The organism is Enterococcus sp. E4-223 (assembly GCF_035727065.1).
Lineage (GTDB): Bacteria > Bacillota > Bacilli > Lactobacillales > Enterococcaceae > Enterococcus_B > Enterococcus_B faecium.
Window position 1 is genome coordinate 1 of the sequence record NZ_JAPMLH010000003.1, and the last position, 57671, is coordinate 57671.

Here is a 57671-nt window from a genome sequence, read left to right on the forward strand (position 1 = left end):
GTAGTGAGGGGTTGCCCCTTGTGAGAGTAGGACGTCGCCACGCTGATGTTATTCCGGCATAGCTCAGTTGGTAGTAGCGCATGACTGTTAATCATGATGTCGTAGGTTCGAGTCCTACTGCCGGAGTAAAAGTAGATGTAAGAAATATCATACTGTAGACAAAAGTATCAGTTTCCTCTTTACTAAGAGTGTAGACTGATACTTTTGTCTATTTTTGTATAATAAAAAATATGAAGACATATGCTCTCACTGCTAAGTGACCAATTTTTTCAGATTCATTTTGGCAAAAACAAGCATCGTATGCACCTGATTTTTTTCTAAGCCTCGATACCTGATGCAGCGCATTCCATGCTTTTTCTCATAAAGCGAAAAAAGAGGAGCAGGAAGTCAAGACAGAAGTCAGTTTTGAAATCTATTTCAAACAAGTTTCTGGTGGACCTGTGACTTATCCTGTAGAAGATTACAATTATCTTTTTAATGGGGTAAAACTGTAGAAGTTTTTGCAGGTGTTGCTATTACATGTTGTGATCATTTTCTTTTTATCATTACTAAAGAAATCAGAACAGATCTCATTGAAAAAGTTGAACAACTTAGCACCAGGAATCTTAGGTGTAGTCCATGTCTTGTTCGGATTACAAATGTTTGGTCTATTCATGCAAAATCCATACAAAAATATTTGGGCACCATTTACGATCTTCTTCGTATTGTATTTCATCTACTATGTACTGACGACATGGTTATATACAAGGATTGTATTACAAGACAAAAATAAGTAGGTATCATTTTGCTAATATGAACAAATATCAAGACCAATCAGAATTTGGCTTAAGAATTTTTTGCCCTAAATACTGTCAATTAAAAATTTTTACATTTGCCAGTGTGACTTAAATTTATTTTCTACTTGCCAATGCCTCTTATCTAAAAATTAGCAACGTGTTTGTTAACTAGAAATTTGTTCAACTTTTAAATGAAGCTTCAATTTAACCAATGAAATTAGAATAAAGGAAAGGTTATACTAATATCTTATTGTCATTTGAAAAATTGGCATATACGGTCATAGTAAGGCAATAACGGAATATTACAATTGAACTAGACTAAAATAAAAAGGGTCTTTGTAACATTAACTAAGTGTTACAAAAGATCCTTTTTTGTTTTAGAAAAATTACGGAATGCTTTCACACACGGAACGACAAACTATTAGGTGAGAAAAATGATATTTACTATAAAAGAAACATAGTATAACGAAAATTTGGTTTATTTTAACAGTAATGAGGTTAAAAAGGTTGGCTACCAAATGGCAACATTTGAAGAAGTTTTTTAAAACAATGGTATCGGTTAAATTGCATCCTTAAGTCTTTAAGCAATTTAAGATTGTTAGTGTAACTTGTTACATAAAATGTAACAAATTTTCTTTAAATGACTTTGATTTCTAAAGTGTTAAATCCGCTTTCATAAATCTCGAAAGACGCTTATTCTAAATATGTCAGATATATTACTCGAGTAAAAAACATATCAATTAAAAATTTCGAAGGAGCGTTAATTATGCAGAAAAGAGATTTTATCGATACAAATGATTTTACAAAAGAAGAAATCGATTACTTAATCAAACTAGGATTAAAAATCAAAAAAAGTATTAAGTATGGTCATTACCCATTACTACTTAAAAATAAAACACTAGGTATGATTTTTGAACAGTCTTCCACTCGAACCCGTGTTTCATTTGAAACCGCAATGGAACAATTAGGAGGACACGCTCAATATTTAGCACCTGGTCAAATACAACTAGGAGGACATGAAAGTCTTGGTGATACTGCACGAGTATTATCACGTTTAGTAGATATATTAATGGCTCGAGTTGAACGTCATGAATCAGTGGTTTCGTTGGCAAAGAACGCAACAATTCCAGTTATTAATGGCATGAGTGATTACAACCATCCTACGCAAGAACTAGGCGATATTATTACGATGACTGAACATTTACCGAAAGGAAAAAAATTATCTGATTGTAAAATTGTTTTTGTTGGAGATGCAACGCAAGTTTGTGTATCTACCATGTTTATGGCAACAAAAATGGGAATGGATTTTGTTCAATACGGACCAGAGGGATTCCAAATTAAAGAAGAAGCATTAGAAATAGGGAAGGAAAATGCCAAAAAATCAGGAGGAAGTGTGCAGATCACAGAAGATGTTAATGTGGCTCTTAAAGATGCGGACTTTGTCTATACGGATGTGTGGTATGGCTTATATGAAGCGGAATTATCTGAAGAAGAACGGATGAATATTTTCTATCCAACCTACCAAGTAAATAATGAATTGATGAAAAAAGCTTCACCACATGCAAAATTTTTGCACTGCTTACCAGCAACACGCGGTGAAGAAGTTACAGATGAAGTGCTAGATGGTGAACAATCTATCGTATTAGATGAAGCAGAAAATCGATTAACAGCTATGCGTGCTTTATTAGTTTATTTTTTGAATCCATATTTGGATTATGCCGATCAAGCTTTAGCAGAAAAATTTGATGGGGAATTGCAGTGTATGCTGAAACCTAAACGTCAATTAGAACGAAGAGATTAGCAAGAACTTGCTTAAGCAGTAGAAGAGACGTGTGAATTTTTTGCTAATTCATAGAGAATAAAAAAATTTACACGTACTTTTCATAAAAGGCTCATCGAAAGGAGCACAATAATGAAAGAAAAAAAGAAATTCCGTTTATTTGATGCAGTATTGATGGCCGTTGTAGTTATCTTAGTGGTAGAGTCGGCAGCACCAGCTGCTGCAATCGGCTCTTCGCAATTTTTTTGGTGGGGTTTATTATTGATATTATTTTTCTTACCTTACGGATTAATATCAGCTGAACTTGGTACGACATATGACGGCGAAGGAGGGATCTATGACTGGGTTAAAAAAGCTTATGGAAGAAAGTGGGGTGCTAGAGTCGCTTGGTTTTACTGGATTAATTTTCCTATTTGGATGGCGAGTCTCGCCGTTTTATTTCAAGAAGTATTAACTCAAATTTTTCAGTTAAACTTTAGTACGCCTCTACTAATTATGTTGCAGTTGGTATTTGTCTGGATTGTTACGATAATTAGCTGTTACCCTGTTAGTGATAGTAAGTGGATCTTAAATATCGCTGCATTTGCGAAAGTGGCAATCATGATATGTCTTGGTGTTTTGGGTATCTATCATGCATTAACAAAAGGAATGGCTAATAACTTTTCTGGAACAGCTTTGTTACCTAAACTAGATATTCAAAATTTTAGTTTTTTATCTGTTATCTTGTTTAATTTTTTAGGATTTGAAGTGGTCACTACTCTAGCAAATGAAATGGATAACCCTAAAAAACAAATTCCACAAGCTATTATTTATGGTGGTGTTTTGATCGCCTTTTTCTATTTGTTTGCTGCATTTGGAATGGGAGCGGCGGTACCAGCAGATCAATTATCTGCTTCTGGAGGATTAATTGACAGCTTTATTTTGCTTGTTGGGGGATTGAATCCTTTTGTTGTATTAATCGGTATTTTCTTCATGTATACGCTGGCAGCAAACTTGATTTCTTGGTCCTTAGGAATAAATTATGTCGCTTTGTATGCTGCGAAAAATCATGATATGCCTCTAATTTTCGCTAAAAAAAGTCAAAAAAATGATATGCCAGTAGGAGCTTCTGTCACTAATGGTATTATTGCTTCACTTCTAATTATTATTGCACCCTTTATCCCAAATGAGAATATTTTTTGGGCGTTTTTCTCACTAAATGTAGTAGCATTGTTACTTTCTTATATTATGATGTTTCCAGCGTTCTTGAAGTTAAGAAAAATCGATTCTCATGTTGTTCGTCCATTTAAAGTTCCTGTACCAAATTGGTTGTTAAAATTAATGACGATTATCCCAATGTTGTTGCTAATCGCGACACTACTTTTTTCTGTAGTTCCTCTAGATTCAAGTTCTTCAGAGATAAATACTAAAGTACCCGTGTTGCTCGGAACAATTTTTGCCTTTGTTATTGGTGAAATCGTGATTCACTATTCGTCAAAAGAAAAAAAAGATAAAGGAGTGCTTACTGATGAAAACAATTGATAGTTCACCTAAAAAAGATCATTTTAGAATGCCCGGAGAATTTTCGGCGCATGAAGGAGTATATATGTTGTGGCCACAACGTCCTGATAATTGGCGAGATGGAGGAAAACCAGCCCAGCGAGCTTTCGCAGAGGTTGCTAGGGCAATTGCCAATTTTGAGCCTGTTACAATGGGTGTGAATTCTGATCAGTATGATAATGCTCGCCACATGCTTCCCGAACATATACGGGTGGTAGAAATTGCTAATAATGATTCATGGGTTCGAGATTGTGGTCCTACTTTTGTTACAAATAGTCAAGGAAAAGTTCGAGGTGTGGATTGGACATTCAACGCTTGGGGCGGGCTGGAAGATGGACTTTATTTCCCTTGGGATCAAGACGATCAAGTTGCACAAAAAATTTGTGAAATTGAATGGAAGGACCGTTATCGTTTAGATAATTTTGTTTTGGAAGGGGGATCTATCCATGTTGATGGAGAAGGTACATTAATTACCACAGAAGAGTGCTTATTATCAAAAGGACGTAATCCACAGCTATCAAAAGAACAAATTGAAAATATTTTAGGAGAGTATCTAAATATTGATAAGGTAATTTGGTTAAAGCGCGGAATTTATTTAGATGAAACGAATGGCCATGTAGATAATATTGTTAATTTTGTAGCGCCTGGTGAAGTTGTTTTAGCTTGGACAGATGATAAGCAGGATCCACAATATGAAATTTCTAAAGAATGCCTAGAAATTCTGGAAAACTCCGTAGATGCAAAAGGTCGAAATATTCATGTAACAAAATTGCATGTGCCTACGCCTATACTTATTAACGAAAAAGAAAGTCATGGAGTAGATACCATAAATGGTACACTTCCACGTCAAAAAGGAGATCGTTTGGCAGCAAGTTATGTAAATTACTATACAGCAAATGGAGGAGTTATTTATCCATTATTTGATGATCCAATGGACGAAAAGGCAAAGGAAACATTGCAATCCTTATATCCTGATCGTAAAATTGTGGGTGTTTATACTCGAGAAATCTTATTAGGTGGAGGAAATATTCATTGTATTACGCAACAAATCCCTAAAGGAGAAAACGTGTTATGACAAAGAAAATAGTTGTGGCATTAGGAGGTAATGCAATATTAACAAATGATCCTACGGCAACAGGACAACAAAAGACTTTAGCTGAAACAGCTCAGTCATTAGCTGCTCTAGTTGAAAAAGGCTACAAGCTACTTATTACTCATGGTAACGGGCCTCAAGTAGGTAACTTATTATTACAACAAAAAGCTGGAGCAACCCAAACGAATCCAGCAATGCCACTTGATACCAATGTTGCTATGACTCAAGGCAGCATAGGATATTGGCTAGCACAGGCGTTAACGAATGAATTGAAGAAACGTGGTATAGAAAAATCCATAGTAGGATTGTTCACTCAAGTTATTGTTTCTGAAGAAGACCCAGGATTTAAACAGCCTACTAAACCAATTGGGGCATTTATGACGAAAGAACAGGCTGAAAAAGAAACGAGAATGACCGATTCTATCTTCAAAGAAGATGCAGGAAGAGGATGGCGTAAAGTAGTGGCTTCTCCTAAACCTATAGATATAGTTGAATCAAAAGTTATAAAAACGCTAGTTGATTCAGATGTAATTGTAATTGCAGGAGGAGGTGGTGGTATTCCGGTAATTCAAACTGGTGAAGGCCTAAGAGGTAAAGAAGCTGTGATAGATAAAGACTTTGCTTCTGAAAAACTTGCTGAAATCATTGATGCAAATGAACTGATTATCTTAACTGGTGTTGCAAATGTTGCTGTCCATTTTAACACACCGCAACAAAAAGAACTGAAAAAAATTGATATTGAGACATTAGAAAAATACAAAGATAATGGTGAGTTTGCACCAGGAAGTATGTTGCCAAAAGTGGAAGCTGCCTTAGAATTTGTTAAGAAAAAACCTAATGCGCGAGCTGTAATTACTTCTTTAGAAAATTTAGATAAATTACTAAAAGAAAATGCTGGCACGATTATTTATAGCTCGCAAAATTTAGAACAAAAAAGTCACTTAGTAGATATATTAACATATGAGTAAAAGAAAAAGTAACTGTGCGAAATAGAACATCTAGTTGTTTCTATTTCGCTTTTTTAATCCTATTATAGATATACTTAGAATGTTATAGTATGTTTAAGACAATACCCTAAAATTTAGTTGGTTACTCAGAATGTTGGTTTATTTAAAGGAGGAATATTTATGCTAGAATCGTCACCAAAAAAAGATGGATTTCAATTGGCACCAGAGTGGTCTTTTCATAAAGAATGCTATTTGATTTGGCCCGAACGTCCAGATAACTGGCGTTTAGGGGGAAAACCTGCACAAAAAGCATACGCTGAAGTCGCTGAAGTAATTGCACGATTTGAAAATGTAACTATGCTCGTTTCGCATCAACAATTCTTGAATGCACGTTATCAATTACCTGAAAAAATACGTGTACTAGAAGTAAGCAATAACGACGCATGGATAAAAGACACGGGACCATTATATGTTATGAATTCTTTGGGGGAAGTACGTGGTGTCGATTTTCGGTTTAATGCTTGGGGCGGTTTGTTAGATGGGTTATTTTTTCCGTGGGATCAAGATGATTTGTTAGCTCAAAAAATTTGTGAACAGGAGAGAATTGAATATTACCAATTACAAGAGTTTGTTCTAGAAGGTTGCTCAATACATACAGATGGGGAAGGAACGCTTTTTGCAACAGAAGAATGCTTGTTATCAGAAGGACGTAACCCTCAATTAGATAAAGAATCAATTGAAAAAATTCTAAAAGAGTATTGTGGCATAGAAAAAATCGTTTGGTTTCCTCGAGGCTTTTTTTTGGATGAAACAAACGGTGATATCGATAATTTAATCAATGTTGTACGGCCTGGTGAAATTATTTTGAGTTGGTGTGAACAACCAAATGATCCAATGTACGAAATCGTCAGAGAAGCAGAAGAAGTATTGATGAAAGAAAAAGACGCAAAAGGAAGAAGCTTCATTATACACAAGATAGAATTACCGAAACCTTTATATATTACAGAGGAAGAAGCTGCTGGTGTTGATCCGGTAAATGGCATGCTTCCTCGATTTTCCGGTGATCGGTTGATTGCTTCTTATGTAAGCTATTATACAGCAAATGGCGGCATTATTTTTCCACTTTTTGAGGACCCAAATGATAAAAAAGCAGAAGCACTATTAAAAAAAATATACCCAGAATATGAAATTATTGGTGTAATGGCTCGTGAAATTTTACTTGGTGGTGGAAATATTCACTGTGTTGCTCAAGGAGTACCTCAATAAGAAAGGGGTGATCGGTAATGGATTTTTTTGAAATAGCCAATAGTCATATTTCAGAGCTGACTAAGAATGAACAAATTCTTTTTGATTACGTCATCAATAACCTAGAAAACATTAAAAGTAAAAGTATCCGCGAAGTTGCTGATGACTGTTTTGTTTCAACAACTACTTTTCTGCGTTTTGTCAGAAAGCTTGGATTTTCTGGATTTAGTGAGTTTACCACTGTTATTAAATATACGTTACTTTATAAAACTACTCTTCCCGAGAGTTCACCTTTTGTCGTTAGCCAGAAAGATTATCGCGAAGAGTATTTAAAGAATTTAGTTGAATCTGTTCGCGTAATAGATACAGATAAAGTGAAACTAATTGTAGAACAACTACAAAAACAGCCTAAAATTTTTTTATTTGCTAAAGGATTGAGTAAAGAAATTATGCGTTATATACGATATTTGTATAATACAGCCGGTTTTTTTGTAATTTTTCCTGAAGATCATCAAACTCGTTCTATTGCACAAAAGCAAGTTAAAAAGAATGATATAGCCTTTATCTTCAGTTATAAAGGAGAAGATTTAGAGTTGATCGAAACAATTCGAAAAATAAAGGAACAAGATCATCCTTTAATCGTTTCAATTACTGGAGCAGATAATAACTTAATACAAAACTTTAGTGATATTAATCTTTATTTGTTTACAGATGAAATCAGCTTGAATCATCTAGATATTACGTCACATATCTCAATGATTGCATTAATGGAATTAATTTTGTACCAATTTATCGAAAGCAGTGGAACAGACACTTACCATCTTGTTTTTCGTTGAATGATCGACAAGAGAATATTTTGTTTATCGGCAGCAGCATCTTAGAAATGATGAACAGTACTAGTATGGAAGCTTGTCGTCAACTAATCAAAATTACTGGAAGATCTTATTGTACGAAAGTTTATTTGCTTTATAAGGATGTTCTTCAGACAACCACAGAGGATGAAAGCAAGAAAGCGGTCAAAAAATGTATTTGTACGTTGGGGTTGCCAATTGGTTATGAAACGCTATTATAAGTGTGGGCCAAATATTATATACAGCATTTATTTGATTCAAAAAGTTATTATCAAAACGGTGTAAGTAACAAACGTTCACGATTCGGGAATTACTACCGTAAATGAAATTTAAATTGTAGATAACGTAAAGGTAGACGTATATCTACAATTTAAATTTGTTAAAAAACAGCAAAATGAGAATAGTGGCTTAACAAATATCATGCGAGAAATATTATGGGCAGTTGCAAGAATTGAAAAATGAATTCGATTCTTGGTTGAACGGGTTAGATGTATCTAATGAACAGATTTAATCTGGAATTTTTTATTTTTTGAACAACAATACACACCGATTTAGAGGTTTTACTCTAAGGAACATAAGAGATATAGTATATCCGCGTATGGCTATACTATGCAGTGCAAGGTTCATTAGTCATACCAAATTTATTGGTATGTTTATACCTTTCTCGTGTGAAGCACTATTAAAATTGACACTAAAATGTTAAGAGGACAGATAAAAATACAAAATGAATTATGTCAGTTGAAGATTCTTTCCAATAGAAACTAAAAAAGAATCCAAAAATTGACGAAAAAGATGGGCTAAATCCCGGTGAAAATGTCGCAGATTTTAAATGTCTATCTCTATGACATTGACATTGAAGGAAATAAAAAATACTTCGATAGACGCTAGCAATAAGCCATTATTAGTTATGACATTAGTGTTAAATATTCAAAACATTTTGGATAATAGATACAATGAAAATCCAAAATCCTTTGAAAAATCATTTTCATCCTTGACAAAAAGAAGAAATCCCGAGCGTACTAAGCAACAAAGACAAAGGACTTCAGGTTAAGGATATTCATACTCTAGTAATGGGGATTAACCAAATGTTGAAAAATCAGCCTAGTCCATTTATCAAAAATATCACATTTTGTAGCGAAGGAGCGGTCTTTTTGCTTTGTAAGAGTTATAAAGAAATTTCGATCTGGTAATTATCAGCTATGTTATGACCATGCTTAACGAGGTTGAAAGCCTTTTTATCAAGTGTTGGTAGTGTAACAATTGATTAACATGCGTAAGTACGAATTAGGATTATATGAGTCTCATTAGGAAATATAACCTGGTGAATAAACTAGATTGAAAGGAATATTAAGTATGATATAATTTTCAATCTAGATACTGAAAATTGAAGAAAGGGTAATGTTTTGAATCGGTACAGTCTGAAGATGAGTAGTAATAATGAACTGCATATAAAATTTTTCCCGTGAATCGACCAAATAACTAATTGGAAGAGTATGGATTGTCCCATCACTGGACAGAGAATAATGTATTCCATAATTGATATAGCAACGTTTTCGAGTTCATCTAATCGAAACCTATCCCCGACAATAGGGGACGAGAATGTTAATAGATAACTATAAAACTTCAAGCAACGTATTAAATAGAGTGAAGAAAATTTTCTATCTATTTTTTAGTCAGCAATCTTTAGGTACAAATTAAGAATGTTTCTGCAAAAGAATATCAATCATTTACGCTTAGAATGTCGTACCATAAATGATTGGTATTCTTATTTTGTCAGAAAATAAGATCATACTGTTACAGTATGATCTGTGACTAAGAGCATTAATTTATGCTATTTTCTGTTTAGTTAGGAATTTTGTGGTGAACACTTGTTTGCCAAGAGATTAGCCAATAACATTCGCTCGCGATACGGAGAACCATATTATAAATGATGCTATTTTTTGAAAGAAAATGGATTGTAACAAAGCACATAGAAATAATATTCTGAGAAAAAAAGAGATACCGGAACTGCTGTCCGTTCGACAAGCTGTCCTCGGTTTTTTTGTACGTAAAATTTAAAAACAGATGCTCATCGATCCATCGGCTGAATTGCCATAAGCGAGTGATTAAATCTTTTTCATAGAATATAGAGGCATTATAGTATAAAAGCTCATTGGTAATTTTCTCTTTTATCTTTTTGTGTTTCTCCGGGGAAAATTCATTTAATAAGTGATGGGATAATAGTCATTATTTATACTTTATTCAATGCACGACTTTCCAATAATAATTCTGTCACGATCAGTATCTCTTTGGCGTCTAATTTATCCAATTTTTTTAATGTGTATTATCGATTTTTTCTTAGTAAATAAGTTCTAAATTGACAGGAGACTGTAAAAGTTGCTGTTTGATAAAAGCTAAATCATTCGTAAATTGACACTATATTTTTCTATAAGATGTATGAGCAAAAGATAATTGTAAAAATCAACAGATTTTAGAAAAGTATATCGAGATTGAAGAAAAAATTAGAAATAGCCATATTATTTATGGTAGACCCGATAGAGTAAATAGTTTGGAGGAAAATATAAATAACAGGAATATTAAAATAAGTACATCGGAATAGGCGAGCGCAAACGGCAGCACGTACAAATCAAGCTATCCTTACTCTTAAAGAAGGTAGTCAACCTACAAATTTTTCAAGAGTAGCTAATCAAGCAAAAATTTGAAAATCAACTCTTTATTCAATTCCAGAGGTGAGAGAACAGATCGCTTTTTATAGGAAGGGATGGTTCTATAAGCAAAAGCAGGACGACACTAAATCAGATTGTATGATCCACTCATTAGTAAGAAAAATTAAGTCTTTAGAGTCAAAAAATAAAGGAAAAGAACTTAAGCTTCAAATAAAAAAGATATACGGGAACCTATTCGAAGGTACAACACAAGAATAAATAGAGTTCTGGTCAAAGAAATTTTAAAGTTTCATTTTTCGAAAATTGACTAAAAATTCGTGTTCAGGATATGAAATACCCTATTTCAGGAAGTTTTTGACCACGATTAAATTATCCATGTTATAGTCGTGAGGTTCTAAAAAAACTTTAAAAGGAGCATGTAGAGACATGCAAAATGTAAAAAAATTAAGTATGAAAGAGATAAAACAAACATGTGGTGGTGCTGGTAAAAATCTTATCTATGGTAAGGGCTATGGCTGTTTGCGAAGTTGTAATAGGTTATAATGTTCCGTAAAATAATAAAATACGTAAGTTCTGTATTTATATTGATAGCTACATGTATAGTGCCTTTATTTATTTTTGAAGATTCTATGCCACTAAAAATATTAAGTTTACTAGTTATTTTGTTATTAAATATAGTTGGTATATTAGTAAAAAAAGAGCTGGGGATGAAATATTTCGGAATGGTAGACTAATTAAAGAGAGGATGTTTATATTATGAATTTTAAAAAAAATAATTTAGAGTATAATTTATGCATTTTTTTAGCAGTAATTATAAATTTAGGATTATTTATTTTTTCCGAAACTATATTAAGTAAGATTTTACTATTGATTGCTATTGTTTTATTAGTTATTCCTAATTTCATGCAAAAAAAGAAGAGAAAAAACTCGTAATGAGTTTTTTCTCTTCTTTTTTAGTTGCATTTAGAGTATACATTTGCTAACCCAGCAGCCCATGCTAGTGGTCCTTTTGGGATTCCAAATAATCCCCCAGCAATTGCAGCACCACATTTTGCTCCACCTTTAGATAAGTTGTTAGGTCTATTTAACTCATTAGGCATTCTGTGATCATTTTCTCCACCGATAATTTGTTTCATCTCTTTCGTACTTAATTCTTTTACATTTTGCATATTTAAACTCGCTCCTTTTAGAGTATTTTTATTACGATACTAGTGTGACATATATCTATAGCAAACAGTTAAAAACTTCCTGAAATAAGGTAATAACATTCCTGAAACCTATAAAATTCATCTGTTTTCATTTTAGATGAAGCGACAAATGGACTTGATAAACTACTAGAACATGAAATGATGGATCGCCTTTTAAATTTAGCAAATAAAACTCTTATATTTATTGCGCATCATTTATCGATTGCAAAATCTGGCGATAAAATTTTAGAATCCTATACATATATTTGCTAATGTACCTAAACTTTCCTGAAAGTCGGCACACGAAATGACAAATCTTCAGCAACTTGCTTCAGTTTTGTCATTACTTACTAAAAAGGTTTGGCAATCTCTATATTTGCTGCAAATAATCGCTTGTCAAGGGGGAGCAAGCTCCCCCTTGAATTCCCCTCAAAACCCAAGCTCAATAATAAACAACTAACTACCAATACGGAATTCACTTTCTGTTATTTTTTTTAAAATAAATTAATGAATATAAGAACCAACATATATATATAGACATAGTTCCTAATAAAAAGCTCAAATAAAAACTGTCTATATATTTGACTAAAATTTTATTTAATAATTCTCCGAGTATTAATCCAATTAGAGTAATAATCCCTATAATTGAAGCTTTTTCTAATTGAAGCCATTTCTTTACAGATAATTTTTTATTCATTTAATTTTTCCTCTTAATCATTAACCATACAAATAATCCTTATAACGAGAACAAGCTTTTGATAGTTACTATGCTATTAATTTTAATTAGCGATATGAGTCTTTTACCACATTTTTATTTTCTACGTCCACCATTCCAACCTTTTTTAAATCCTGAGATTATTTGGTCTGAATGATCCCATGCATCTTTTACTAAATAGCCAAGGCCAGCAACTATAATAGGTGCTATTCCTCCTTGAATTTAGATAACTCATTATATTTTTTCATTAATATTCACTCCTACGCTTACTCTAAACTTTTCGATAAACAATATCCAGGAATTATCATGTGTTTAACAGGATGATTTGCTATACAGTTTGCTTGTTTACCCATAAATTGTCCTACACCATACCAAAGACTATCATTAGAATCACCGATAATTTGTTTCATCTCTTTTACAGAAACTTCTTTTACATTTTGCATATTGGAACTCGCTCCTTTTATATTATTTTTATTACGATACTATCATGACATACATCTATAGCAAACAGTTAAAAACTTCCTGAAATAAGGCTTTTTCATTCCTAAAACCTATAAAATTACAATTTAATTTTATTGAATATGTTATTTTAATAACTAGTTAACATAATATGTAGTTTCTTATACGGAATAAGCATGAGTTGTCTTGTTTGTTTAGTGCTATTTAGTTTTCTTCTTTATATTTCCTAACTTACGTTTGTGTAATGTAAAAAAGAATGGGCGTTATTCATGCTGGATTATTCGAAAGAATCAGTAAATGATTATTTTCTAATCGACATGAAGCCTTTTTATGCGAGTATCGAGTGTATAGAAAGAAATTTTGATCCATTAACAACAGAACTTGTTGTTATGAGTCGCGCTGACAATACTGGTTTAGGATTGATATTAGAGCTTCTTCTCCTGAAGCAAAAAAGCGGTATGATATTACAAATGTGAGTAGACCACGTGATTTATCACAACTATTTCCTAAAACATCATACGTTGTTCCACCACGTATGAACCTATATATCAAGCGAAATATGCGGGTAAATAATATTTTCAAAAGATATGTGGCTGACGAAGATCTACTGATGTATCCAATCGATGAACCCATTTTAAAAGTGACCAGATCACTGAATATTTTTACGACTGAAGGAACAAGAAGTCAGAGAAGGAAAAAATTCGTTCAAATGATCCAAGAACGTATTAAAGAAGAATTAGGATTGATTGCTACGGTAGGTGTCGCGGAGATAATCCCCTTTGGCCAAACTCGCCTTAGACAATGAAGCGAAGCACAATGAAGGGTTTATTGCTGAATGGACGTATCAAAATGTTCCTGAGAAAGTATGGAATATTCCTAAAATGACGGTCTTTTGGGGCATAGGGTCTCGAATGAAAAAAACTCAACCAGATGGGGATCATGAGTATTAAAGACCTTGCTAACTGGAATCATTATACGATTAAGAGTAGGTTAGGTGTGATTGGCTTATAGCTGTACTTTCATGCAAATGGTATTGATCGAACTGACATAGCAAATTATTACTGAGATGATTAAAAAAACTAATTTATAAGCAATGAAAACGTTGACTTATAAAATGAAACAAAGTATATTTATTTTGTAAGAAAAGAAAAAAGAACTTGAGATAGCGACGCAGTTATCTCTAGAGTTATGTTACTGATAAATCAGGCAGAACTCAGAACTAATATCAAGTAAAGCTTTATGATCAAAAGCTTATTTGATATTGGATCTGAGTTCTTTTTTCTGGAAAGGAGAAACTAATGAAAGTTAAAAAGATTATCAATAACAATGTAGCTTTAATTGATCGGGGAGGAAATGAAGCAATTATCTATATGACAGGGATTGCTTTCAAAAAAAAAGTTGGCCAACGCATTAATGATTCCGAAATTGAAAAAACATATGTTTTAGATTCGAAAGACCGTTTAGAACATTTTAGCTATTTGTTATCGCATTCTGATGATAGACTGATCTCTATGATCAACGAGCTCGTTAGTTATGGAGAAAAGGAAATCGGTAAAAAAGCAAATGATTATCTTTATTTAGCTTTATTAGATCATCTCTCCTTTGCATTGAAACGCTCAGAAAAAGGACAATATCTTAGAAGTCCGCTCTTTTGGGAAGTTAAAAAGTTTTATCCAGTTTATTACAAAATCGGTTTGGAAGCTTTAAAAATGATGAAGAAATATTTTAATCATTCCTTTCCCACAGATGAAGCTGTTTCAATTGCCTTACACTTTGTTAATCTTCAAGAAAATCAGGTCAATTTTGATGAACAGATAGAAGATATGGAGACACTAAGAGACATGTTGAATATCATCAAATATCATTTTAGTTTATCTATTGACGAAGAGAGCATCAACTACATGAGGCTAGTGACACATTTACAGTATTTTATTGAACGATTAAGAAAAAAACAAGCATACGTTGAAAATGAATCTCAGTTATTTGAACAAGTAAAAAAACTATACCCTAAAGCATATACAGCTGTAGAAAAGATAGAAATATATGTAAAAGGAAAGTTCAGCACCTATTTATCTCAAGATGAATACACTTATTTGATGATTCATGTTAATCGCGTAGCGGAAAGAGGCGACAATAATGGATAAGTATCATGATTTTAACAAACATATTATTGAACTTGTTGGAGGAAAAGAAAATATAGAGGCAGTAGTTCACTGTATGACACGGTTGCGTTTTACTCTTATCGATAAAACGAAAGCGCAAACAAATAAGCTTAAAAACTTAGACGGTGTGATTGATGTAGTTAGCAATAACGTTGCTTATCAAATCATCATAGGTACACATGTTAACGATGTATATAAAGAATTGATGACGCAATTGGAACTAACCCCAAAAACTACTTTAGAAGAGCAAAGTGGGAAAAAAAATCCAATAAAAGCAGCACTAGATGTCATATCGGAGTCTATGACACCGATACTTGAGCCTATTATTTGTGCTGGATTACTTGCTGCTGTTTTATCCATTGCTTCTTTAACTGGAATAATCTCACCAGACAGTTCAACCTATCAGATTTTTGATGCTTTGCGGTCTGCTGTATTTTATTTTCTACCTATTTTAATGGCTATGAGCTGCGCAAAACGATTAGGAGCAAGTCCTTATTTAGCAGTAGCACTTGCTGCTACTATACTTTCAAGTTCTATCAATGATGTGAAAGGACTGGAGTTATTTGGTATTGGGTTACCGCAAATTACGTATTCTAATAGTTTTATCCCTATTTTGCTAGCTATCTGGTTTATGGGGTACGTAACTAAAGTAGTTAAAAGAGTTATACCTAACACACTCCAATACTTTTTAACCCCTTTGTTCGTAATGTTAATTACTTTACCGGCAACGTTGTTGGTTTTTGGGCCTTTAGGATTTTATATAGGAGAAGGAATCATTGGCTTTTTTAATCTACTGATGAAATATGTAGGTAGTTGGTTTGTCATGATGTTATACTCTGCTCTTCAACCATTTATTATCATGTTGGGCGCGGGAAACTTTATCATGCCGGTTGTAGCTTCTCTAATTGCAGCAAATGGGTATGACCCTGCCTTTATATCTTCATGTACAATTTCAGATATTGCTGTTGGAGGCGCAATGCTTGGGTATTTCTTAAGAGCTCGGAACTTAAAACAAAAACAATTATTTGGGACAGTAACACTTTCTGCAGTACTTGGTGTGACTGAACCTGCTATCTATGGTGTCTTTGTTAAATACCGTCGGCCATTTGTTGCAGTAATGATTGGAGGAGGGCTCGGTGGACTATTTGCTGGTTTGACTGGTGTTAAAGCTTATTCTGTTGCTTGGGGATTATTTGGCCTCCCAGCGTATATAGGTGAAGGAGACTTCATGAACTTCTGGTTTATGTTAGCGGCAGTCGTGATTAGTTTTGCTGGTTCAGCTGTAGCTGCTTATCTCTTAGGCGTTCCTACACAAGAAGAGGATCAGGAGACAATCAACCATATAATAGCTGAAAAAGGGAAAGATAAAAATCTGCGCACTTCTTCATTGGGTAATGTAGTAGAAGGAGAAGTGATTTCTTTAAATGAAGTTAAAGATCAAGCTTTTTCAACAGGAGCTTTAGGAAAAGGGATTGCAATCAAACCAATAGATACACATCTTTATTCTCCAGTGGATGGGGAAATCACGGTAGTTTTTCCAACGAATCATGCAATAGGTATCCAATCACAAGATGGAATTGAAATACTAATCCATATTGGGATCGATACAGTAGAGTTAGAGGGGAAATATTTTAATTTAAATATAAAACAAGGAGATAAAATTCAAAGAGGACAACTCCTTGGAACAGTAGACTTTGATAAAATACAAGAAGCTGGTTATGATACGTCTACTATTGTAGTTGTCACGAATACCGATAGCTATTTAGACGTCATTCCTTCAAATTCAGAACAAGTAATAAAGACAGATAATCTACTAAACGTCATTTTATAGAAGGTGAAAAAATGAAATTGAAAAAGAATTTTTTATGGGGTGGAAGTATTGCTGCACATCAATGTGAAGGAGCCTGGCAGGAGGGAGGAAAAGGACCAGCTATCATGGATTATGTCAGACAAGGAAGCTATCAGGTCCCACGCCAAATCGATACAATAATTTCTTCTGAAGCTACGTATCCCTCACATATGGGTATTGATTTATATCATCAATACAAGTCAGATATTCGTCTGTTTAGTGAAATGGGATTTACAGCATTAAGAATATCAATAGATTGGTCTCGTATCTTTCCTAATGGAGATGATGAGCAGCCGAATCAAGAAGGAATTATGTATTATATAGATGTAGTGGATACGTTGTTGTCTTATGACATTGAGCCAATTGTAACATTATATCACTTCGAGATGCCAAAAAATTTAGTCCAAAAGTATGGTTCATGGACTAATCGAAAAGTAATTGAACTTTATTTGAAATTTTGTCAAACTATGTTTGAATCTTTAAAAGGAAAAGTCCACTATTGGGTTACATTTAATGAAATGAATCATATTGATCCTCAAACAGAAGCTACAGATATTTTTACGTATATTATCGCAGGTTTGAAGTATTCTGAACTCGAAAATAAATCGCAGACATTGGCTGAGATCGGATACAATATGACAGTGGCTAGTTGTTCGGCAATAGTTTTAGGAAAAAAAATAGACCCAGAAAACAAGATTGGTTGCGTATTTGGAATCGAACCTGTTTATCCAGTAGATTGCAATCCAACAAATGTGATGAATGCTTTTAAACAAATGGATCGAGATTTCTATCAAATAGATGCTATGTGCACAGGAAAGTTTCCAGACTATAAAATCAATGAATATGCAGACCAAGGAATAAAGTTGACCATAACAGAGAATGATAAATATATGTTTTCTAAAGGAACACTTGATTTTATTGGTATGAACTATTATGCATCATCTGTTGCGAAGTACGAAGGAGCAGCTGAAGAAAAGAGTGCCTTATTTGGCGGTCTTCAAAACCCGTATCTTGTGACTAGTAAATGGGGATGGACCATTGATCCGACGGGTTTACGGTATCTGCTGAATTACACTTATAGAAAATATGGACTCCCTATCATAATTACAGAAAATGGATTAGGTGCCATAGATGTTTTGACAGATGATAAAAACATACATGATGAATATCGCATCGAATACTTAAAACAGCATATTCAACAAATGAAGATTGCAATTGAAGAAGATCAGGTAGATTGCTTTGGGTATCTCACGTGGGCACCCATAGATTTAGTAAGTGCTACAACAGGCGAAATGAAAAAAAGATATGGGTTTATCTATGTAGACAAAGACGATGAAGGAAATGGAACCTTAGAAAGGTACAAAAAGGACTCTTTTTATTGGTACAAAGAAGTGATTGGTTCCAATGGAGATATTTTGTAATACCTGTTTAACATAGAAGGAGTTATAGTAGTTATATTCATATAACAAGTAGTTAGCTTAGAGTAATATTACTAAAGGACCAAAGTTCTATCTTAAAAAAATAACTATCTTTAATATATAAAATCAGCAAATCATAACCACCCTTTAAAAAAGAGGGGCAGGGTGTAGACAAAAGTATCAGTCTACACTCTGAGATGTAAGAAATATCATAAGATATTTCTTACATCTTTTTGTTTTGAGCAGGACTTTAGATAATTTTATTAATATATGCTAGCATGCTTTTGTAAGAAAAAGAAAGAGGGCGTATTAGTTATGTATCTTAAAATTACGGAACAAGCACAAGAAAGATTACAAAAATATATTGATGAAGGCGCAACAGTTATATTGGATTTAGATGATGGCGTTGGGGAATATTCTAAAATGGGTGTTTGCTCTTTAGATACTAGTTTTCGTTTACTTCTTCTTGATAAAGAACAGAGAAAAAATGATTATAAACTCCAATTAGATAGTGATATTGGGGATGTTTATATAAAAGATTATTCAAAAATGTACATGGATGAACATATGACCCTTTCTTTAGATCCACGTCTAGGTGTATTTACTCTTGAAAGCCCAAGTGGTTCTTTAGACAGTCATGTTCAATTAGTAGATCTACGACCAGAAAAATTCTCTGGCATGAAACAATAATTTTCTCTTCATTGATCCATGATCCATAAAACTAGTCTCAATCAAGCTGTGTTGAAAAAACAAGACAACATTCTTACCATGGTAAATAAAAAAGACGACACATTTTGTCGTCTTTTTTTAAATTAACTATTTTCGATAAAAGATCGCATAGCTTGTGCCATTATTTCTGGCTTTTCTCTATTCAATTCATGTTTTCCGTTTTTAATAAAGAGTAGGCGGCCATTCGTTGAAAGTTTATATAAACGTTTTGCTGCTGGTTTATTCGCATGATCTTTGGTACCACATAAAATCAATTTAGGAAGTCGTGATGTACGAAGCTGTTTTTTGCAGTCTAATGTTTCAAGTGAACGAAGTAGGGTAAGGGTTTGTTTTTTAGATAGACCTAATTTTTCAAATATCTTAGAAGGTACGCAGTAAAAATAAATATTCTGGAAAGTAAGCAATAAGCGATTAGAAGACTCAAATTGTGGAGCGACTAAAACAACCTTTTTTAAATATGGAGAAGGAGTTGCAAGATAGTTTAAAGCAATAACAGCGCCTAAAGATAATCCACATAAAATAAAAGGTTCCTTTATCTGATTCAATTGTACTTCGATGTATTTGGTTAAGTCGTCTAAAGTAGCAGTGTCTGTGCTGTTTAAATGATTGAACAATGAAAGACTTTTGCAAGAATAACTATTGGGTAGATAAGAGATTACATCTTTCCATGATTGTTCGTCTTGGCCTAGACCATGCAAAAAAACAATTTTCATATTGCTCTCCTTTTTATAGTTATCATATAGACTTTCTTTGTACTATTAAAATATAAACATTCATTTCTTATGTCATAAAATAAAAAAACAGCGCAGACACATTGTTAAACCAATATGCTGCACTGTTTAAGGAAGCCACTTGCCGGGCTTGAACCGGCGACCTCTTCCTTACCATGGAAGCGCTCTACCAGCTGAGCTAAAGCGGCATTATCATTAATACAAATAATAGGATAACGAATATTAATGTATTTGTCAACAGAATTTTTTCGAAAAAATGTGTTTCTCTAATAGGAAAACAGATTTTAGAAAAAATAAAAATAACAAAAAATGCGAACGGTTTCTTTGATAATATAATAAAAAAATTCAAAAAAAGTATTGCGTTATTTAGAAGAAATTGATATTATATTCATGTACTTGATTCCGGCATAGCTCAGTTGGTAGTAGCGCATGACTGTTAATCATGATGTCGTAGGTTCGAGTCCTACTGCCGGAGTAAATAAAAGCTTACACAGCTAAAAAAAGAAATCCATTCACTTGGATTTCTTTTTTTTACGATAAATAAAGTCTTCCATTTTTATACTGTATATCGCTTTCCTTGGAAGAGAGTAAAGTCTTCTACGCACAATTCAATTAACCATATTTCCCGTCATCGCTAAATACGAAATAAATGAGCATCCCTACACCAATCAAGGCGCAAGCTATCCCAAGGAAAGGGACAATATTTCCAAAATGTTCTGTATTCATAAGTATGCTACCACCTACAAACAAAAAGCCGCCAGCCATCAGATTTTTCATTTTATTTAACCTCCTTTCTTGCATTATAGTATTTTATTCATTCAGCATTCTTGAACGTTATTTTGTAGAATTATGTTCTTCTAAGCCTTTTCTTTATTATACAGTCCATTATCATGATCTCATAGAAATATCCCCATTTTTATCTGAAAATTATCGATACCGTATGAAGTTTTCCTTCATGAAATTGTAAGTATATTCTTATTCAAGTGAAATTTTCATCATAGAAGAGATTGTATTTCTAAATTCTTAAGAGTAAAATACGAAGTATAACTTGGATTTGGAAGGATGATTGGATGAAAGCTATTACGCCTGATATGACAACAAAATTTAACAAACAGTTTCAAGCAAATATCAAACAGCAGGCATTGCAGCGGGCAGTTGTGAAGAACGGAATTACCGCTTCTGCTGAAAATGTTTCAGCACATGTGGAGAATACACCGGTATTTTCTATAGATTTGGCTACGGGGAAAGTGGCTAATCAAATGCAATCGGGGCGTTGCTGGATGTTTGCTGCACTGAACACATTCCGTCATAAGATGCTGAATCAATTCCATTTAAAAGAGTTTGAATTATCACAAAATTACACTTTTTTCTGGGATAAATATGAAAAGGCAAATTACTTCTATGAAAACATCATTGCAACTGGAAAAGAGGCTATTGATAGCCGAAAAGTGGCTTTCTTGCTAACTACTCCTCAACAAGATGGCGGTCAATGGGATATGATCGTTTCATTATTCCAAAAATACGGTGTTGTGCCCAAATCGGTAATGCCGGAAAGTGCGAATAGTTCAAATTCTCGAGATTTGAATAACTACTTGAACAAACTACTGCGTAAAGATGCAGTTGTGTTACGCGAAATGGTTGCTCAAGGAGAAACATTAGACGCTATTGAAGAAAAAAAAGAAGAAATGCTAGAAAGTATTTATAACTTCTTAGCCATCTCATTAGGAACACCTCCAAAAGAATTCGATTTTGAGTACCGCGATGAAGAACAGAACTATCATCTTGACCGAGGACTGACACCACAAATTTTTTATGATAAATACATCGGTGTAAAATTAGATGATTATGTTAGTGTGATCAATGCACCAACAAAAGACAAACCATTCAATCGTTCTTATACAGTAGAGATGCTAGGGAATGTCGTTGGCGGGAAAGAAGTTAAATACCTGAATGTTGATATGGAAACTTTCAAAAAATTAGCGATTGCTCAGCTTGAAGAAGGAGAATCTGTTTGGTTTGGTTGTGATGTAGGTCAATCTTCTACTAGAACTAGTGGCATCATGGCCTTAGATGCTTATTCAATGGATGATCTATTTGATACGGATTTTACAATGACTAAAGCTGAACGTTTAGATTTTGGAGAAAGTCTGATGACCCATGCGATGGTATTGACCGGTGTTGACTTAGTAGACGGGCAATCAACAAAATGGAAAGTCGAAAATAGCTGGGGCGAAAAAGTTGGAAAGAATGGCTTCTTCGTTATGAGTGATGCCTGGATGGACGAATATACGTACCAAATCGTTGTAAGAAAAGATTTATTGACGAAAGAGCAATTAAATGCGTTCAATGAAGAACCAATTGTTCTATCTCCGTGGGATCCAATGGGCGCTTTAGCATAGACGAGTATTTCAATGAAGAGTATGTAGTAAAGATAAAAAGAGCTGGCTTAAGCCAGCTCTTTTTATCTTTAAAGTCCATTCCCTGTTTTTTATGGTCCCTGTGCTATAATTCTAAATAAAGGATAAGGATTGGAAATAATCTTTTTATCATTAAAAAATATGATGACGAAGTAGAATAAAATTGGGAGTAGGGGGGGAAAGTCATGGATATCCAAACTGTTTTATCTGATCTGAAATTAAATGGTAAAGTGATTCCAGTTGTTGGTGGCGATGTTAATCAGACCTATCGTATAAAAACCGAACATCGTGCTTATTTTTTAAAAATCCATCCGAATGTAAAAAAAGGATTTTTTGAAGCAGAAGTAGACGGATTAAAAGAACTGTCAGCATTCGTACGTGTACCGGATACGTATATGCTAGGTGAAACAAGTGAAGGCGCTTATTTGTTAATGGAATGGATCGAGCCGGGAAAAGGGGATCAACGAGATCTTGCTGCAGCTTTAGCTAATCTCCATCAGCAAACAGCGCCACAATTTGGTTTTCGTAAAGATAACTATTTGGGTACACTTGTTCAGAAAAATTCTTTTGAAGAAGATTGGTGGACTTTTTTCTTTAAAGATCGGCTTGAATCCCAGATTTCTTTGGCAGAAGAAACGAATCGATGGAATGTACAGCGTCAAGAAAAGTATCTGCGATTTAAAGAACGTGTATTGAAATCGGTTGAACCAAAAAAGATCACTCCCCGCCTCTTGCACGGAGACCTGTGGAGTGGTAATGTGTTCTTTGACCAGCAAGGGCATCCAGTTTTTGTCGACCCAGCTGTTTCTTATGGGAATCGGGAACAAGATATTGCAATGAGCCAGTTATTCGGTGGTTTCCGACCGGAATTTTTAGATGCTTATCAAACTATATTTCCATTAGAAAAGGGATGGGAAGACCGACTGCCGATTTACCAGTTATATTATCTTTTGGCACATTTGAATATGTTTGGAGAAAGTTACGGTTCCCAAGTAGATCAATTACTAGAAAATTTTTAAGAGGAGGGCGTGTTTTTGGCAAAAAAATATACCAAAAAGCATGAAGTTTCATATTATGAGTGTGACATCAACCAAACGATGACATTTCCTTCGATGTTAGGAGTAGTTATCAAAACGTCTGAAGATCAAAGCGACCAGTTGGGAAGAGGCAGTGAATTCGTCAATAGCTTTGGACTTACTTGGGTCATCACGAATTATTCCATGGAGATTAATCGTCTCCCTAGAGTCGGTGAAGTAATCTCAGTAACGACTCAAGCCATGGAGTACAATAAGTTTTTCTGTTATCGGAACTTCTGGATCCATGATGAAGATGGGAAAGAATTAGTCAAAATAGAATCTGTTTTCGTATTGATGGATTTTGTGAATCGAAAAATGAGCAGTGTTAATGAAGAGATCATTGCTCCTTTTGAGAGTGAGAAGATCAAGAAAATCAAGCGTCAGGAAAAAATTGAAAAGATTGATTCGGGCTTCATGTTGCCATATCGTGTTCGTTTTTATGATATCGATAGTAATCAGCATGTTAATAATGCGATGTATTTTAATTGGATCATTGACGTATTAGGATATGACTTTTTGACTACGCATGTTCCAGAAAAAGTAATTATTCGATTTGATAAAGAAGTAGAGTACGGGAATGAGATCGAAAGCCATTTTGAACAAATCCCTATCGAAAATGGTGTCAAAACAAAACATGAAATCCGAATGCAAGAACAGCTGTATTGTGAAGCAAATATTATATGGAAAAATAAATAAAAAAGAGGTTGTGACAGAAGGGGTCAGCTTCAAGAAATAAGAAGAAATTTACGAAAATTGTTTCTCAAATTTTTGTAAATTTTCGACTTAGTTTTCGAAGAAGCTATTTTTGTCACAGCCTCTCTTTTTAAGTTTAGCTATTAGATATTGTTTAGTTTTGGATAAACGAAATCAATTCTTCACCCGACAAACCATAGTTTACAGCAATCAATAGTTTTAAACGTGCTTTTTGACTATTAATACTGTTACAGAAAATAATCCCCATTTTTTCTAGTTCTTTTCCCCCGCCTTCATAATCATAAACAGGCTCTGCGATTCCATTGAAACAACGAGAAACAAGTACTACAGGGATTTTTTGGACAAGAAGCTTTTCCAAAGCAGCTAAGGCTTGTGGAGGGAGATTCCCCGCACCTAAAGCTTCGATTACCAAACCGTCTACTTTCGTATGGGCGATGGCTTCCAATAAGTCCCCTTGCATCCCAGCATATGCTTTAACGATCGGGATAGTCCCATCTACAGCGGAAATGTCCAGTCGCTTTGTTTCTAAAAGTTCCTGCAAGAATAAAATTCGATTCTTAGTTACTAAGCCGATGGGACCCAATGTAGGTGTTCGGAAAGTAGCAACATTTGTGGTATGGGTCTTTGTCACGTAGCGTGCAGAATGGATCTCATCGTTCATGACCACCAAAACCCCCTTATCTAGCGCTTCTTCACAACTTGCGACACGAATCGCACTTTCAAAATTATAAAGGCCGTCACTTCCAAGTTCATTACTTGAACGCATTGCCCCAGTCAAAACAATTGGTAATTTGTCGCCAATCGTTGTATCAAGAAAAAAAGCAGTTTCTTCTAATGTATCTGTACCGTGTGTGATCACCACTCCGGATATACCTGATGCATAAGCGGACAAGATACGTTCTTTTAATACCAACATGTGAGAAGGCATGATGTGTGGTGAGGGAAGATTGAAGATATCTTCAACTAATAATTCTACATGCTTGGGGATTGTGATTTCTGCATCTAATAATGGGTTTGCCACATCAGGACTAACACCGCCCGTGAGCATGTTTTCTTTCATGGCGATCGTTCCGCCGGTGTGTAGTACAAGTATTTTTTTCATTTTACAGACTTCCTTACGAATAATTTTGCATAGCCGTTAAATCTTATTGTATACTATATAAAAGAGTTTTGCTATCAGTGAAGAATAACAATAGCCAGACTTATTATAAAAAAGCTGCCCTTACTTAAACGAAGAAGACTCGACCTTGACCTCTTAATGCACGGAGTATTTGGTTGAGTTTCTTTTATAAAAAAGCAGTCAAGAGAAAACAATTACGAAGGTGGTCGAAAATGATCAGAATCGGATTAACATCGTTTAAAGAACATGACAAATTAACTGGCAAAAAGAATAACACTCTGTATGAATATGCCGGATTTCTACCCTTAGTGGAATTAGATACTGCCTATTATGGAATTCCCCGAAAGTCCTCAGTTGAGAATTGGATAAATGAAGTACCTGAATCATTTCGCTTTGTAGTCAAAGTCTATCAAGGAATCAGCGGTCAAGGAGACTGGAAGCCTTATTATCAGACCGAAGAAGAGATGATTGCGCATTTTTTAGATGTTATGTCGCCGATGGTAGATGCTGGAAAGATGTTTTGCTTTTTAGTCCAATTCCCCTCATCATTCAAATGTACGAAAGAAAATGTCCAGTACTTGCGCAAACTTAGAAAGTGGTTTGAGGGTTATCCTGTTTCTATAGAATTGCGGGATTATTCTTGGTACAGCGATGAATTTCTTGAACGTACAAGAAACTTTATGTCTAAAGCCGCTTTTTCTTTAGCCATCATCGATGAGCCACAGTTGCTGAATACAACGATTCCTTTTGATCCATTTGTCACCAATCCGAACTTTGCTCTTTTTCGATTCCATGGTAGGAATGCGCAAGGATGGCAAGCAAATGATAAAGAGTGGCGTAAAAAAAGAACGTTATATCGTTATTCAGAAAAAGAACTGCAAGAACTAGCACATGAAGTCAAAGTAGTTGATTCTAAGACAAAAGAGGTAGGTGTGATTTTTAATAATAATTCTGGTGGTGATGCGGCTGAAAATGCATTAGCACTGCAAAAAATATTAAATATCAAGCCAGATGGACTCAATCCAACCCAAATGGATCTGTTTTAAGGGCTTATTTTATTCAAGAAAGGGGCGAAGTCTATGATCAAAGCTATTTTTTTTGATATTGACGGAACATTGGTCACCAATCGTTCAAAAGCGTTGGAATCAACAAAACAAGCAATTGAATATGCTCGGAAAAACGGCATTTTATGCGGTGTAGCAACGGGGCGCAGCCCAGTAAAGATCAAAGAAATCATTGATGAATTGGAATTAGATATGTATGTCGTGTATAATGGTCAACTGGTTTTTACTGCAGATCGCACGATTATCGACCACCCTTTTGAACAAAAAGTATTGGAACATATTGTTGAATTTGCAGATGAGAACCATCGACAAATCGTTTTTGGTGCGAGAAATCGGTTAGATGGATCAACGACGATGCTATTAGGACAATCGATTTTTATCAAGCGACTAGTCAGCTTTTTACCGCGTAAATTCCCGGTACGTCTGATGAAAAAAATCCTCCAGGTTTTTAGCCCTCACCGACAAAAGGATCGTTATGAAACGTTAGAGATATTAAAAGAACCAATTTATCAATGTATATTGCTCAGTCCGGAGTCAGAACAGAAAAAGTTAGAACATCGCTTTCCCGAGTGTACGTTTCAGCGTTCAAATACGTATACTGTAGATATCATCCCCAAAGGTGGTTCAAAATTACTAGGCATCCAAGCTTTCGCAAATGCTGTCGGAATTGAAATGGAAGAAATTATGGCATTTGGCGATCATTACAATGATATCGAGATGCTGAAAGGTGTAGGAATTGGAGTGGCCATGGGGAATGCTCAGATCGAAGTAAAACATGCTGCAGACTTTGTGACTCAATCAAATGAAGAAGATGGGATATACGAAGGACTGAAACACTTCGGTCTGATTTATTAGTCAATGAAAGAAGGAAAAAATCAGTATGGAAGCAGAGACACCTTTTCAAAAAGTAGAAACATTCCACAAAACTTTTGATCCAAGAAGACCAGAGATACCCACGGCTTTTACAGAAAATGAAGCTCATACACGTGCTGCGTTCAAAATAGAAGAACTTGTTGAATTTGTTGCAGCTACTTCACCTAATAAAGAACAACTGCATGAAGCTGTTATGCTGCTGCACGAAGCATTAGATAAAGCAGAAGAAAAAATACTTGGTAAAACACAGTGGGGAAGTGATCCGCTGATTGAACAAGTAGATGCACTGACAGATATCCTTTACTTTACTTATGGTTCTTTTTCATTACTAGGAATAGTGCCTGATCGAATATTCGAAATCGTCCATCAGGCAAATATGGGGAAATTATTTCCAGATGGAAAACCTCATTATGACCCTGTAACAAATAAAGTGTTGAAACCTGAAAACTGGCAGATGGAATATGCTCCAGAACCTAAAATCGCGGCAGAAATCCAACGTCAGATTCAAGAAGCGATTGCTAAGAAAAAATCCGCTGATATAGGCATGTGCACAAATGAAAAAGAGTGATCAGAGTTTCACTATTTTTGTTATCTTTATACGATGGAAAAACAAAAGATTTTCGTTTAAGTTAGTGAATGCATGAAAATAGTATGCTATAATCTAGAATAGATGTCTTTTGCACGAGAGACGTATTATTTGGATTTATGCCAAGCAGAACGCCATCTGTTGCATAAAAGATGCATACTGAAAACGGAGGAACCATAAATGGGAAATAATGTTATCATCGGAATCGTCATTGCAATCATTATAGTCGCCATTGTCGTCTTTTTGGTTAGTTACTTGATGAAGAAAAAAAATCAAGATCGATTGGATGCCTTAGAAAAACGCAAGGAAGAATTATTTGACTTGCCAGTGATTGAAGAAGTCGATGATGTTAAAAAAATGCATCTGGTTGGGCAAAGCCAAAATACCTTTCGTGAATGGAGTCAAAAATGGAATGACATATCTACTTCCTCGTTCGCTGAACTAGAAAGTCAAATTTTCGAAGTGGAAAACCTCAATGAAAGTTTTCGGTTCTTAAAAGGAAAAAAAGCAGTTGTTGAAGCAGAAGCTACAATGGACCAAATGGAGAAACAAGTGACGGAAATCCGTGAAGGTCTAAAGGAATTGCGGGAAACGGAAGAACGCAACTCACTAGCTGTTCAGCAGGCACTTGACGTCTATGAAGAACTGAAAGAAAAAGTCAGAGAAGACGAGCATGAATACGGACCAGCTCTTTTTGAATTGCAAAAACAGATCAAAGTGATCGAAAAAGAATTTACGCAGTTTGTGACTTTAAACACTTCTGGAGACCCTGTTGAAGCCCGCGAGGTTTTGGATAAAGCAGAAAAACATACGTATGAAGTGGAAGCTCTGATGAAAAAAATTCCACCGCTGTATGAGGAGCTCCATACCACTTTCCCTGAACAACTTGAAGAAATCAGTGATACTTACGAGAAATTGATGGAAGAACAATATGTATTCCCAGAAGAAGATCTTGCTGAAGATATCGCAAAAGTAAGTCGAAGAATTGAAAATTCATTAGCCAATCTTGAAAAAACAGAAGTTGAAACGGTCGAATTTGAAAACCGTGAAACAGCTGATTTGATTGATTCGTTATATGATATCTTAGAACGGGAAATGGAAGCTCAGAGATATGTAAAAACTAACCAATCAACGATTGCAGAGTATATCAAACATACAACAAAGAATAACCGTCAATTATTGATTGAGCTGGATCACACATCTCAAAGCTATACATTGAACCACAATGAAATTGGCCGTGTACGAGGTTTCCAAACCGAAGTGGAAGAAATGGAACGTCAAAATGAACAGATGATTCCACAGATCCGTCAACACGAAATTCCTTATTCAGAAGTGCGCACGTTCTATAAAACAGTCTTCAAAGTCTTAGAAGATATCGAAAAGCAACAAGTAGAGATCGACGACTCATTACATGAATTGAGAAAAGGCGAAAAAGAAGCGCAAGAAAAGATCGATACATTCGAATTCAAATTGCGCAGTTTGAAACGTTTTGTAGAAAAACAACGTTTGCCTGGCTTGCCGAATGATTACCTAGAATTCTTTTTTGTTGCTACTGACCGTATTGAAGAACTAAGTGTTGTCTTGAATAAAATTCGAGTAAACATGGAAGAGGTCAATCGTTTAGTTGCTCTATGTGAAGAAGATCTAGAATTATTAGATAAGAAGACACATGATTTAGTAGATGCAGCAGCATTAACGGAGCAAATGCTCCAATATGCAAATCGTTATCGTCATACACACGAAGAAGTGAGAGAAGCAATTGATAAAAGCTACTATTTATTCAATAAAGAATATCACTATCAAGAAGCATTAGACGAAATCGGTACAGCATTAGAGCGAGTAGAACCAGGTGCTTTCAAACGCATCGAAGATTTTTATTTTAATCATCCAGACTTAGTATAAAGCAAAAAAGTTAGTAAACCAGCAAGAGCAAGACGGATTATTGTCTTGTTCTTGTCTTTTTTTGTATATTTGAAAATTGAAACAAGTGAAAATTTCACCTGCTCTTGAAAGCACCTTGGACAACCGTTATAATAGAAAAGAATTTCAAAAAAGAGGGGTTTCTTATGATATATTTTGATAACAGTGCAACAACCCCAATCTTTCCGCAAAGCTTAGATGCATATGTAAAAACCAGTCAGCGGATTATTGGGAATCCATCAAGCTTGCATGATTTAGGCAATCAAGCTAACCGGTTGTTGCAGCAAGCAAGAAAGCAGATCGCTGATTTGATCCATGTAGAACCAGAAGAAATCTATTTTACTTCAGGCGGAACAGAAGGAGATAACTGGGTATTAAAAGGAACGATGATCGAAAAAAGAGAATATGGGAATCATATGATCATTTCAGGAGTCGAACATCCGGCCGTCAGCGAGACAGCAGAACAATTAAAAGAATTAGGAATCGAAGTAAGTATCGCCCCAGTGGATAAACGCGGATTTGTACGTGTCGACGAATTGAAAGAATTAATAAGAAAAGAGACAGTATTAGTCTCTGTTATGGCTGTGAATAATGAAGTAGGATCGATTCAGCCCATCCAGGAAATCAGTGATCTTTTGGATGATTTTCCTAAAATTCATTTCCATGTAGATGCTGTTCAGGCGATTGGAAAAGTACCATTCTCGCAATGGTTGACAGAAAGAGTTGATTTTGCAACATTTTCAGCTCACAAATTCCATGGCCCACGGGGAACTGGTTTCATTTATTGGAAAAAGGGTCGTCGTTTAGCACCATTACTGACAGGTGGAGGACAGGAAAGGAATCAGCGAAGTGGGACAGAAAATGTTCCAGGTATTGTGGCTATGGCTAAAGCTTTACGTTTATCATTAGAGATAAAGGAACAAAAACCTGAGCAGACACAACGCTTAAAAGTAGCTCTAATCAATGCGTTGAAGACGTATGAGAAAGTGACGATTTTTTCAGAAGGAACTGACTATGCACCGCATATTTTATGTTTTGCTCTAAAAGGAATTCGCGGCGAAGTTCTCGTCCATGCCTTAGAAGAAAAACAAATATTTGTTTCTACTACTAGTGCCTGCTCCTCACGTAAACATATGGCAAGCAGTACATTGCACGCAATGCATGTACCAAATGATCTGGCTACATCTGCTGTTCGAATCAGCTTAGATGAAAACAATTCGCTTGCAGAAGTCGAGCAATTTATGATTATTTTCAAGCAGCTTTATAAGAAATTTTCTGCAATCAATTAAAAGAGGAGTGTTCTTGTGAAATACAGTGAAATTATGGTCCGTTATGGGGAACTTTCGACAAAAGGAAAGAATCGAAAAAGCTTTATCATGCAACTAGCACAAAATGTCAGACAAGCTTTGAAAGACTTTCCAGAAATCAAAATCCATGCTGATCGGGACCGGATGCATCTTTTATTGAATGGCGCAGACGGGCAGCTAGTTATTCCAAAACTAGCAAAAATATTTGGGATCCAAAATTTTTCTCCAAGTATTCGTGTAGAAAAAGATGTCGAAGTTTTAAAACAAGCTGTTCAAGACATCATGAAAGAAATTTATACTGGGAAAGAAACATTTAAAATTATCGCTAAAAGAAGCGATCACCAATTTGAATTGACAAGTAATGAATTGAATCAAACATTAGGTAATGCTGTTTTTGATATTTTCCCGCATATCCAAGTTCAAATGCGTCAACCAGATATTCCATTACGTGTAGAGATTCGGCGTGATGGCGCTTATCTATCGTATGAAACGATCAAGGGAGCTGGAGGATTGCCCGTAGGAACAAGCGGAAAAGGAATGCTTATGCTTTCTGGGGGGATTGATTCTCCTGTAGCAGGGTACTTTGCCATGAAGCGGGGAGTGGAAATTGAAGCTGTTCATTTTGCTAGTCCGCCGTATACAAGTGAACAAGCACTGCAAAAAGCAAAAGATCTAACAGCCAAACTAGCACCTTATGTGGGAACGATCCATTTTATCGAAGTGCCATTTACCGAGATTCAAGAAGAAATCAAAAAGTCAGTGCCACAAGGATATTGGATGACAATTACTCGTCGAATGATGTTGCGTTTGACCGATGAAATTCGCCGTATTCGTCATGGTTTAGTCATTTTGAATGGTGAATCATTAGGTCAAGTGGCTTCGCAAACTTTGCAAAGTATGGTAGCTATCAATGAAGTAACGAATACGCCAATCATTCGGCCTGTAGCGACAATGGATAAACTTGAAATCATTGAAGTAGCAGAACAGATCGATACATTTAATCTTTCTATCCAGCCTTTTGAAGATTGCTGTACGATTTTTGCTCCTCCACAGCCAAAAACACGCCCTCAACTGGAAAAGGTCCATCAATATGAAGAGCGTTTAGCAATAGATGAAATGATCCAACGAGCACTAGCTGGCTTGAAGATGGAAGAGATACAAGCAGAATCGTCTAATGAAAAAACTGAAGAATTTTCAGAATTGCTATAAGAGGTTATGAAAATAGTGTTTTGACCAGAGTATTAGAGAAACAAAACGAAAAAATAGCTCCATGTATTTTACCGTTTTTGAACTAATGTCGAAGATTAGCTGATTGAATACCATTTATCAAGAAGTTATGGAAAAGCCGGTTCTTTTTTACTAACTGAAAAATAAAATTTTATTTAGAGATCAAGCTACAGTTGATAAATGATATAAAAAAGAGAATTTCCCATGAAATAGCGAGGTTGTGACAGAAGTGGGCAGCTTCAAGAAATAAGAAGGAATTTACGAAAATTGCTTTTCAAATTTTTGTGAAATTTCGGCTTATTTTTCGAAGAAGTTACTTCTGGAACACCGTGTATCAGAGGTTGTGAAAAAGCTGCCCTGCATCAAGTAATAAGAACAGCCAAACAAAAATAGTTCCTCATATTTTACGTTTGGTTGAGCTTATTACCGCAGATGCAAGCTTTTGAACACCGTTTTATTTGTCTCACACCCTTTTCCTTCCTACTTGTAACCTTGCTCCCGGGTTAGAAACATGTTACACTAAATATGTGAAATTATTAACAAGGAGCGTCGTTATGCGAGAAAAAACAGATACACTGCCAAAAGCAACTGCGAAAAGATTACCTTTATATTTACGCTACTTGAAGATGCTGGATGACTCAGGCATAAGTAGAATCAAATCAAATGAGTTTAGCGAAATCACCCAAATTCCTTCTGCAACGATCCGCAGAGACTTCTCGCAATTAGGCGAGCTAGGCAGAAGCGGATATGGCTATGATGTCCCTTTCCTTATCGATGTATTCAATAATATCCTTAATACTAAAGAAGAAAAACGAATCGCATTAGTAGGATATGGAAATCTTGGCAAAGCATTGAAACACAACAATTTTAGAAGAAATGAAAATCTAAATATCGTGTGCGTCTTTGATAATGATCCAGCACTGATCAATCGAGTAATTGATGGAGAAATGATCTATCCGATTGATCGTTTCGCGGAGATAGCCAAAGCAAAAAATGTGACAGTAGCAATCTCTACGGTACCAAGTAAATATTCACAATCTGCTATTGATGAAATTGTCAAAGGAAATGTAACCGCTATACTTAATTTTGCGCCTGACAGAGTAACTGTCCCAGCTTATGTCAATGTTCAATACATTGATTTGACAACCGAGTTGCAGACGCTTATTTACTTTGATGAGAATTACTCAGAAGTTTTTTCTTAGGAAAATTTGAGTAGGCTTATTGATCTTGCGAGAACTCGTCGTAATTCTTTCAAAAATTTTTTAGTACTAAATGAAGTGGTTTTTTCACGACCACTTGTTGACTAAAAAAAAAAACCATTGTAGAATGAAGCATAACGCTGAACAAGAGGAGTAACTGGCACATTCATTCTTAGAGAGAGAACTATCTGCTGAAAGGTTCTCAATGACAACCAGTGAAGGTAGCTTGGGAGTTTCTGTCTTGAATGGAGTAGAGATAGACGAGTCGTGATCGTTAACTCACTTGAGAGGCAATAATGATTGATTATTGCAATTTAGGTGGTACCGCGTAAATCATACGTCCTAGAATACGAAAGTATTTTAGGACGTTTTTTAGTTTAAAGGAGGAAAACAGCATGACGGAAGAAAATAACCTATCAACAAAATATAATCCGCAAGAAGTTGAAGCTGGACGTTATCAGCATTGGTTAGAACAAGATTTGTTTAAACCGAGCGGAAATAAAAAAGCAAAACCTTATTCAATCGTGATCCCGCCCCCAAATGTTACTGGAAAACTTCATTTAGGGCATGCTTGGGATACGACCTTGCAAGATATGCTGATTCGTCAAAAGAGAATGCAAGGATATGATACTTTATGGCTGCCTGGTATGGACCATGCAGGAATCGCGACACAAGCAAAAGTAGAAGCGAAGCTTAGAGAGCAAGGGATTTCTCGTTATGATCTAGGTCGTGAAAAGTTCATCGATCAAGTGTGGGAATGGAAAGAAGAGTATGCGAGCCATATCCGCGAACAGTGGGCTAAAATGGGCTTATCTTTAGATTACAGTAGGGAACGTTTTACATTAGATGATGGATTATCTGAAGCAGTACGTAAAGTTTTTGTTACCTTATACGAAAAAGGTTTGATTTATCGTGGTGAATATATCATCAACTGGGATCCTCAAGCACGAACAGCTCTATCTGATATCGAAGTTATTCATAAAGATATCGAAGGCGCCTTTTATCATATGAGCTATGAACTAGCAGATGGATCAGGCGTAGTAGAAATTGCGACAACCCGTCCAGAAACGATGTTGGGAGATACGGCGATTGCTGTTCATCCAGAAGACGAGCGTTATCAAGCGCTCATCGGCAAAAAAGTGATTCTACCTTTAGTCAATAAAGAAATCCCAATCATTGCAGATGAATATGTAGATATGGAATTCGGGACAGGTGTAGTAAAAATCACTCCAGCACATGATCCAAACGACTTTGAGGTAGGTAATCGTCATGATCTTCCACGCGTAAATGTTATGGATGATGATGGTACGATGAATGAACTAGCAGGAAAATATGCTGGAATGGATCGTTTTGCTGCTCGTAAAGCAATCGTGCAAGATCTGAAAGAAATCGGTCGATTGATTAAAATCGATACGATGATCCACAGTGTGGGTCATTCCGAGCGGACAGGTGTCGTTGTTGAACCTCGGCTGTCTACTCAATGGTTTGTAAAAATGGCGCCGTTAGCGAAAAAAGCCATTGATAACCAAGAAACAGATCAAGCAGTGGAATTCTTCCCTCCAAGATTCAATCAAACGTTTTTACGTTGGATGGAAAATGTCCATGATTGGGTAATCTCACGACAATTATGGTGGGGACATCAAATTCCTGCATGGTATCACAAAGAAACAGGTGAAATGTATGTAGGGATGGAAGCACCAGCGGATAGTGAAAACTGGGTACAAGATCCTGATGTTTTAGACACTTGGTTTAGTTCAGCTTTGTGGCCTTTCTCAACAATGGGCTGGCCAGATACGGAAAGCGAAGATTATAAGCGATACTTCCCTACTAGCACTTTAGTAACCGGTTATGACATCATTTTCTTCTGGGTAAGCAGAATGATTTTCCAAAGCTTGGAATTTACTGGCGAACGTCCATTTGAGAATGTCTTGATTCATGGATTGATCCGTGACGAACAAGGGCGGAAGATGAGTAAATCATTAGGTAATGGAATCGATCCGATGGAAGTAATCGAAAAGTATGGAGCAGATGCTCTCCGCTGGTTCTTATCGAATGGTTCTGCACCAGGACAAGATGTCCGCTTCAGCTATGAAAAAATGGATGCTTCTTGGAACTTTATCAACAAAATCTGGAATGCTTCACGTTTCGTTATCATGAATATCGAAGGAATGACCGTAGAAGAGATCGATTTATCTGGAGAAAAATCAGTGGCTGACCGGTGGATCCTTACTCGTTTGAATGAAACGATCGAACGAGTAACTGAGCTATTTGATCGTTTTGAATTTGGTGAAGCAGGTCGACAACTGTATAACTTTATCTGGGATGATTTTTGTGACTGGTACATCGAAATGAGTAAAGAAGTACTTTATGGAGATGATGCTGTTTCAAAACAAACCACCCGTAGCATCTTAGTTCATACACTTGATCAGATCCTACGTTTATTGCATCCAATCATGCCATTCGTTACAGAAGAAATATGGGAACATATTCCTCATCAGGGAAATTCTCTAGTAGTGGCAGAATATCCTGTTGTACGTCCAGAGTTTGATGATGAAACAGCTTCTAAAGGGATGGAAGTATTGAAAGAATTGATTCGAGCCGTTCGAAATATTCGTTCAGAAGTGAATACACCATTGTCTAAACCAATTACGTTGCTAATTAAAACAAACGATGCTAAAATCGATCAATTTTTAGTTGAAAATACAAGCTATATCGAACGCTTCTGTAATCCCGAAGAGTTGACGATATCAAGTGAGATCACTGCACCAGATCTAGCGATGTCAGCTGTTCTGACAGGTGCAGAAATCTTCTTGCCGTTAGCAGGATTGATCAATATCGAAGAGGAAATCAAACGATTAGAAAAAGAACTGGAAAAGTGGACAAGCGAAGTAAAACGTGTCCAAGGAAAACTTTCTAATGAACGTTTTGTTTCTAACGCGCCGGAAGAAGTAGTAGAGGCAGAGCGTGCAAAAGAAAAAGATTATTTAGAGAAGCAAACGGCTGTCAAAGAACGAATCGAAAGTTTGCGTACTATTCAATAAGAATAGAAAAAGAGAGTGTGAAATCAGCTAGCTATTACTAAAAGCTAGCTGATTGAACATCGTTACAGGAAAGAGTTTGAGCCTCACTCTTAGCTTCGATTCATAAGGAGATGTGACATAAATTTTGTCACATCTCTTTTTTAGTCTACTCTTATTATGTAGGAGAAGGAGGGAGATGGATCATGTATCAAGAGTCAATAAAGTAGTTGATAAAATCGTTCCTCTCTCTGTTTCTTTTCTCTTTGTCATACTTTTATTTTTCTTATGTGTTCTATTTGTTATAATAAAAGAGAAATGGGGGAATTGTTGATGACGATTGAAGAAGCAATAGAATGGATCCATAGTCGATTACCATTTGGTTCACGTCCTGGCCTTGACCGAGTCGAAGCTTTATTAGAAGTGGTAGGGCATCCAGAGAGAAAAGTAAAAACGATCCATATCGCTGGAACAAACGGAAAAGGTTCTACTGTAGCTTATTTGAGAAGCCTATTAGAAGAGGCTGGGCTGACAGTAGGTACATTTACTTCACCTTATATCGAAACGTTCAATGAACGGATCGCAATCAATGGCAAAAGCATCCCAGACAATGATTTGATCCAGCTTGTAAAAAAATATCAGCCACTGATCAAACAACTTGATCAATTTGAAGCAGTAGCTGGTATTACTGAATTCGAGACATTAACAGCAATGGCATTTGATTATTTTTTGATGAAGAAAGTGGACGTAGCGATTATCGAAGTTGGCTTAGGCGGCTTATTGGATTCTACCAATGTAGCTGTACCAATGCTGACGGGAATAACAACGATTGGACTTGATCATACCGAAATACTTGGAGATACAATTGAAGAAATCGCTGCACAAAAAGCTGGAATCATCAAACAAGGCGTTCCAGTAGTAACAGGAAATATTGCCCCAGAAGCTTTTACTGTCATCCAACAAACAGCTAAAGCAAAAAATGCACCGCTTTATGTATACGGGGAAAATTATAAAATAAACTATCTGCATCCTGATGAGATGTGGGGAGAAGTATTTGAATTTTTTAATGAAATAGGAAAGATCCCTCAATTAACCACTCCGCTTTTAGGGCAACATCAAGCTGAAAATGCAGGAGTAGCCATCGAATTGTATTTTGTTTACTGTCAATTGGAAAAGCTGCCTTTCCGAGAAAAAGATGTTTTGAAGGGATTGAAGAAATCTCGATGGCCAGGAAGAATGGAGCGTTTGAGTAACGAGCCATTAGTTGTTTTAGATGGTGCCCATAATACGCATGCAATGAACCGGCTTGTTGAGAATTTGAAAAAAGAATTCAAAGGATATCAAATCAACATTTTGTTTTCCGCCTTACGAACTAAAAATGTTAGAGAAATGCTAGAACGATTGCAGCAAGTACCAAATGTCCATATTTATTTGACGACCTTTGAACATCCAAAAGCCATCGAATTAAGTGAAGTATCAGATTTAGCAAGTGAGAGAGTATCAATCGTTTCATTGTGGCAATTCGGATTAGCAGATATATTGGAAAAGATGACAAATGAAGACGTATTAGTTGTGACCGGTTCACTTTATTTCATTTCAGAAGTTCGCCATTTATTAATACAATTAGGAGGAGATCATGAAGTATAATGCAGTGATTTTTGACATGGATGGTTTGCTGTTCGACACAGAGTTAGTGTATTACGAAGCCACACAAGTAGTAGCAGACAAGATGGGTTTTCCTTATGATAAAGACCTGTATTTAAAATTCTTAGGTGTTTCAGATGAAGAAGTATGGGCGAATTATCATATGATTTTCTCGGAATTTGGCAAAACAAGTGTACAAAGATTCATAGATGATTCATACCAGGAAACGCTTGAACGTTTTTCGCAAGGAGCGGTACAAATGAAGCCCGGTGTGTTGGAACTCCTCTCTTTTTTAGAAGAACATCAGATTCCCAAAGTTGTCGCTTCCAGTAACCAACGAGCAGTCATTGAACTTTTATTGAAGAAGAACAATCTGTTTGAACGATTTGAGACGATTGTTTCTGCAGAAAATGTTCAACGAGCAAAACCAGACCCAGAAATTTTCTTGTTAGCTAATCAGAAGCTAGGTACAGCGAAGAAAGAAACATTGATTTTAGAAGATTCACAAAATGGTATTTTAGCAGCTTCTGCGGCTGAGATCCCGGTAGTCATGGTACCAGATCTGCTTCCACCATCCCAAGAATTGATCAAAAAAACAGCTGGGGTTGTTTCTTCGTTACATGAAATCCCTGCATTGTTAAAATAAAAATCCATCTCTTTTCGTATCTTATTTTAGATAAGATAGAAAGGAGATGTTTTTTTGGGAAAACGATTGATCAAAGAAGTACCTACTAGCTCTTTACCAAGGGAACGTATGGAAATTTATGGCGCTGAAGCTTTATCGGATCAGGAGCTTTTGGCAATCTTACTGCGTACCGGTCAACACCCTTATAGTGTGATGTCGATTGCTGGAAATCTGTTAAAAACGTTTGGAGGACTGGCCTCTTTACGACAGGCTACTTTGCATGAGTTAGAAGAGATTCGAGGGATAGGACGCGTGAAAGCAATCGAAATCAAAGCCTTGATCGAATTAGGTCGACGAATTCAGACGGATCATGAAAGAGCGGCTCCGCCGGTTCGTACCAGCTACGAATTGGCCCAGCAATTGATTCTGGAAATGAAAGATCACAAACAAGAACATTTGGTTTGTATTTATTTGGACACGAAGAATCAAGTGATCTTAAAAAAAACAGTGTTCATCGGTTCGCTGAATCAGTCAGTCGCTCATCCTAGAGAAATTTTCCATTATGCTGTACGTTATTGTGCAGCAAGGATCGTTTTAGCGCATAATCATCCTTCTGGTAATGTTATTCCATCGCAGCAGGATATGAATTTTACCAAAAGGATACAAAAGTGTGGAGAAATGATGGGGATCACTGTATTGGACCACTTGATCATCGGACGCAAACGATATTTTAGTTTGAGAGAAGAAGGAATGATGGAAGAGAAGTAAGTTGCTTTCTTGCAAAAAAAATGAAGCAAGTGTACAATTATATTGTAATTTTGTTTGGGAATAGAAGTTGAAACATCTGTTGCACCTCTATCGTACACGAGCAATGTTACAATTTAAATTAGTGCTTTTGGCACGAGGAGGATATTATTATGGAAAACGGAACAGTAAAATGGTTCAACGCTGAAAAAGGATTTGGATTTATCTCACGTGAAGATGGAAGCGACGTATTCGTTCACTTCTCAGCTATCCAAGGTGACGGATTCAAAACATTAGAAGAAGGTCAAGCAGTGACTTTCGACGTTGAAGAATCAGACCGTGGCCCACAAGCTGCAAACGTTGTAAAAGCTTAATTTTATCTGTAAATCAAATTGATGGTAGACATCAATTTTTACGAGAGAACAAAGCGAGTAACAAAAATACCTGCCACAAGAGACAATTTCTCTTGTGGCAGGTATTTTTTTGTATGAAAAAGTAAATAAATTTAAGAGGCTATGAAAGAGCCACCTTGTATCAAGGAATAAGAACAAACAAAAATGGCTTCTCATGTTTTTCATTTGTTTTCTCTCATATTCAGGACAAGGTGCTGATTTCATAACCTCTTATTTATTCTTCATCTGGTGTCATTACCATTGGCAAAATCATTGGATGTCTTTCTGTACGTTCGAATAAGAAAGGCTGAAGCGCGCCAGTCATCGCTTCTTTCAATTTATATTCTGAACAGTCAGGTCCATTCAAACATTCTCTTAAAGCGTGGAATAAGATTCGCTGAGCTTCATTGATCATTTCTCCTGATTCTCGCATGTAGACAAATCCACGAGAGAGAATATCTGGACCAGCCAAGATTTCTTTTTTCTTGATATCCACTGTCGCGACAGCTAATACAAGACCTTCTTCTGAAAGCAGGTGACGGTCACGTAAAACGACATTACCAATATCACCGATCCCGCTACCATCGATATACACATCTCCAGCCACAAAATGCCCAGCAGGACGCGCAGAATCGCTAGTTAACGCTAAAACATCGCCATTTTCCATGATGAAGCAGTTTTCTGCAGGAACACCTACATCTTGTGCTAGAGAAGCATGTACTTTCAACATGCGGAATTCTCCGTGGACAGGAATAAAATATTTTGGCTTCATCAAACGAAGCATTAATTTTTGTTCTTCTTGTCCACCGTGACCGGAAGTATGGATGTTATTGATTTTTCCGTGAATCACTTCTGCACCAGCTTCAGACAGCAAATTGATCAAATGATTGACACTTGTTGTATTACCAGGAATAGGTGAACTTGAAAAGATCACTGTATCGTCTGGCTGGATTTGGATTTGACGGTGAGTACCATTCGCGATGCGGCTCAACGCGGCCATCGCTTCTCCTTGAGAACCTGTACATAGGATCATCGTTTCATTGGCAGGCAAGCGATTGATTTCGTGTGCATCTACAAATGTGCCGTCTGGAACTTTGATATATCCTAAACGTTGACCGTTGACGATGGCATTTTCCATGCTTCGTCCGAAAACAGCGATTTTACGACCAGTTGCCACAGCGGCATCTGCTGCTTGCTGCAAACGGAAGATGTTAGAAGCAAAGCTGGCAAAAATGATACGTCCTTCGATTTTTGAAAAGATCTTCAAAATAGAATGCCCAATCGTTTTTTCTGATTTAGTAAATGTTGGAATCTCAGCATTTGTACTATCAGATAAAAGGCACAAGACTCCTTCTTCCCCGATACGAGCCATTTTATGCAAGTTTGCTGGTTCGCCAACAGGAGTGAAATCGAATTTGAAGTCTCCGGTCGCTACGATATTTCCAGAAGGTGTTTTCACCACGATCCCTAATGCATCTGGGATACTATGGGTCGTTCTGAAAAAGCTGACAGAAGTCTTTCTAAAACGGATGATCGTATCTTCATTGATCTCATGGAGCTCTGCATCTCGAAGCAAGCCATGCTCATCTAATTTGTTTGTGATCAACGCTAATGCGAGAGGACCAGCATAGATAGGAATATTTGCTTGTTTCAGCAAGTAGGGTATTCCGCCGATGTGGTCTTCGTGCCCGTGAGTAATCACCAAGGCTTTTACTTTGTGTAAGTTTTGTATGATGTAGCTGTAGTCGGGAATGACATAGTCAATTCCAAGTAAATCGTCTTCCGGGAATTTGATCCCGGCATCAATCAAAATGATTTCATCTTGGAATTGTACCCCATACGTATTTTTCCCGATTTCACCTAATCCACCAATAGCAAAGACGCCTGTCTCGTTATTTTTGATGGAAAGTTTCATATTAAAACTCCACTAATGAGAAATCAGCATTTTCTTTTTCGTACTCTAGATGACTTCCTTCTAGAAGTTGAACGAATTCAATATTGTATGGGGTATTTTCTTCCACACGTTGGCGAGCGTCTACATCGCTTTTTGCCTCAATGTAAAGAGATTTTGTTTCTTCCCGTTTAGGGTTGCGTACTTTTGTTTCTTGATAATAAACTTTATAGATCATTGTTTTGTCTCCTTTATCTGCGTAAAGCAGTGATTTAGCTAGTTGATTTTTTTAGACAACACAAAACGAGGGGACAAGCCACCTGGTTTTTCATATACTTTGACTAGAATACTGGATTCGAGTCAAAGAGACAAGCCTCGTTTTTGCTTATCTGTTCGGATATTTTTTCAACCGTACCTTCTGTATAAAATATATACAACAATTAATTGTTATTCTAGCATAAAACAGCAAATAAGTATAGAAATCAACTAGATTGAAAGAAAAAATCAATGTTTATCATCCCGCTATAATCATAATGACTTTTTTATGAGAGAAGTGTTCTATTAATAGGCTCGTTGTGCTATCATTTTTAGTAATGAAAATGTAACAAAAGATTAAAAGGAGATGAGAAAGTGAAACTAATGTGGCATTATACCATGCGTTATAAGAAATTCTTGTTTTTCAATTTCATATGCGTATTTGGTTTTATTTTGATTGAATTAGGACTTCCTACGATTTTAGCACGTATGATCGATGTAGGAATCCGCAATGATGATTTTGATTATGTGAAGCAACAAGGGATATTTATGATCGTTATTACTGTAATCGGTATTATTTTGAATATCTTGTTAGGTTATTTTGGTTCGAGGATTACGACTAATATCGTAGCAGATATTCGAGATGATTTGTTCGAAAAGATCCAAAGTTATTCGCATCAGGAATACGAAAATCTAGGCGTATCTTCATTGATCACTCGTACAACAAACGATGCTTATCAGATCATGTTGTTCCTGCAAAATATTTTACGTATCGGTTTTATGGCACCAATGATGTTCATTGTCAGTTTGTACATGGTCATGCGTACAAGTGTGACACTCAGTTTGTATGTAGTAGGTGCATTACCTTTACTATTATTGGCAGTCGTAGCGATTGCTAAGGTGTCTGAACCGTTATCTAAAAAGCAACAAAAAAACTTAGATAAAATCAACAGTATCTTGCGGGAAAATCTTTCAGGATTGCGTGTGATTCGTGCATTCGTCAATGAAAAGTTTGAAGAAAAACGTTTTGCTGTAGTCAATGAGAATTATGCTTCTAGTTCAAAAAGCTTATTCCGTTTGATGGCTGTTGCACAACCGGGTTTTTATTTCTTATTTAATATCGTAATGGTATTGATCATCTGGAGCGGGGCAGTGCAAATCGATGCAGGCGAGCTTCGTGTAGGAGATTTGATTGCGTTTATCGAGTATATATTCCATGCCTTGTTCTCATTCATGTTATTTGCCAGTGTGTTCATGATGTATCCAAGAGCAGCTGTTTCAGCTGGACGTATCCAAGAAGCCCTAGATGCCAAACCTTCGATTGTAGAAGATCCAAAGGGTATATCTGATACAAAAACTAAAGGGTATATCGAATTTCAAAATGTAACATTTGCTTATCCAGGCCATTCGCAAGAACCAGTGATTCGAAATGTCAGTTTTACAGCCTCTCCAGGAGAAACCGTTGCTTTTATTGGAAGTACCGGTAGCGGAAAATCTACGTTGATCCAATTGATTCCTCGCTTTTATGATGTGAGTGAAGGAAAGATCTTGATCGATGGAGTAGACGTGAGAGATTATCGGCTAAGCAAGTTGCGAGATAAGATTGGGTTTATTCCGCAAAAAGCGTTGCTATTTACTGGAACGATTGCAGATAATTTGCGATACGGGAAAGAAGATGCTACGCAAGAAGAAATGGAACGTGCAGCTGAGATTGCTCAAGCTTCAGAATTCATTTCTCGAAAACCAGATGGATTTAATGAACATTTATCAGAAGGTGGTTCCAATTTTTCAGGTGGGCAAAAACAACGATTGGCAATAGCCAGAGCCATCATACGCCGTCCGGAAATCTATATTTTTGATGACAGCTTTTCTGCATTAGATTATCAAACGGATGCGAAGTTACGTGCTCGTCTGAAAAAAGAAACAACAGAATCTACTGTATTGATCGTAGCACAACGTGTGGGAACGATCATGCATGCAGATAAGATCATCGTATTAAATGAAGGAGAAGTCGTCGGTATGGGGACGCATCGGGAGTTGTTGGAAAAATGCCCGATTTATTATGATATTGCCGCTTCTCAATTATCAAAGGAGGAATTAGCATGAAAAAAACCTTTTCTTCCTTAAAACGTTTAGCTCGATATATCAGACCGTATCGTAGGACTTTTCTTTTAGTGATCCTATTTACAGTTCTGACAGTGGCTTTCAACGTGGCTTTGCCATATGTTACAGGACTTCCTACTACAGAAATCAGCCGTAATATTGCCAATGGCGAATCAATCAATTTTTCTTATATATTCAAATGTCTCATTTGGATCACAGTTGTTGGAATAGGGTATTGTATTTCGCAATTACTTTCTGGTGTTTTGATGACAAATGTCGTTCAAAGTGCCATGCATGATTTGAGAAGAGACATAGAAGAAAAAATCAATCGTCTTCCGGTTTCATATTTCGATAAAAACCAGCAAGGAAATATTTTGTCTCGTGTGACGAATGATGTAGATGCAGTCAGCGGTGCTTTACAACAAGCTTTTATTGGTATCGTAAATGCGATATTGGGAATTACGTTGGCTGCAGCAATGATGTTTTATATCCAGCCGATGATGGCGTTGATCTCTATGATCATGATTCCAACATCGATCTGGATCTCAAAACGAGTAATCAATGCTTCGCAGAAATATTTTCAAAGCATGCAGAATTCTCTTGGTGAGCTAAACGGCTACGTCCAAGAAAATATGACAGGTTTTAGTGTATTGAAAGTATATGGACGCGAAAAAGAAACATTGGAAGGATTCAAAAAAGTTAATCACAGCTTGAAATACTTTGGGTTTCGTGCAGCATTCATTTCTGGCTTGATGATGCCTCTAGTTCAATTAACTGCCTATGCTACTTATATTGGTATGGCTGTTCTAGGAAGCTTTTATGTTATTACTGGGGCGATCGTTGTCGGTCAACTACAAGCATTCATCCAATATATTTGGCAAATCAGTCAGCCAATGGGGAACGTGACACAATTATCTTCAGTTTTGCAAAGTGCATCAGCGGCAACGAAACGTGTATTCGAGATTTTAGATGAGCCAGAAGAAAAAGAAAACAAAGTAGATGCTTCACTGCCAGAAACGATTTTAGGAGATGTGACATTCGATCATGTCGATTTTGCATATGATCCGAAGAAACCATTAATCCAAGATTTGAATTTTGAAGTGAAAGCTGGTCAAACCGTAGCTGTGGTCGGTCCGACCGGTGCCGGCAAGACGACATTGATCAATCTATTGATGCGTTTTTATGACGTAGACAAAGGAGCAATAAGGATTGATGGAATCGACACCAAATCAATGAGTCGCAGTGATGTGCGTTCACTATTTGGTATGGTCTTGCAAGATGCATGGCTTTATCAAGGAACGATTGCAGATAATATCCGCTTCGGAAAGCTTGATGCGACAGATTATGAAGTAGTTGATGCTGCGAAAACAGCAAACGTAGATCATTTTATCCGAACAATGCCAGATGGATATGATATGGCCATCAATTCTGAGGGAGACAATGTGTCTTTAGGACAAAAACAGTTGCTGACGATTGCCCGAGCAGTGGTCTCCGATCCTAAAATCTTGATTTTAGATGAAGCAACAAGTTCAGTAGACACCCGTTTAGAAGCGTTGATTCAAAAAGCAATGGATCGCGTGATGGAGGGACGGACAAGTTTCGTCATCGCTCACCGTTTATCGACAATCCGTGATGCAGATCTGATTCTAGTGATGGATCAAGGTCAGATCATTGAAAAAGGAACGCATGAGAGTTTATTGGCACAAGGTGGATTTTATGAAAAACTGTATAACAGCCAATTTGCTGAGGAAGCAGAATAAGTCATATAAGAATAAAACAGTTTAAAACTTATTTTTTGTTCTCTATTCTTGATAATGGTAAAGTAAAGTTATCAAGAAAAGTGAGGACACGGAGATGGAACAGTTTTTAAATGAAAAAATTACTGAAGCCAAAAGAGAAGTTGATCGTTTAACGCACGTCTGTCAGACGAAGCCTTTTGATTCAGCTGATTTTTTTGAAAATGAGTTTCAAATCGAACGCTTGGCAGCACAAATAGAAGTGTACGAATTAATTTTAAAAAAAGTAATAGAAGAAAATATAGATGTACAATAAAAACAGGTAAAACGTCAGTTACCAGATACTGTAAATAGACATCTGGCCTGAGCAGGTTTTACCTGTTTTTTTCTTATGAAATAAATATATGCTATGATATCTTTATTCAATAGGATTAGTTTCTACAAAAAATGAAAGGAGAAAAATAAATATGGAACGGTTTATAGCATCAAATGCCACAGTGATTGGTGACGTGACATTGTCAGAAGATGTGACGATCTGGTATCAAGCTGTTTTACGCGGGGACAGTAATTGGATAAAAGTAGGACAAAGAACGAATATCCAAGATGGTACAATCATCCATGTCGATCATGATGTACCTGTAGATATTGCGGAGAATGTGACGGTAGGACATCAGTGCATGCTACATGGCTGTACAATCGAAAAAGGGGCGCTGATCGGGATGGGGACCACGATATTGAATCATGCGGTTATTGGTGAGAATAGTTTGATTGGTGCTGGATCATTAGTAACAGAAGGAAAAGTTATTCCTCCTAATGTCTTGGCTTTTGGTCGCCCAGCTAAAGTGATCCGTCCTTTGACAAAAGAAGAAATACAAAAAAACAAAGAAAACATCCAGCATTATGTCGAGATAGGTCGGATGCATGCGCAAGGAAAATTCAAGGAGCAAAGATAGGCAGTAGCATCCATAAAATAAAAAAGGATGGTCAGTTTGAGTTGACCATCCTTTTTTATTTGGTTTAGATAAGAGAGCTTAAAAAAGCTTCCTTTGAAACAGATTAATTTAATGAAGAACTGTTTTCCATGACTTCATCGATCAATCCATATGCTTTTGCTTGTTCAGCTGTCATATAGTTGTCACGATCTGTATCTTTTTCAATCACTTCAAGCGGTTGTCCAGTGCGTTCAGCTAAAATTTTGTTTAAGCGTTCGCGTGTTTGCAAAATATGGCGTGCCGCAATTTCGATTTCAGTTGCTTGCCCTTGAGCGCCGCCAAGAGGTTGATGGATCATGATCTCAGCATTTGGTAAAGCAAATCGTTTACCTTTTGTACCAGCTGTCAGCAAGAAGCTTCCCATTGAAGCAGCCATACCCATAACAATTGTTTGGACATCTGCTTTGACAAAGTTCATTGTGTCGTAAATAGCCATACCTGCTGTAACTGAACCACCAGGAGAATTGATATAAAGATAGATATCTTTTTCAGAATCTTGAGCGTCTAAGAAAAGCAATTGGGCGATGATCGAATTAGCAAGATCATCTGTTACTTGGCCGCTTAACATGATGATACGGTCTTTCAATAAACGTGAGTAGATATCGTAAGCTCTTTCACCTCGTGAAGATTGTTCAATGACTGTAGGAATTAAATTCATAATAGAGTTCCTCCTTGATTTCGTTTAGAAATAGTGTACCATAATTTAGTTTCTAATACCTAAAATGTAGTATACATTTTTGGTCAAAAAAGGTCAAATAAAAAACTTAGGCAAATTAGTCGCATAAACCCGCTTTATGGTATGATAAGCAGAGAAACAAAACAAGGAGGAACAACAGATTGATAGTTGGTATTACTGGTCTTATCGGAGTGCTGACAGGTGCTGTAGTTGTCTATATCGGCATGATACTGCAAATGCGTCACTTGGAAAATAAAGAACAGCGTAGACGTGAATTGGAATTGAAAGTCAAAGAAATCGAGACGCTGAATCAATTAAATAAAAAGATCAACGAGATCTTGCAGAAACGGACAACGCTGATGGAAGAATATGTCAGCTTTGATGCATTTGATGATTGTTATATCACGATTGACGATTTTGCGTATCTCCAATCATTTTCAGCGCAGAATAGTTTTTATCTGCCAAATTATATTTTAGACGAGCTATTTAAGAATATCTCCCATCGAAAAGTGATTTTATCTCCAGATGAAACAATGAAGATTGGTGGATATGCTTATAAAGGCGGACGCGTGATTTTAGAGAATTTTACGGATAGTCTGACTGAAATGATCAATGAAAAAAAAGCTCAGTTGAAGACTATGACGCGCCAGCCGATTGGTTTCTTCTCGAAAGATGATGTTTGGAGCTGATATTTTGAAGCATTGCCGTTGCACATGAGAGCGTGGTAATGCTTTCTTTTTTTCTTAATGATACAATAGAACTGAACGGAGTGAAGAAAGATGTTACAAATCTATGCCCATCGCGGAAGCAGTGGCACCCACCCAGAAAATACGCTTCCTGCATTTGCAGAAGCTGTACGAGTAGGTGCAGATGGTATCGAACTAGATGTCCATCTAAGCAAAGATGGTTATTTGATCGTTATGCACGACGAAGAAGTGGACCGGACGACTAACGGTAAAGGGCTGATTCGAGAAAAAACATTGGAAGAACTCAAAAAATTGAATGCAGGAGGAAAATTCAGCAAAGAATTTCCAGCAGCTAAAGTTCCTGAATTGAGAGAAGTGTTAGGACTGCTTCTCCAAAAAAATTACCGAGGGATGCTAATGATTGAAATTAAAACTGATCAGTATGAATATCCCGGTATCGAAGAAAAATTAGCCGAAACATTAAAAAGTAGAGATTGGCCTTTTCAACATGCATATTGCAGCTTTCATTTGGATTCTTTGGAAAAAATCGCGTTACTGGAACCGGAGATACAGCTGGACTTATTGATGAGTACTTCTGATAAAAAGATCCAGCTAGCAGCAGAAACCCCTTATATAGAAGGAGTACATCCAAAAAATACTTGGTTGTTCGAACATCCAGTCCAGGCAGCTGATTTTCCAAAAGCAATTCGTGCATGGACGATTAACGATGAAGAAGAAATGGCCAAATGTCAAGAACTCAAAATAGATGGAATAATAACTGATTTTCCGGAGAAAGCTCTTCGGTGGAAACAATCAACGAAAAGTAGGTAAAATATGGAAAAAGTATTAGTGATCGTCGGTCCGACAGCAGTCGGTAAAACAGCGCTAAGTGTGGAACTCGCACAACTATTTGGAGGAGAGATCATCAGTGGTGATTCACTGCAAATCTATAAAAATCTGGATATCGGTACAGCAAAAATCAAAGAAGAAGAGATGAATGATGTTCCGCATCATTTGATTGATGTGATTGAACCTACTCAACGTTACTCAGCCGCTGATTTTCAGCATTCAGGTCGACAATTGATTACTGAAATTGCGAACCGAGGGCACCTACCTATCATAGCTGGTGGTACGGGTCTGTATATCCAATCCCTTCTATATGATTATCAGTTAGGAGCGACAGAAGAAGCGAATCCTGAGATTAGAAAAAAATACGAAACGTTAGCTGAAACAATTGGTTCCCAAGCATTATGGAATCAGTTGAAAGAAAAAGACCCGACAGCTGCTGAGAAAATCCACTGGAACAATCAACGCAAAGTGATAAGAGCTCTGGAAGTTTTAGAGACGACAGGACATAGTATCACGGCACCTAAAGAAGAGCCAAAGCAATTGTATGATTACCTCATGATTGGATTAGATACGAAGCGTAGTATTCTTTATGAACGAATCAATCAAAGAGTCGATTTGATGCTAGCAGAAGGTTTAGTAGCAGAAGCGCGTAAGGTGTATGAGCTTGGAGAAGTCCAGGCCAGTCAAGGTATTGGATATAAAGAATTTTTCCCTTATTTTGAAGGGAAAGAAACATTGGAAGAAGCAACAGAACAAGTCAAACTACATTCGAGAAGATACGCGAAACGTCAGTTGACGTGGTTTCGTAACCGTTTGGATGCACAGTGGTTTGATCTTATAAGTGAGCCAAATCAAAAAAGTCAGATTGAGCAAACAATCAAAAAATGGCTGGAGGCGGAATAAAATGGAAGAAAAAGTGATCATCGTAGGGGTAGAAACCGAAGCAAACCAGCGTTACTTTTCAGAGTCAATGGAAGAGCTAGTTCAGCTGACGAATACCGCATCAGGAGAAGTCGTATTCACAATTACACAAAAGAGACCACAAGTGGATCGGCAAACGATTATCGGTAAAGGGAAATTACAAGAATTAGTTCAACAAGCGGATGCGCATGAAGCGGATTTGATCATCTTTAATCATGAGCTAACTCCGAGACAGAGCCAACTGATTACCGATGCTGTTGGTCTTCCGGTAATTGATCGCGTGCAGCTGATCTTAGATATTTTTGCGATGCGTGCTCGTTCGAAAGAAGGGAAGCTGCAGGTTGAACTTGCTCAGTTAGAATACCTGCTGCCTCGTTTAGTAGGGCAAGGGAAAACATTATCTCGTCTTGGCGGTGGGATCGGAACAAGAGGGCCAGGTGAAACAAAGTTAGAAAAAGACCGCCGACATATACGGAATAAAATTTTTGCTGTTAAGAAAGAATTGAAAGAAGTAGAAGCTCATCGAGAGCGCAATCGCCAAAAAAGAAAAAATAGCGAGATTTTTCAGATTGGACTTATTGGCTACACGAATGCCGGGAAGTCAACTATCTTGAATCTATTGACACAAGCGGATACTTATTCGAAAGATCAATTGTTTGCAACGTTAGATCCATTGACTAAGAGATGGCGTTTTGCTGAAGGATTTGAGATTACTGTAACGGATACCGTCGGGTTCATCCAAGACCTGCCTACGCAACTGATCGATGCTTTCCATTCTACATTAGAAGAAAGTCAAAATATGGATCTTTTGCTACATGTAGTCGATGCTAGTTCTCCAGATCGTATTTTACAGGAGCAGACTGTCCTAAAATTGATAGATGAACTGAATATGAAAGAAATGCCGATACTGACTGTTTACAATAAGGCAGACCAGATCGACCCAGCGATGTTCACGCCTACGCTATTCCCAAATGTATTGATTTCTACTCAGACGAAAGAAGGTAAGATGGCGTTGATCGAAGCAATCAAACGTCAGCTGATGGAACTAATGACCCCTTATACACTTTCTGTGCCAAGCAACGAAGGACAGAAATTAAGCGAGTTGAGAAGACAAACAATGGTTTTGGACGAAGCGTACATGGAAGAAACAAACGAATATGAAGTTAAAGGGTTTGCAAAAACCAATTCAAAATGGTTAAGAAAAAACCAATAAAATTTTGTTTTTTTAACAATAAAAACACTAATAAAGGATAGTACAGTATAATAAAAAATAAAAGGTATCTGGTACGAAAATCAACTAGATACCTTTTTTTCGTTCTTATTTTTTTGTTATTTTATAAAAAAATAGAGATCTCATGTTAGAAAACCTAACATATGCAGTTGACAATATTTTTTTTAATTGGTACACTTTAGCCAACTTATAAAACGAAAGGGGACGTCTGATGGGAGAAAAGGAATTGCGCCGATCTATGTCCGTATTTCCAATTGGTACAGTTATGAAGCTGACTGATTTGTCTGCTCGGCAAATTCGCTATTATGAAGAACAAGATTTAGTTCATCCGGAACGAAGCGAAGGAAACCGACGTATGTATTCGCTGAATGATATTGATATGCTGCTTGAGATTAAAGACTATCTTTCAGATGGATTGAATATGGCTGGGATCAAACGTGTATACGAAATGGCACAGGCGAAAAAACAAGAAGCAAAAAACAAGAAGCCGTTGACGGATCATGACGTTCGACAAATTTTTCGTGATGAGATTTTGGCGCAAGGTGGGTTAAGCAAAACAGGTCATTATCAGTCTCAAGGATTGCAAAGACAATTCTTTGACTGAATAAATTAAAAAAGGAAGAGGGATACCATGGTAAAGAAACAGATAACAGGTGAAGAAATCAAACGAATCATTGAGGAAGAAAACGTACGATTTTTACGATTGATGTTCACAGACATCTTAGGTACGATCAAAAATGTAGAAGTTCCAGTGAGCCAGATCGACAAAGTATTAGAAAACAAAATGATGTTTGACGGTTCTTCGATTGAAGGATTTGTTCGAATTGAAGAAAGCGATATGTATTTGTATCCAGATCTCTCCACTTGGATGATCTTCCCATGGGAAAGTGCTCATGGAAAAGTTGCTCGTTTAATTTGTGATATCTATAATCCGGATGGGACACCATTTGCCGGCGATCCTCGCGGGAATTTGAAACGAGCATTGAAAGATATGCGCGACCTTGGTTTTACCTCTTTCAATTTAGGACCTGAACCAGAATTCTTCTTATTTAAATTAGACGAAGACGGTGGGATCACAACGACCTTGAATGATAAAGGTGGTTATTTTGATTTTGCACCAACAGATTTAGGTGAAAATTGCCGCCGTGACATCGTGTTGGAATTAGAAAGTCTAGGCTTTGAAGTGGAAGCTTCACATCATGAAGTAGCGCCAGGACAGCATGAAATTGACTTTAAATATGCAGATGTGGTAGATGCTTGTGATAATATCCAAACCTTCAAGCTCGTTGTCAAAACGATTGCACGCAAGCATGGACTTCACGCGACTTTCATGCCGAAACCGTTATTTGGGATCAATGGTTCTGGTATGCATTGCAATATGTCTTTGTTCAATGATGAAGGAAATGTTTTCTATGATAAAGACGGTGAATTGGAACTAAGTGAAACAGCTTATCATTTCTTAGGTGGTTTGCTGAAACATGCTCGTGCCTACACAGCCGTTTGCAATCCAACAGTCAATTCTTATAAACGTCTCGTTCCAGGTTATGAAGCGCCTGTTTATGTCGCATGGAGTGGCCGTAATCGTTCGCCATTAGTACGTGTACCAGAATCTCGCGGTTTATCCACACGTTTGGAATTGCGGTCAGTTGATCCATCTGCAAACCCATACTTGGCAATGGCAGTATTGTTGCAAGCAGGACTAGACGGTATCCGTAATCAGATCACACCGCCAGCAGCTGTTGACCGTAACATTTATGTAATGGATGAGGAAGAAAGAGAAGCTGCACATATCCAGGACTTACCTTCAACTATCCATAATGCTATCAAAGAATTGCGTAAGGATAATGTAATGATTGACGCATTAGGACAACATATCTTCTCAAATTTTGTTGAAGCAAAACGTCTCGAATGGGCGGCATTCAGACAAACTGTTTCCGAGTGGGAAAGAGAACAATATCTAGAACTTTATTAAAACAGGAATACCGTGAATTAGAGGTTGTGAAATCAGCGTTTTGACCTGAGTATTAGAGAAACTAACGGAAAAATAGTTCCTCATATTTTGCCGTTTTTTGAGCTAATACCGAGGGTCAGCTGATTGAACACCGTTTAGTGGAGAGGTTGTGAAAAAGCTGCCCTGCAACAAGTAATAAGAATAGCCAAGCAAAAACAGCTTTTCTTGTTTTTGAATTGGCTGAACTTATTACCGCAGATGCAAGCTTTTGAACACCGTTTACCAAGAGGTTTTGAAAAAGACGTTTAGTTTCGAGTATTAAGAAAAATTTTGTGAAAATGGCTTTCTACATTTTTGCATAAATTTGGCTTGATACCGAGAAACTGGCTTTTGAACACCGTTTATCAAGAGGTCGTAAGCCTGCCGTTTAACTCTGAGTCACAAGGAGCAATTTCAAAAACAGCTTCTCATGTTTGATGGATATTGTGACTTGTGACCGAGGAGTTGGCAGGAGAACACCGTTTATTTAGAAATAAGGAGGCACGACTTTTGTCGCATCTCCTTATTTTTTACTTATGTGATTCGTTACCTTCAATGAATCCCTACAAGGCACTTTTGTTGAAAAAAAGGTCATCTTTGAAAAAATTAGTGGAACTGTTTTGTTTTTGATATTATTTAATAGAAAAGATATGCCAAAAATCCGAGAACTGTGGACTACGTTTTTTACGTAAAGGAGGTAAATAAGGGTGAAAGAAAAAGATTGTTTCTACGATAAGCTATATAAACTGTTGCTACAAGTAGGAAAAAGTAGTTCTTTGTTAGGTGGGATATTATCTATCATAATGTTTGTTTTATTTTTTTATCTATTGTTTCACTTAAAATTTTTCAGTAACGATTTTCTGATTTGCTTAGGTTTAACGTTAGCTATGTTTATATCAAGCTTATTATGTGGGTTAAATTTTTTTTGCACTCATAAAGGACTTAAGAAATAATTTCTCAAAGGATATCGAAAAAGAAAAAATTGTAAGCGGATAGTATTCATTTGAGTACTTGACTTTCCCTTAGTCAGCTTGTATTATACACCTTGGGCACCCTTTTAGAGGGTCAGAAGTTTACAGAAATTTCGGCTCCCTATTCTTATTGAAGAATAGGGAGCTTTGTTTATTTTCTGAGACTTTTCCTGCACATAAATTAAAAAGGAGTTTTTGAACTTATGACAAAATATATTTTTGTGACCGGCGGTGTCGTTTCATCAATCGGAAAAGGGATTGTTGCAGCTTCTTTAGGACGCTTATTGAAAAACCGCGGCTTAAAAGTAACTATCCAAAAATTTGATCCATACATCAACGTGGATCCGGGGACGATGAGCCCATATCAGCACGGAGAAGTATTCGTAACAGATGATGGTGCTGAAACAGATTTGGATCTGGGCCACTACGAACGTTTTATTGACATCAATTTGAACAAATACTCCAACGTGACGACAGGAAAAATCTATTCTGAAGTTTTGCGTAAAGAACGTAAGGGCGAATACTTGGGAGCAACTGTTCAAGTTATTCCTCATATTACAAATGAGATCAAAGAAAAAATCATGCGAGCAGCTAAAATGACTGATTCAGATGTGATCATTACAGAAGTAGGGGGAACAGTAGGGGATATAGAATCTTTGCCATTCCTTGAAGCACTTCGTCAAATGAAAGCAGATGTAGGTACAGATAATGTTATGTATATCCATACAACATTGATTCCTTACTTGAAAGCTGCTGGAGAAATGAAAACTAAACCAACGCAGCACAGTGTAAAAGAGCTACGTGGTTTAGGTATCCAACCGAATATTTTGGTGGTACGTACAGAGCAACCTGTTTCTCAAAGCGTGAAAAATAAATTGGCACAATTTTGTGATGTCGAACCAGAAGCAGTTATCGAGTCGCCAGATGTAGATACACTTTACTCCATCCCATTAGTTTTACAAGCACAAGGAATGGATCAAATTGTTTGCGACCATTTAAAACTAGATACACCAGAAGCAGATATGACAGAATGGAAAGAATTAGAAGAACGTGTCTTGAACTTGAAGAAAAAAGTACGGATTGCGCTTGTCGGTAAATATGTCGAGTTACCAGATGCATATATCTCAGTAGTTGAAGCATTGAAACATTCTGGTTTCGCCTATAATTCAGACATCGAGATCGATTGGATCAAAGCACAAGAATTAACGAGAGAAAATGTAGAAGAACGTTTGAAAGACGCAGATGGAATCTTGGTTCCTGGTGGATTTGGTGATCGCGGAGTAGAAGGGAAAATCGAAGCGATTCGTTATGCTCGCGAAAATGACGTTCCGTTTTTAGGTATTTGTCTTGGTATGCAGATGGCTTGTGTCGAATTTGCACGTAACGTCGTTGGATTAGAAGATGCGTCATCAGCTGAAACGAATCCAGATACAGCAAACAATATTATTGATTTAATGGCTGATCAGGAAAACATCGAGAATTTGGGTGGAACTTTACGCCTTGGATTATACCCATGTAAAATCAAAAAAGGAACGAAGACGGCTGAAGCATATGATGGAGCCGATGTTGTGCAAGAACGTCACCGTCACCGCTATGAGTTCAACAACAAATATCGTCAATTGTTTGAAGAACAAGGGCTAGTCTTTTCAGGTGTCTCACCAGATAACCGTTTAGTAGAAATCGTAGAGCTGCCAGAGAAAAAATTCTTTGTGGGATGCCAATTCCACCCAGAATTGATTTCTCGTCCAAATCGCCCGCAAAAATTAATCAAAGCATTTGTCGGAGCATCATTAGCAGATCACGAAACAAAATAATTTTTGAACTTGATAGAAAGAGAAAAGTAGCAAGAGAAGGGGATAAGCAATTTTCTTGTCACTTTTCTCTTTTTCTGATTTGTTATTATTTGTAGGAAAAAAGATAGAAAGCAAAAGACTTTTTTCGATTAAAGCGCTATTGGATATTTTATTTTTTGCAAAAAACTTCTTGAAAATTTTCATTTTCATTGATTTTAGTAGAAAACTACCGAAATGTTTGGTAAAATAGGGTCGTTGGTTAAGAATTGTCTTAACAAATTTAGTTTTACAAAACTTAGGAGGAATTTTATTATGCCAGTAGTATCAGGAGCTGAATTTTTAAAAGCTGCTCGTAAAGGCGGTTACGCTGTCGGCGGATTCAACACAAACAACTTGGAATGGACTCAAGCAATCCTTGAAGCGGCTGAAGCAAAACAAGCACCAGTACTTATCCAAACATCAATGGGTGCAGCTAAATACATGGGTGGTTACAAAATCTGTAAAGATTTAATCACTGATTTAGTTGAAGCAATGAACATCACTGTTCCAGTTGCTATCCACTTAGACCATGGTGACTACGAAGCTGCTTTGGAATGTATCGAATTAGGCTATACTTCAGTAATGTTCGATGGTTCACATCTACCATTTGAAGAAAACTTGAAATTAGCTAAAGACGTTGTTGAAAAAGCACATGCAAAAGGTATCTCAGTTGAATGTGAAGTTGGTTCAATCGGCGGAGAAGAAGACGGAATCATCGGTAACGGCGAATTAGCTGATATTGAAGAATGCAAACAAATGGTTGCTACAGGTATCGACTACTTAGCTTGCGGTATCGGTAACATCCATGGTCAATATCCAGAAAACTGGAAAGGATTAGCTTTTGACCACTTACAAGCAATTGCTGATGCTGTAGGTCCAGACATGCCTTTAGTATTACATGGCGGATCAGGTATTCCTCAAGATCAAATCGAAAAAGCTATCTCAATGGGTATCTCAAAAGTAAATGTTAACACTGAATTCCAATTATCATTTGCTGCAGCTACTCGTAAATATATCGAAGCTGGTAAAGATAAAGAAGGTAAAGGATTCGACCCTCGTAAATTATTAGCTCCAGGTAAAGCAGCAATCGTTGAAGATGCTAAATCTCATATCGACTGGTTCGGTTCAGCTAACAAAGCGTAATTCGTTTTAGCTGCATCAATAGCCCTCAAATACTGTTTATTCGGTTGTGAGAAAAAGAACGGGACATTTTTGTCCCGTTCTTTTTATGTTTTTAAATAACATATTTATTTGTTTTTTTTTAGTAGATGGTATTCGCCTTAGAAAGGCAAAGTTATAATTATCAATAAGAGAGTTATTATTCCAAGGTTATAGAAACCTTTTATAAAAGGAATCTTTGTTAAAAAACATCTGTAGGAAAATCATCAGAAAATTTTGAGGGAAAAATGAAGATTACTTATAGTTTATGAGTTAAAATAAATATTGATAACTGAATTCGTATGAGT

49 protein-coding genes, 3 tRNA genes, 3 pseudogenes and 1 other annotated feature are annotated in these 57671 nt (G+C 36.5%); of the genes and pseudogenes, 43 read left to right on the forward strand and 12 right to left on the reverse strand.

Going from position 1 to position 57671, the window contains the following annotated elements; genetic code table 11:
- Window positions 1-52 precede the first annotated feature (52 nt).
- Window positions 53-126 (forward strand) — tRNA-Asn (locus OS139_RS05090).
- Window positions 127-255: 129 nt separating this feature from the next.
- Here the strand turns inward: OS139_RS05090 and OS139_RS13675 are convergent.
- Window positions 256-357 (reverse strand): annotated as a pseudogene (locus OS139_RS13675) (transposase); the annotation flags it as partial.
- A gap of 233 nt (window positions 358-590) precedes the next feature.
- On the opposite strand from OS139_RS13675, the pseudogene OS139_RS13680 reads away from it, so the two are divergent.
- The 8 genes and pseudogenes from OS139_RS13680 to OS139_RS05135 all read left to right on the forward strand — a co-directional run.
- Window positions 591-776 (forward strand): annotated as a pseudogene (locus OS139_RS13680) (peptide ABC transporter permease); the annotation flags it as partial.
- Between the two features lie 766 nt (window positions 777-1542).
- On the forward strand, window positions 1543-2577 hold the full coding sequence (gene ptcA, locus OS139_RS05105; protein ID WP_002295311.1) for a putrescine carbamoyltransferase: 1035 nt from the start codon (window positions 1543-1545) through the stop codon (window positions 2575-2577).
- Between the two features lie 111 nt (window positions 2578-2688).
- Window positions 2689-4077 (forward strand): APC family permease, encoded by a 1389-nt coding sequence (locus OS139_RS05110; protein ID WP_325066823.1) that lies wholly within the window; start codon window positions 2689-2691, stop codon window positions 4075-4077.
- Window positions 4064-5170 (forward strand): agmatine deiminase, encoded by a 1107-nt coding sequence (gene aguA, locus OS139_RS05115; RefSeq protein WP_002332135.1) that lies wholly within the window; start codon window positions 4064-4066, stop codon window positions 5168-5170. The genes OS139_RS05110 and aguA (OS139_RS05115) overlap by 14 nt, the downstream gene beginning before the upstream one ends.
- Window positions 5167-6156 (forward strand): carbamate kinase, encoded by a 990-nt coding sequence (gene arcC, locus OS139_RS05120; protein WP_002332134.1) that lies wholly within the window; start codon window positions 5167-5169, stop codon window positions 6154-6156. The genes aguA (OS139_RS05115) and arcC overlap by 4 nt, the downstream gene beginning before the upstream one ends.
- A 159-nt stretch (window positions 6157-6315) precedes the next feature.
- Complete coding sequence (gene aguA, locus OS139_RS05125; RefSeq protein ID WP_002332133.1) at window positions 6316-7401, forward strand: agmatine deiminase; 1086 nt, start codon at window positions 6316-6318, stop codon at window positions 7399-7401.
- Between the two features lie 17 nt (window positions 7402-7418).
- Entirely contained in the window at window positions 7419-8216 is a 798-nt protein-coding gene (locus tag OS139_RS05130; protein WP_016628170.1) for a MurR/RpiR family transcriptional regulator, read from the forward strand.
- 20 nt (window positions 8217-8236) lie between these two features.
- Complete coding sequence (locus OS139_RS05135) at window positions 8237-8452, forward strand: hypothetical protein (RefSeq protein ID WP_025479133.1); 216 nt, start codon at window positions 8237-8239, stop codon at window positions 8450-8452.
- Between the two features lie 3398 nt (window positions 8453-11850).
- Here OS139_RS05135 and OS139_RS05140 read toward each other — a convergent pair.
- The 3 genes from OS139_RS05140 to OS139_RS05155 all read right to left on the reverse strand — a co-directional run bounded on the left by OS139_RS05140 (window position 11851) and on the right by OS139_RS05155 (window position 13242).
- Window positions 11851-12066 (reverse strand): bacteriocin, encoded by a 216-nt coding sequence (locus OS139_RS05140; protein ID WP_002295295.1) that lies wholly within the window; start codon window positions 12064-12066, stop codon window positions 11851-11853.
- 493 nt (window positions 12067-12559) lie between these two features.
- Window positions 12560-12781, reverse strand: coding sequence for a hypothetical protein (locus OS139_RS05145; protein ID WP_002331254.1), 222 nt, complete (start codon window positions 12779-12781; stop codon window positions 12560-12562).
- 284 nt (window positions 12782-13065) lie between these two features.
- Window positions 13066-13242: a hypothetical protein gene (locus tag OS139_RS05155; protein WP_002332127.1), complete on the reverse strand. Its 177-nt coding sequence runs from the start codon at window positions 13240-13242 to the stop codon at window positions 13066-13068.
- A 285-nt stretch (window positions 13243-13527) separates the two neighbouring features.
- Between OS139_RS05155 and OS139_RS05160 the strand changes: the two are divergent.
- The 5 genes and pseudogenes from OS139_RS05160 to OS139_RS05180 form a co-directional block, all read left to right on the forward strand.
- Window positions 13528-14266 (forward strand): annotated as a pseudogene (locus tag OS139_RS05160) (Y-family DNA polymerase); the annotation flags it as partial.
- 290 nt (window positions 14267-14556) lie between these two features.
- Window positions 14557-15402 (forward strand): PRD domain-containing protein, encoded by an 846-nt coding sequence (locus OS139_RS05165; protein ID WP_002332126.1) that lies wholly within the window; start codon window positions 14557-14559, stop codon window positions 15400-15402.
- Complete coding sequence (locus tag OS139_RS05170) at window positions 15395-17251, forward strand: PTS beta-glucoside transporter subunit IIBCA (RefSeq protein WP_002332125.1); 1857 nt, start codon at window positions 15395-15397, stop codon at window positions 17249-17251. Before OS139_RS05165 ends, OS139_RS05170 begins: the two co-directional genes overlap by 8 nt.
- An 11-nt stretch (window positions 17252-17262) precedes the next feature.
- Window positions 17263-18690, forward strand: a complete 1428-nt coding sequence (locus tag OS139_RS05175; RefSeq protein WP_002294086.1) for a family 1 glycosylhydrolase — start codon at window positions 17263-17265, stop codon at window positions 18688-18690.
- A 312-nt stretch (window positions 18691-19002) separates the two neighbouring features.
- Window positions 19003-19377 (forward strand): iron-sulfur cluster biosynthesis family protein, encoded by a 375-nt coding sequence (locus OS139_RS05180; RefSeq protein ID WP_002298848.1) that lies wholly within the window; start codon window positions 19003-19005, stop codon window positions 19375-19377.
- 122 nt (window positions 19378-19499) lie between these two features.
- On the opposite strand, the gene OS139_RS05185 is transcribed toward OS139_RS05180, so the two are convergent.
- Together OS139_RS05185 and OS139_RS05190 are read right to left on the reverse strand one after the other, a co-directional pair.
- A complete protein-coding gene (locus tag OS139_RS05185; RefSeq protein ID WP_325066825.1) occupies window positions 19500-20129 on the reverse strand; it encodes an alpha/beta fold hydrolase in 630 nt (209 codons plus the stop codon).
- A 133-nt stretch (window positions 20130-20262) separates the two neighbouring features.
- Window positions 20263-20335: transfer RNA gene (locus OS139_RS05190), tRNA-Thr, on the reverse strand.
- Between the two features lie 213 nt (window positions 20336-20548).
- Between OS139_RS05190 and OS139_RS05195 the strand changes: the two genes are divergently transcribed.
- Window positions 20549-20622 (forward strand) — tRNA-Asn (locus tag OS139_RS05195).
- A 137-nt stretch (window positions 20623-20759) separates the two neighbouring features.
- Here OS139_RS05195 and OS139_RS05200 read toward each other — a convergent pair.
- Window positions 20760-20924, reverse strand: a complete 165-nt coding sequence (locus tag OS139_RS05200) for a hypothetical protein (protein ID WP_002332124.1) — start codon at window positions 20922-20924, stop codon at window positions 20760-20762.
- Between the two features lie 293 nt (window positions 20925-21217).
- Between OS139_RS05200 and OS139_RS05205 the strand changes: the two genes are divergently transcribed.
- The 3 genes from OS139_RS05205 to OS139_RS05215 all read left to right on the forward strand — a co-directional run bounded on the left by OS139_RS05205 (window position 21218) and on the right by OS139_RS05215 (window position 24336).
- On the forward strand, window positions 21218-22546 hold the full coding sequence (locus OS139_RS05205; RefSeq protein ID WP_002332123.1) for an aminopeptidase C: 1329 nt from the start codon (window positions 21218-21220) through the stop codon (window positions 22544-22546).
- Between the two features lie 203 nt (window positions 22547-22749).
- Window positions 22750-23583: a fructosamine kinase family protein gene (locus tag OS139_RS05210; protein ID WP_002332122.1), complete on the forward strand. Its 834-nt coding sequence runs from the start codon at window positions 22750-22752 to the stop codon at window positions 23581-23583.
- 15 nt (window positions 23584-23598) lie between these two features.
- Complete coding sequence (locus OS139_RS05215) at window positions 23599-24336, forward strand: acyl-ACP thioesterase domain-containing protein (RefSeq protein ID WP_002287962.1); 738 nt, start codon at window positions 23599-23601, stop codon at window positions 24334-24336.
- A 151-nt stretch (window positions 24337-24487) separates the two neighbouring features.
- Here the strand turns inward: OS139_RS05215 and OS139_RS05220 are convergent, their stop codons facing one another.
- Window positions 24488-25456 (reverse strand): asparaginase, encoded by a 969-nt coding sequence (locus OS139_RS05220; RefSeq protein ID WP_002298855.1) that lies wholly within the window; start codon window positions 25454-25456, stop codon window positions 24488-24490.
- 230 nt (window positions 25457-25686) lie between these two features.
- On the opposite strand from OS139_RS05220, the gene OS139_RS05225 reads away from it, so the two are divergent.
- From OS139_RS05225 to OS139_RS05280, 12 genes are all read left to right on the forward strand, one after another.
- The gene (locus tag OS139_RS05225; protein ID WP_002307060.1) at window positions 25687-26520 is read left to right on the forward strand and encodes a DUF72 domain-containing protein; all 834 of its coding nucleotides are present in this window, start codon (window positions 25687-25689) and stop codon (window positions 26518-26520) included.
- A 33-nt stretch (window positions 26521-26553) separates the two neighbouring features.
- Window positions 26554-27393 (forward strand): Cof-type HAD-IIB family hydrolase, encoded by an 840-nt coding sequence (locus OS139_RS05230; protein WP_002294078.1) that lies wholly within the window; start codon window positions 26554-26556, stop codon window positions 27391-27393.
- Window positions 27394-27418: 25 nt separating this feature from the next.
- Complete coding sequence (locus OS139_RS05235) at window positions 27419-27979, forward strand: haloacid dehalogenase (protein ID WP_002298858.1); 561 nt, start codon at window positions 27419-27421, stop codon at window positions 27977-27979.
- A gap of 198 nt (window positions 27980-28177) precedes the next feature.
- A complete protein-coding gene (locus OS139_RS05240; protein WP_002287957.1) occupies window positions 28178-29899 on the forward strand; it encodes a septation ring formation regulator EzrA in 1722 nt (573 codons plus the stop codon).
- Window positions 29900-30063: 164 nt separating this feature from the next.
- Complete coding sequence (locus tag OS139_RS05245) at window positions 30064-31206, forward strand: cysteine desulfurase family protein (protein ID WP_002294077.1); 1143 nt, start codon at window positions 30064-30066, stop codon at window positions 31204-31206.
- Window positions 31207-31221: 15 nt separating this feature from the next.
- Complete coding sequence (gene thiI, locus OS139_RS05250) at window positions 31222-32433, forward strand: tRNA uracil 4-sulfurtransferase ThiI (RefSeq protein WP_002287955.1); 1212 nt, start codon at window positions 31222-31224, stop codon at window positions 32431-32433.
- A 572-nt stretch (window positions 32434-33005) separates the two neighbouring features.
- Window positions 33006-33653, forward strand: a complete 648-nt coding sequence (locus tag OS139_RS05255) for a redox-sensing transcriptional repressor Rex (RefSeq protein WP_002287954.1) — start codon at window positions 33006-33008, stop codon at window positions 33651-33653.
- A 128-nt stretch (window positions 33654-33781) separates the two neighbouring features.
- Window positions 33782-33998, forward strand: a binding site (T-box leader).
- A 47-nt stretch (window positions 33999-34045) separates the two neighbouring features.
- A complete protein-coding gene (locus OS139_RS05260) occupies window positions 34046-36691 on the forward strand; it encodes a valine--tRNA ligase (RefSeq protein WP_002332120.1) in 2646 nt (881 codons plus the stop codon).
- 309 nt (window positions 36692-37000) lie between these two features.
- Entirely contained in the window at window positions 37001-38314 is a 1314-nt protein-coding gene (locus OS139_RS05265) for a bifunctional folylpolyglutamate synthase/dihydrofolate synthase (RefSeq protein ID WP_002294071.1), read from the forward strand.
- Entirely contained in the window at window positions 38304-38957 is a 654-nt protein-coding gene (locus OS139_RS05270; RefSeq protein ID WP_002287951.1) for an HAD family hydrolase, read from the forward strand. The genes OS139_RS05265 and OS139_RS05270 overlap by 11 nt, the downstream gene beginning before the upstream one ends.
- A gap of 54 nt (window positions 38958-39011) precedes the next feature.
- Window positions 39012-39704: a RadC family protein gene (gene radC / locus OS139_RS05275; RefSeq protein WP_002294069.1), complete on the forward strand. Its 693-nt coding sequence runs from the start codon at window positions 39012-39014 to the stop codon at window positions 39702-39704.
- Between the two features lie 149 nt (window positions 39705-39853).
- Window positions 39854-40054, forward strand: a complete 201-nt coding sequence (locus OS139_RS05280) for a cold-shock protein (RefSeq protein ID WP_002294067.1) — start codon at window positions 39854-39856, stop codon at window positions 40052-40054.
- A 253-nt stretch (window positions 40055-40307) separates the two neighbouring features.
- Here the strand turns inward: OS139_RS05280 and rnjA are convergent, their stop codons facing one another.
- A complete protein-coding gene (gene rnjA, locus OS139_RS05285) occupies window positions 40308-41987 on the reverse strand; it encodes a ribonuclease J1 (RefSeq protein ID WP_002287948.1) in 1680 nt (559 codons plus the stop codon).
- Window position 41988: 1 nt separating this feature from the next.
- Window positions 41989-42201, reverse strand: a complete 213-nt coding sequence (locus OS139_RS05290; protein WP_002287947.1) for a DNA-directed RNA polymerase subunit epsilon — start codon at window positions 42199-42201, stop codon at window positions 41989-41991.
- 392 nt (window positions 42202-42593) lie between these two features.
- Between OS139_RS05290 and efrA the strand changes: the two genes are divergently transcribed.
- From efrA to OS139_RS05310, 4 genes are all read left to right on the forward strand, one after another.
- Window positions 42594-44324 carry a multidrug efflux ABC transporter subunit EfrA gene (efrA, locus tag OS139_RS05295; protein WP_002299664.1) on the forward strand — a complete coding sequence of 577 codons (1731 nt, stop codon included), beginning with the start codon at window positions 42594-42596 and terminating at the stop codon, window positions 44322-44324.
- Window positions 44321-46081 (forward strand): multidrug efflux ABC transporter subunit EfrB, encoded by a 1761-nt coding sequence (gene efrB, locus OS139_RS05300; protein WP_002332119.1) that lies wholly within the window; start codon window positions 44321-44323, stop codon window positions 46079-46081. Before efrA ends, efrB begins: the two co-directional genes overlap by 4 nt.
- Window positions 46082-46175: 94 nt before the next feature.
- Window positions 46176-46373, forward strand: a complete 198-nt coding sequence (locus OS139_RS05305; protein WP_002296291.1) for a hypothetical protein — start codon at window positions 46176-46178, stop codon at window positions 46371-46373.
- Between the two features lie 151 nt (window positions 46374-46524).
- Window positions 46525-47010 (forward strand): gamma carbonic anhydrase family protein, encoded by a 486-nt coding sequence (locus OS139_RS05310; RefSeq protein ID WP_002332118.1) that lies wholly within the window; start codon window positions 46525-46527, stop codon window positions 47008-47010.
- 103 nt (window positions 47011-47113) lie between these two features.
- On the opposite strand, the gene clpP is transcribed toward OS139_RS05310, so the two are convergent.
- Window positions 47114-47707 (reverse strand): ATP-dependent Clp endopeptidase proteolytic subunit ClpP, encoded by a 594-nt coding sequence (gene clpP / locus OS139_RS05315; RefSeq protein WP_002289402.1) that lies wholly within the window; start codon window positions 47705-47707, stop codon window positions 47114-47116.
- A 179-nt stretch (window positions 47708-47886) separates the two neighbouring features.
- On the opposite strand from clpP, the gene OS139_RS05320 reads away from it, so the two are divergent.
- From OS139_RS05320 to OS139_RS05355, 8 genes are all read left to right on the forward strand, one after another.
- Window positions 47887-48414, forward strand: a complete 528-nt coding sequence (locus OS139_RS05320; protein WP_002289403.1) for a hypothetical protein — start codon at window positions 47887-47889, stop codon at window positions 48412-48414.
- A gap of 90 nt (window positions 48415-48504) precedes the next feature.
- Complete coding sequence (locus OS139_RS05325) at window positions 48505-49242, forward strand: glycerophosphodiester phosphodiesterase (RefSeq protein ID WP_002289404.1); 738 nt, start codon at window positions 48505-48507, stop codon at window positions 49240-49242.
- Between the two features lie 3 nt (window positions 49243-49245).
- Window positions 49246-50163: a tRNA (adenosine(37)-N6)-dimethylallyltransferase MiaA gene (gene miaA / locus OS139_RS05330; RefSeq protein ID WP_002332117.1), complete on the forward strand. Its 918-nt coding sequence runs from the start codon at window positions 49246-49248 to the stop codon at window positions 50161-50163.
- A gap of 1 nt (window position 50164) precedes the next feature.
- Entirely contained in the window at window positions 50165-51394 is a 1230-nt protein-coding gene (hflX, locus tag OS139_RS05335; RefSeq protein WP_002332116.1) for a GTPase HflX, read from the forward strand.
- Window positions 51395-51623: 229 nt separating this feature from the next.
- The gene (locus OS139_RS05340) at window positions 51624-52016 is read left to right on the forward strand and encodes a MerR family transcriptional regulator (protein ID WP_002299672.1); all 393 of its coding nucleotides are present in this window, start codon (window positions 51624-51626) and stop codon (window positions 52014-52016) included.
- 27 nt (window positions 52017-52043) lie between these two features.
- Complete coding sequence (gene glnA, locus OS139_RS05345; RefSeq protein WP_002287001.1) at window positions 52044-53384, forward strand: type I glutamate--ammonia ligase; 1341 nt, start codon at window positions 52044-52046, stop codon at window positions 53382-53384.
- A gap of 725 nt (window positions 53385-54109) precedes the next feature.
- Entirely contained in the window at window positions 54110-54355 is a 246-nt protein-coding gene (locus OS139_RS05350) for a hypothetical protein (protein ID WP_002326505.1), read from the forward strand.
- A gap of 221 nt (window positions 54356-54576) precedes the next feature.
- Window positions 54577-56187, forward strand: coding sequence for a CTP synthase (locus OS139_RS05355; protein ID WP_002286999.1), 1611 nt, complete (start codon window positions 54577-54579; stop codon window positions 56185-56187).
- Here the strand turns inward: OS139_RS05355 and OS139_RS05360 are convergent.
- Window positions 56164-56376, reverse strand: a complete 213-nt coding sequence (locus OS139_RS05360) for a hypothetical protein (RefSeq protein ID WP_002294058.1) — start codon at window positions 56374-56376, stop codon at window positions 56164-56166. The genes OS139_RS05355 and OS139_RS05360 overlap by 24 nt on opposite strands.
- Before the next feature lie 102 nt (window positions 56377-56478).
- On the opposite strand from OS139_RS05360, the gene OS139_RS05365 reads away from it, so the two are divergent.
- Window positions 56479-57348, forward strand: coding sequence for a class II fructose-bisphosphate aldolase (locus tag OS139_RS05365; RefSeq protein WP_002294057.1), 870 nt, complete (start codon window positions 56479-56481; stop codon window positions 57346-57348).
- Window positions 57349-57671 lie beyond the last annotated feature (323 nt).

Bases quoted from the DNA above. Each gene is read 5' to 3' on its own strand.
- OS139_RS05220 (WP_002298855.1), bottom strand. From the start codon at position 25,456: ATGAAAAAAATACTTGTACTACACACCGGCGGAACGATCGCCATGAAA.
- OS139_RS05130 (WP_016628170.1), top strand. From the start codon at position 7,419: ATGGATTTTTTTGAAATAGCCAATAGTCATATTTCAGAGCTGACTAAG.
- OS139_RS05140 (WP_002295295.1), bottom strand. From the start codon at position 12,066: ATGCAAAATGTAAAAGAATTAAGTACGAAAGAGATGAAACAAATTATC.
- efrB (WP_002332119.1), top strand. From the start codon at position 44,321: ATGAAAAAAACCTTTTCTTCCTTAAAACGTTTAGCTCGATATATCAGA.
- OS139_RS05240 (WP_002287957.1), top strand. From the start codon at position 28,178: ATGGGAAATAATGTTATCATCGGAATCGTCATTGCAATCATTATAGTC.
- OS139_RS05235 (WP_002298858.1), top strand. From the start codon at position 27,419: ATGGAAGCAGAGACACCTTTTCAAAAAGTAGAAACATTCCACAAAACT.
- OS139_RS05225 (WP_002307060.1), top strand. From the start codon at position 25,687: ATGATCAGAATCGGATTAACATCGTTTAAAGAACATGACAAATTAACT.
- aguA (WP_002332133.1), top strand. From the start codon at position 6,316: ATGCTAGAATCGTCACCAAAAAAAGATGGATTTCAATTGGCACCAGAG.
- OS139_RS05200 (WP_002332124.1), bottom strand. From the start codon at position 20,924: ATGAAAAATCTGATGGCTGGCGGCTTTTTGTTTGTAGGTGGTAGCATA.
- glnA (WP_002287001.1), top strand. From the start codon at position 52,044: ATGGTAAAGAAACAGATAACAGGTGAAGAAATCAAACGAATCATTGAG.
- clpP (WP_002289402.1), bottom strand. From the start codon at position 47,707: ATGAATTTAATTCCTACAGTCATTGAACAATCTTCACGAGGTGAAAGA.
- OS139_RS05340 (WP_002299672.1), top strand. From the start codon at position 51,624: ATGGGAGAAAAGGAATTGCGCCGATCTATGTCCGTATTTCCAATTGGT.
- OS139_RS05180 (WP_002298848.1), top strand. From the start codon at position 19,003: ATGTATCTTAAAATTACGGAACAAGCACAAGAAAGATTACAAAAATAT.
- OS139_RS05185 (WP_325066825.1), bottom strand. From the start codon at position 20,129: ATGAAAATTGTTTTTTTGCATGGTCTAGGCCAAGACGAACAATCATGG.
- OS139_RS05110 (WP_325066823.1), top strand. From the start codon at position 2,689: ATGAAAGAAAAAAAGAAATTCCGTTTATTTGATGCAGTATTGATGGCC.
- OS139_RS05165 (WP_002332126.1), top strand. From the start codon at position 14,557: ATGAAAGTTAAAAAGATTATCAATAACAATGTAGCTTTAATTGATCGG.
- OS139_RS05230 (WP_002294078.1), top strand. From the start codon at position 26,554: ATGATCAAAGCTATTTTTTTTGATATTGACGGAACATTGGTCACCAAT.
- arcC (WP_002332134.1), top strand. From the start codon at position 5,167: ATGACAAAGAAAATAGTTGTGGCATTAGGAGGTAATGCAATATTAACA.
- OS139_RS05260 (WP_002332120.1), top strand. From the start codon at position 34,046: ATGACGGAAGAAAATAACCTATCAACAAAATATAATCCGCAAGAAGTT.
- OS139_RS05265 (WP_002294071.1), top strand. From the start codon at position 37,001: ATGACGATTGAAGAAGCAATAGAATGGATCCATAGTCGATTACCATTT.
- OS139_RS05205 (WP_002332123.1), top strand. From the start codon at position 21,218: ATGAAAGCTATTACGCCTGATATGACAACAAAATTTAACAAACAGTTT.
- OS139_RS05145 (WP_002331254.1), bottom strand. From the start codon at position 12,781: ATGAATAAAAAATTATCTGTAAAGAAATGGCTTCAATTAGAAAAAGCT.
- OS139_RS05155 (WP_002332127.1), bottom strand. From the start codon at position 13,242: ATGCAAAATGTAAAAGAAGTTTCTGTAAAAGAGATGAAACAAATTATC.
- ptcA (WP_002295311.1), top strand. From the start codon at position 1,543: ATGCAGAAAAGAGATTTTATCGATACAAATGATTTTACAAAAGAAGAA.
- OS139_RS05355 (WP_002286999.1), top strand. From the start codon at position 54,577: ATGACAAAATATATTTTTGTGACCGGCGGTGTCGTTTCATCAATCGGA.
- rnjA (WP_002287948.1), bottom strand. From the start codon at position 41,987: ATGAAACTTTCCATCAAAAATAACGAGACAGGCGTCTTTGCTATTGGT.
- OS139_RS05210 (WP_002332122.1), top strand. From the start codon at position 22,750: ATGGATATCCAAACTGTTTTATCTGATCTGAAATTAAATGGTAAAGTG.
- OS139_RS05325 (WP_002289404.1), top strand. From the start codon at position 48,505: ATGTTACAAATCTATGCCCATCGCGGAAGCAGTGGCACCCACCCAGAA.
- OS139_RS05360 (WP_002294058.1), bottom strand. From the start codon at position 56,376: ATGAAAATGAAAATTTTCAAGAAGTTTTTTGCAAAAAATAAAATATCC.
- miaA (WP_002332117.1), top strand. From the start codon at position 49,246: ATGGAAAAAGTATTAGTGATCGTCGGTCCGACAGCAGTCGGTAAAACA.
- OS139_RS05175 (WP_002294086.1), top strand. From the start codon at position 17,263: ATGAAATTGAAAAAGAATTTTTTATGGGGTGGAAGTATTGCTGCACAT.
- OS139_RS05170 (WP_002332125.1), top strand. From the start codon at position 15,395: ATGGATAAGTATCATGATTTTAACAAACATATTATTGAACTTGTTGGA.
- OS139_RS05310 (WP_002332118.1), top strand. From the start codon at position 46,525: ATGGAACGGTTTATAGCATCAAATGCCACAGTGATTGGTGACGTGACA.
- hflX (WP_002332116.1), top strand. From the start codon at position 50,165: ATGGAAGAAAAAGTGATCATCGTAGGGGTAGAAACCGAAGCAAACCAG.
- OS139_RS05365 (WP_002294057.1), top strand. From the start codon at position 56,479: ATGCCAGTAGTATCAGGAGCTGAATTTTTAAAAGCTGCTCGTAAAGGC.
- OS139_RS05280 (WP_002294067.1), top strand. From the start codon at position 39,854: ATGGAAAACGGAACAGTAAAATGGTTCAACGCTGAAAAAGGATTTGGA.
- OS139_RS05245 (WP_002294077.1), top strand. From the start codon at position 30,064: ATGATATATTTTGATAACAGTGCAACAACCCCAATCTTTCCGCAAAGC.
- OS139_RS05270 (WP_002287951.1), top strand. From the start codon at position 38,304: ATGAAGTATAATGCAGTGATTTTTGACATGGATGGTTTGCTGTTCGAC.
- OS139_RS05290 (WP_002287947.1), bottom strand. From the start codon at position 42,201: ATGATCTATAAAGTTTATTATCAAGAAACAAAAGTACGCAACCCTAAA.
- OS139_RS05305 (WP_002296291.1), top strand. From the start codon at position 46,176: ATGGAACAGTTTTTAAATGAAAAAATTACTGAAGCCAAAAGAGAAGTT.
- aguA (WP_002332135.1), top strand. From the start codon at position 4,064: ATGAAAACAATTGATAGTTCACCTAAAAAAGATCATTTTAGAATGCCC.
- OS139_RS05255 (WP_002287954.1), top strand. From the start codon at position 33,006: ATGCGAGAAAAAACAGATACACTGCCAAAAGCAACTGCGAAAAGATTA.